Origin of the sequence: Desulfatiglans sp. (assembly GCA_012513605.1) — a bacterium.
In the GTDB taxonomy this organism is placed as follows: Bacteria; Desulfobacterota; DSM-4660; order Desulfatiglandales; family HGW-15; genus JAAZBV01.
On record JAAZBV010000156.1, the window covers coordinates 1 to 57,671 of the forward strand.

The 57,671-nt window shown below is 42.8% G+C and carries 42 protein-coding genes, 2 rRNA genes and 1 pseudogene (1 of these 45 running past the window's edge); 34 read left to right on the plus strand and 11 right to left on the minus strand.

What is annotated here, in order from left to right; all coding sequences use genetic code 11:
- From GX654_21750 to GX654_21775, 6 genes are all read left to right on the plus strand, one after another.
- Positions 1-174, plus strand: a 23S ribosomal RNA gene (locus GX654_21750); the annotation flags it as partial.
- A gap of 47 nt (positions 175-221) precedes the next feature.
- Positions 222-338: ribosomal RNA gene (rrf, locus tag GX654_21755) — 5S ribosomal RNA — on the plus strand.
- A 537-nt stretch (positions 339-875) separates the two neighbouring features.
- Positions 876-1,799: an MBL fold metallo-hydrolase gene (locus GX654_21760; GenBank protein NLD39488.1), complete on the plus strand. Its 924-nt coding sequence runs from the start codon at positions 876-878 to the stop codon at positions 1,797-1,799.
- A 144-nt stretch (positions 1,800-1,943) separates the two neighbouring features.
- A complete protein-coding gene (locus GX654_21765; GenBank protein ID NLD39489.1) occupies positions 1,944-2,471 on the plus strand; it encodes a PaaI family thioesterase in 528 nt (175 codons plus the stop codon).
- A 116-nt stretch (positions 2,472-2,587) separates the two neighbouring features.
- A complete protein-coding gene (locus GX654_21770) occupies positions 2,588-3,217 on the plus strand; it encodes an MBL fold metallo-hydrolase (GenBank protein NLD39490.1) in 630 nt (209 codons plus the stop codon).
- A 13-nt stretch (positions 3,218-3,230) separates the two neighbouring features.
- Positions 3,231-4,466, plus strand: a complete 1,236-nt coding sequence (locus tag GX654_21775) for a peptidase S13 (protein ID NLD39491.1) — start codon at positions 3,231-3,233, stop codon at positions 4,464-4,466.
- Between the two features lie 119 nt (positions 4,467-4,585).
- On the opposite strand, the gene GX654_21780 is transcribed toward GX654_21775, so the two are convergent.
- Positions 4,586-5,323 carry a DUF1638 domain-containing protein gene (locus GX654_21780; protein NLD39492.1) on the minus strand — a complete coding sequence of 246 codons (738 nt, stop codon included), beginning with the start codon at positions 5,321-5,323 and terminating at the stop codon, positions 4,586-4,588.
- Between the two features lie 379 nt (positions 5,324-5,702).
- Between GX654_21780 and GX654_21785 the strand changes: the two genes are divergently transcribed.
- From GX654_21785 to GX654_21815, 7 genes are all read left to right on the plus strand, one after another.
- A complete protein-coding gene (locus GX654_21785; GenBank protein ID NLD39493.1) occupies positions 5,703-8,024 on the plus strand; it encodes a beta-glucosidase in 2,322 nt (773 codons plus the stop codon).
- A 16-nt stretch (positions 8,025-8,040) separates the two neighbouring features.
- Positions 8,041-8,847 carry a DUF169 domain-containing protein gene (locus tag GX654_21790; GenBank protein NLD39494.1) on the plus strand — a complete coding sequence of 269 codons (807 nt, stop codon included), beginning with the start codon at positions 8,041-8,043 and terminating at the stop codon, positions 8,845-8,847.
- Between the two features lie 160 nt (positions 8,848-9,007).
- Positions 9,008-10,765 (plus strand): BamA/TamA family outer membrane protein, encoded by a 1,758-nt coding sequence (locus GX654_21795; protein NLD39495.1) that lies wholly within the window; start codon positions 9,008-9,010, stop codon positions 10,763-10,765.
- A gap of 9 nt (positions 10,766-10,774) precedes the next feature.
- A complete protein-coding gene (locus GX654_21800) occupies positions 10,775-14,824 on the plus strand; it encodes a hypothetical protein (protein NLD39496.1) in 4,050 nt (1,349 codons plus the stop codon).
- A 91-nt stretch (positions 14,825-14,915) separates the two neighbouring features.
- A complete protein-coding gene (locus tag GX654_21805; GenBank protein ID NLD39497.1) occupies positions 14,916-15,473 on the plus strand; it encodes a DUF2062 domain-containing protein in 558 nt (185 codons plus the stop codon).
- Between the two features lie 109 nt (positions 15,474-15,582).
- A complete protein-coding gene (locus GX654_21810) occupies positions 15,583-17,322 on the plus strand; it encodes a carbon starvation protein A (GenBank protein NLD39498.1) in 1,740 nt (579 codons plus the stop codon).
- Between the two features lie 427 nt (positions 17,323-17,749).
- On the plus strand, positions 17,750-18,946 hold the full coding sequence (locus GX654_21815) for a hypothetical protein (GenBank protein NLD39499.1): 1,197 nt from the start codon (positions 17,750-17,752) through the stop codon (positions 18,944-18,946).
- Between the two features lie 157 nt (positions 18,947-19,103).
- On the opposite strand, the gene GX654_21820 is transcribed toward GX654_21815, so the two are convergent.
- Positions 19,104-20,135: a hypothetical protein gene (locus tag GX654_21820; protein NLD39500.1), complete on the minus strand. Its 1,032-nt coding sequence runs from the start codon at positions 20,133-20,135 to the stop codon at positions 19,104-19,106.
- A 263-nt stretch (positions 20,136-20,398) separates the two neighbouring features.
- Here GX654_21820 and GX654_21825 point away from each other — a divergent pair, with 263 nt between their 5' ends.
- The 3 genes from GX654_21825 to rpsA all read left to right on the plus strand — a co-directional run bounded on the left by GX654_21825 (position 20,399) and on the right by rpsA (position 23,717).
- Positions 20,399-21,877, plus strand: coding sequence for an FAD-dependent oxidoreductase (locus GX654_21825; protein ID NLD39501.1), 1,479 nt, complete (start codon positions 20,399-20,401; stop codon positions 21,875-21,877).
- A 127-nt stretch (positions 21,878-22,004) separates the two neighbouring features.
- Complete coding sequence (locus tag GX654_21830; GenBank protein NLD39502.1) at positions 22,005-22,355, plus strand: phenylpyruvate tautomerase; 351 nt, start codon at positions 22,005-22,007, stop codon at positions 22,353-22,355.
- A 156-nt stretch (positions 22,356-22,511) separates the two neighbouring features.
- Positions 22,512-23,717 (plus strand): 30S ribosomal protein S1, encoded by a 1,206-nt coding sequence (rpsA, locus tag GX654_21835; GenBank protein NLD39503.1) that lies wholly within the window; start codon positions 22,512-22,514, stop codon positions 23,715-23,717.
- Positions 23,718-23,791: 74 nt separating this feature from the next.
- On the opposite strand, the gene GX654_21840 is transcribed toward rpsA, so the two are convergent.
- The 6 genes from GX654_21840 to GX654_21865 all read right to left on the minus strand — a co-directional run bounded on the left by GX654_21840 (position 23,792) and on the right by GX654_21865 (position 33,035).
- Positions 23,792-24,286 (minus strand): cyclic nucleotide-binding domain-containing protein, encoded by a 495-nt coding sequence (locus GX654_21840; GenBank protein ID NLD39504.1) that lies wholly within the window; start codon positions 24,284-24,286, stop codon positions 23,792-23,794.
- 85 nt (positions 24,287-24,371) lie between these two features.
- On the minus strand, positions 24,372-26,483 hold the full coding sequence (locus tag GX654_21845) for a hypothetical protein (GenBank protein NLD39505.1): 2,112 nt from the start codon (positions 26,481-26,483) through the stop codon (positions 24,372-24,374).
- A complete protein-coding gene (locus GX654_21850; protein ID NLD39506.1) occupies positions 26,476-30,303 on the minus strand; it encodes a DUF2339 domain-containing protein in 3,828 nt (1,275 codons plus the stop codon). The genes GX654_21845 and GX654_21850 overlap by 8 nt, the downstream gene beginning before the upstream one ends.
- 130 nt (positions 30,304-30,433) lie before the next feature.
- Positions 30,434-31,189 (minus strand): SagB/ThcOx family dehydrogenase, encoded by a 756-nt coding sequence (locus GX654_21855; GenBank protein NLD39507.1) that lies wholly within the window; start codon positions 31,187-31,189, stop codon positions 30,434-30,436.
- 837 nt (positions 31,190-32,026) lie between these two features.
- A complete protein-coding gene (locus GX654_21860; GenBank protein ID NLD39508.1) occupies positions 32,027-32,257 on the minus strand; it encodes a type II toxin-antitoxin system prevent-host-death family antitoxin in 231 nt (76 codons plus the stop codon).
- Positions 32,258-32,513: 256 nt separating this feature from the next.
- Positions 32,514-33,035 (minus strand): OsmC family protein, encoded by a 522-nt coding sequence (locus tag GX654_21865; GenBank protein ID NLD39509.1) that lies wholly within the window; start codon positions 33,033-33,035, stop codon positions 32,514-32,516.
- Between the two features lie 164 nt (positions 33,036-33,199).
- On the opposite strand from GX654_21865, the gene GX654_21870 reads away from it, so the two are divergent.
- The 5 genes and pseudogenes from GX654_21870 (at position 33,200) to GX654_21890 (ending at position 37,575) form a co-directional block, all read left to right on the plus strand.
- Positions 33,200-34,102 (plus strand): LysR family transcriptional regulator, encoded by a 903-nt coding sequence (locus GX654_21870; protein NLD39510.1) that lies wholly within the window; start codon positions 33,200-33,202, stop codon positions 34,100-34,102.
- A gap of 56 nt (positions 34,103-34,158) precedes the next feature.
- Positions 34,159-34,476 (plus strand): annotated as a pseudogene (locus tag GX654_21875) (RHS repeat protein).
- A 45-nt stretch (positions 34,477-34,521) separates the two neighbouring features.
- Positions 34,522-35,871, plus strand: a complete 1,350-nt coding sequence (locus GX654_21880; GenBank protein ID NLD39511.1) for an RHS repeat-associated core domain-containing protein — start codon at positions 34,522-34,524, stop codon at positions 35,869-35,871.
- A 517-nt stretch (positions 35,872-36,388) separates the two neighbouring features.
- The gene (locus tag GX654_21885) at positions 36,389-36,841 is read left to right on the plus strand and encodes a hypothetical protein (GenBank protein NLD39512.1); all 453 of its coding nucleotides are present in this window, start codon (positions 36,389-36,391) and stop codon (positions 36,839-36,841) included.
- Between the two features lie 32 nt (positions 36,842-36,873).
- Complete coding sequence (locus tag GX654_21890; protein ID NLD39513.1) at positions 36,874-37,575, plus strand: hypothetical protein; 702 nt, start codon at positions 36,874-36,876, stop codon at positions 37,573-37,575.
- A gap of 490 nt (positions 37,576-38,065) precedes the next feature.
- Here GX654_21890 and GX654_21895 read toward each other — a convergent pair whose 3' ends face one another.
- A complete protein-coding gene (locus GX654_21895; GenBank protein ID NLD39514.1) occupies positions 38,066-38,350 on the minus strand; it encodes a hypothetical protein in 285 nt (94 codons plus the stop codon).
- 169 nt (positions 38,351-38,519) lie between these two features.
- On the opposite strand from GX654_21895, the gene ispG reads away from it, so the two are divergent.
- Together ispG and GX654_21905 are read left to right on the plus strand one after the other, a co-directional pair.
- Positions 38,520-39,590 (plus strand): flavodoxin-dependent (E)-4-hydroxy-3-methylbut-2-enyl-diphosphate synthase, encoded by a 1,071-nt coding sequence (gene ispG, locus GX654_21900; protein ID NLD39515.1) that lies wholly within the window; start codon positions 38,520-38,522, stop codon positions 39,588-39,590.
- A gap of 17 nt (positions 39,591-39,607) precedes the next feature.
- Positions 39,608-41,749 (plus strand): bifunctional (p)ppGpp synthetase/guanosine-3',5'-bis(diphosphate) 3'-pyrophosphohydrolase, encoded by a 2,142-nt coding sequence (locus GX654_21905; GenBank protein ID NLD39516.1) that lies wholly within the window; start codon positions 39,608-39,610, stop codon positions 41,747-41,749.
- 81 nt (positions 41,750-41,830) lie between these two features.
- Here GX654_21905 and GX654_21910 read toward each other — a convergent pair whose 3' ends face one another.
- Entirely contained in the window at positions 41,831-42,016 is a 186-nt protein-coding gene (locus tag GX654_21910) for a 50S ribosomal protein L28 (protein NLD39517.1), read from the minus strand.
- A gap of 71 nt (positions 42,017-42,087) precedes the next feature.
- Between GX654_21910 and mpl the strand changes: the two genes are divergently transcribed.
- The 7 genes from mpl (at position 42,088) to GX654_21945 (ending at position 50,210) form a co-directional block, all read left to right on the plus strand.
- Positions 42,088-43,548, plus strand: coding sequence for a UDP-N-acetylmuramate:L-alanyl-gamma-D-glutamyl-meso-diaminopimelate ligase (gene mpl / locus GX654_21915; protein ID NLD39518.1), 1,461 nt, complete (start codon positions 42,088-42,090; stop codon positions 43,546-43,548).
- 146 nt (positions 43,549-43,694) lie between these two features.
- Positions 43,695-44,630 (plus strand): ATP-binding cassette domain-containing protein, encoded by a 936-nt coding sequence (locus GX654_21920; protein ID NLD39519.1) that lies wholly within the window; start codon positions 43,695-43,697, stop codon positions 44,628-44,630.
- Position 44,631: 1 nt separating this feature from the next.
- Positions 44,632-45,336: an ABC transporter gene (locus tag GX654_21925; protein NLD39520.1), complete on the plus strand. Its 705-nt coding sequence runs from the start codon at positions 44,632-44,634 to the stop codon at positions 45,334-45,336.
- A 10-nt stretch (positions 45,337-45,346) separates the two neighbouring features.
- The gene (locus GX654_21930) at positions 45,347-47,581 is read left to right on the plus strand and encodes an ABC transporter permease (protein ID NLD39521.1); all 2,235 of its coding nucleotides are present in this window, start codon (positions 45,347-45,349) and stop codon (positions 47,579-47,581) included.
- A gap of 21 nt (positions 47,582-47,602) precedes the next feature.
- Entirely contained in the window at positions 47,603-48,553 is a 951-nt protein-coding gene (locus GX654_21935) for a DUF4340 domain-containing protein (GenBank protein NLD39522.1), read from the plus strand.
- A 150-nt stretch (positions 48,554-48,703) separates the two neighbouring features.
- Positions 48,704-49,336 (plus strand): cyclodeaminase/cyclohydrolase family protein, encoded by a 633-nt coding sequence (locus GX654_21940; protein ID NLD39523.1) that lies wholly within the window; start codon positions 48,704-48,706, stop codon positions 49,334-49,336.
- Positions 49,337-49,346: 10 nt separating this feature from the next.
- The gene (locus tag GX654_21945; protein NLD39524.1) at positions 49,347-50,210 is read left to right on the plus strand and encodes a bifunctional 5,10-methylenetetrahydrofolate dehydrogenase/5,10-methenyltetrahydrofolate cyclohydrolase; all 864 of its coding nucleotides are present in this window, start codon (positions 49,347-49,349) and stop codon (positions 50,208-50,210) included.
- A 33-nt stretch (positions 50,211-50,243) separates the two neighbouring features.
- Here GX654_21945 and GX654_21950 read toward each other — a convergent pair whose 3' ends face one another.
- Complete coding sequence (locus tag GX654_21950) at positions 50,244-52,802, minus strand: CHASE2 domain-containing protein (GenBank protein ID NLD39525.1); 2,559 nt, start codon at positions 52,800-52,802, stop codon at positions 50,244-50,246.
- Between the two features lie 292 nt (positions 52,803-53,094).
- Between GX654_21950 and tadA the strand changes: the two genes are divergently transcribed.
- The 4 genes from tadA to GX654_21970 all read left to right on the plus strand — a co-directional run.
- Positions 53,095-55,008 carry a Flp pilus assembly complex ATPase component TadA gene (gene tadA / locus GX654_21955; protein ID NLD39526.1) on the plus strand — a complete coding sequence of 638 codons (1,914 nt, stop codon included), beginning with the start codon at positions 53,095-53,097 and terminating at the stop codon, positions 55,006-55,008.
- Positions 55,009-55,114: 106 nt separating this feature from the next.
- Positions 55,115-55,714 (plus strand): hypothetical protein, encoded by a 600-nt coding sequence (locus GX654_21960; protein NLD39527.1) that lies wholly within the window; start codon positions 55,115-55,117, stop codon positions 55,712-55,714.
- Entirely contained in the window at positions 55,714-56,163 is a 450-nt protein-coding gene (locus GX654_21965) for a prepilin-type N-terminal cleavage/methylation domain-containing protein (protein ID NLD39528.1), read from the plus strand. The genes GX654_21960 and GX654_21965 overlap by 1 nt, the downstream gene beginning before the upstream one ends.
- Positions 56,164-56,257: 94 nt before the next feature.
- Positions 56,258-57,671: the 5' portion of a PAS domain S-box protein gene (locus GX654_21970; protein ID NLD39529.1), read on the plus strand. The gene runs 98 nt beyond the window's last position; 1,414 of the gene's 1,512 nt are visible here — the first part of the coding sequence; the start codon lies at positions 56,258-56,260; its stop codon lies beyond the right edge, outside the window.

Here is a 57,671-nt window from a genome sequence, read left to right on the forward strand (position 1 = left end):
AACCGCTGAAAGCATCTAAGCGGGAAACCAACTCCAAGATTAGATATCCCTTTCTCCTTCGGGAGGACTAAAGACCCCTCGTAGACTACGAGGTTGATAGGCCAGGTGTATAAGTGTGGTAACACATTCAGCTAACTGGTACTAATAGGTCGTGAGGCTTGGCCATTTTAAACCTTTTTTATAAATTACTCTGTATTTTAGTTATATATTTTAGATATGTTTCCGGTGGTTATAGCAAAGAGGTCACACCCGTTCCCATTCCGAACACGGAAGTTAAGCTCTTTAGCGCCGATGGTACTGCATGAGAGGTTGTGTGGGAGAGTAGGACGCTGCCGGGACTTTTAATTAAAAGGCCCCTTGATTCGTCAAGGGGCCTTTTTTTTATTTATCCTATGAATTTTGCTTTTTACGATAGGTATACACTTCACTTAATAGGAGACACTATCAGGAGATAAAAGTGAGATTATTATCCTGATTGCATGACAGTGTTTTATTTTTCGCACAGACTTTATTTTATAAACCCTAAAAGATAGGGGAGAAATACTTACCGTGAGTCGCAACTTTCTTCACCTTTTTAAACAGATTTGATTAAACCTGCATTTTCATGACAAATTATCCTGTTTTTCCTGATGGGCTTTTTATTGTTGACAAAGAAATGCTGAAATGTAAGATTCGCCTTTATGATAAAAATGATGGAAAATCAGAGTATTAATATATTTTTTCAGGTTTTCTTTTTTAAAAGAAATCCCTGATAAAAAAGCGTGTGTGAATAAATAGGTTGAAAACGCCGGGCACACACCCTGGCGTTTTTTGTTGTATGCCAATTTCAAAAAATACTTTTGTATCATACAATTAATAAGGAGGATTTAGATTTGATGAATATAAAGCAACATCCCCCAATAGAGGTGACTAAAAATTTTTATAAACTTGGCACGCCTGCCTTCCCCTCTTTTCTATCAATGGGTGATTTCGGCATGCTTATTGAGGGAGGAACCGGTCCGACATTCCAGATTATTGTTGATCAGATCAACTACCTGGGGATTGACCCAAAGAACATTAAATATTTAGTACTGACCCATACACATGCAGACCATATAGGCGGCATCCCTCACTTTAAGAGACATTGGCCTCATATGAAGCTGATAGCAAGTCCGAATGCTGAAAAGGTGTTCAGTAAAACAGAGCTGTTCCATGAATTCCTGGTTGTTGACACCGGCATTGCACAGCTTATGAAGGCAAAGAATGAGATTGATGAGCTTCCTCCTGTGCCTGAAGATTACACCTTCCAGGTTGATCAGACAGTAAAGGAGGGCGATACCCTTGATTTAGGGCAAGGTGTTGTATGGGATGTCTTTGAGACCACAGGCCATTCATATTGCCATCTCTCATTTTTCGACAAAAAAGAGGGCACCCTGATCGTTGGGGATTCAACAGGTTTTTATGTGCCTGAAAAAGATGCATTCTGGCCGAACTACTTTGTATCCCTTCCGGATTACTGCAACAGCATAAGGAAGCTTGCAACTCTACCAGCGAAGAGGGCGGTTCTAAGCCATAACCACATAATAGAGGGCGATGTAAAAGGGCATCTTAAGAGTGCTATGGATGCAACTAGGGATTATCATAATGAACTCCTTGACCGCCTTGAAAGGGGCGATGATCCTGAATCAATCGCAATAGACAAGGGTCGTTTTGTCTACAGTATCACTGACATTCAGCCCTTCAAGGTCATGTATGACCTCTGCAAGGTTATGGTAATGAGATCACAGAAAAATGGAAGGGACTCGGATTTCAGCATATAGTATATGTTCATCCAAAAACGGATGTTTTTGGATGAAAGCACTCAGCCGTCAGCATTCAGCTATCAGCAAAAGGCATTTAAAAACATGCCTGGAAAGATTTATAAATCCAGGTATGTTTAATAAACTAACCTCACAGACCTGATAATGCATACAGAAAACAGAGTAACAAAGGCGAATAAACTAAAAATCAAAAAACCGGAAGGCTATTTTTGCTTTGCATGCGGTACGGCAAACCCCATAGGTCTGAACCTGGAATTTTTTGCCGTTGGTAATAAGGTCATTACAGAGACAACATTAAACAGGTATCATGTGGGATGGTCAGATATTGCCCATGGGGGCATCATCTCTACAATCCTTGATGAGGTGATGTCATGGACCATCCTCTATATTAAGAGGTGTTTTTTTGTTACCCGGAAGCTTGAGATAAAGTATATAAAACCTGTTAAGATCGGTGTGCCTCTTATAGCAAGCGGAAGCATATTAACAAACAGTGAGGATGATAAAATAGTCAAGGCTACAGGCGAACTCAGGGATAATCATAATTCCCTGCTTGCAAAGGCCAGTGGGGAATTTATTATAATCCCGCGGGAGGATATTCAACAAGGGTTTAAAGATTCGGAAAAGGAGATTTTTTCCCTTATAGATGGGCTGGAAAAAACAGAGAAAAGATAGAAAAGAGGAAAGAGAGGCCAGGAAACAGAAATGAGAAAACAGTAAATAGAAAGAGTTTTTACTCTTTTCTCTATTCTATTTACCGTATATTAATTTCTTAACAATTGGAGAACAAGATGGATATTGAACAGATAAAAGTAGGTTTTATGGATGTATTCTGCTACCTGGTGTCATGCCCCAGGACAAAAGAGGCCCTGGCAATTGACCCTGCAGGTGATGAGGATTTTATTTTCCAGAGAATAACGGAAACGGGCTTAACCCTTAAATACATAGTCAACACTCACGGCCATGCCGATCATACAGGTGGAAATGGCAGGATCAAGGAGCTTACCGGGGCGCAGATAATTATGCATGAAGTGGATAATGCGTTTTTCAGTCTGCCAGAGTGGCGTAATCATGCACTCCAGATGGGTTTTACCCCTTCGCCACCTGCTGACATATGTGTGAAGGATGATGATTTTATAGAGGTCGGTGATGTGAAGCTGAAGGTTATCCATACCCCCGGCCATACCCCTGGTGGCATGTGCCTATACGGGGGTGGTAATCTTTTTACAGGCGATACACTGTTTGTGGGCGCTATCGGCAGAACAGATTTTCCCGGAGGGGATTATGATACCTTTATGAACTCTATAAACAGCAGGCTTATGACACTTCCTGATGAAACAATCGTCTGGCCCGGACATGATTATGGGGTTACACCTTCATCCACAATCGGGCGGGAAAAGATGACCAATCCGTTCCTTTAGGTTTTTCAGGTTAATGATGAATCGTAATGCCCTGTTATCCGTTTTAAAAAGTCTTTTCATGATACTTGCCTTTGGCTTAGTTTTATTGCCGCATATTGCTGACGGTGTTGATCTAACCTATAAGGAGAGGATCAGCAGACTTGTAGTAAATGGAAGTTATACTGCAACAAAAGATGGAAAGACTATCTTTTCATATAACTCTGATACCAGGTTTATACCTGCAAGCATATGGAAGCTTACCACAGCCCTTGCCGCACTTGAGACCCTTGGCAAGGATTATCACTTTAAAACAGAATTTTATCAGGATAACGCCCATAACCTCTATATAAGGGGGTATGGGGACCCTTCGCTTATTTCTGAGGAGATTGATATAATATTCAAGGCCCTTAAAAAAATGGGGGTGTCAGAGATAAACAATATTTATCTTGACAACATCCGGTTTGAAATACCACAGATAACACCCGGTGTAAGTAAAAGCCTTAATCCCTATGATGTTGAAAACAGTGCACTTGCTGTAAATTTCAATACTATTTACTTTTCTGTTGATCAAAACGGCGCAATAACCTCTGCTGAAAAACAGACCCCGACACTTTCGATCATGAAAGAGATGGGCAAGGGGTTTAAGAGCGGCAAACACCGCATAAATATATCAAAGTCCCGTAAAAATATATCAAGGTATGTTGGTGAACTGTTCAGGGCCATTCAGGAGAGAAACGGGATTACCAGAAAAGGAACCTCCTCAGAAAAAGAAGTGCCGAAAGATCTTGATCCTCTGTATGTGCATTACTCATCAAAGGCACTTTATGAGGTAATTCGGGAAATGCTGTTTTATTCCAGTAATTATACCGCTAACCAGATATTCCTAACGCTTGGCGCGACAGCATACGGGTATCCGGCCACATGGGAAAAATCATCCAGGTTCATGCGGGGATATCTTGATAAGAATTTTCCCAGTTCATCAAAAGAGATGATCTTTGACGAGGGTTCAGGCATATCGAGAAACAACCTCATAACCGCAACAGCCATGCTGGAAGTACTTGAAAGGTTCAGGCCCTATGCTGAATTGCTGCCTTTGGAAAAAGGCAGATATATTAAATCAGGGACACTGAATGGCGTTTACACCTATGCAGGGTATTTTAATAACAAAGGAAATCATGACAGCTTTGTAATCATCCTTAATCAGAAAATGAATAACCGTGACAGGGTACTTGACCTGATGGAAAAATGGTACAGAGGCTTTTCTAAATAGAGTCCATCCAGAAAGAGACAAATTACGGATGGAGCTCTCAGCAGTCAGCGATCAGCGGTCAGCCAATTCTAATGCCTTTTGCTGAAAGCTGAATGCTGATGGCTGATCGCTTGTGAAGATTAATCTGCCTTTACTATCATGTCGCCAAAACCTGCTGCTATTTTTTGCCCAGGTTTAAGATAAAGATAATCCGCATCGGGCCACTCTCCATCCATAAGACCTTTTATCAGCCTGATATCACCCATCATCTTTTCAAAACGCCACCCCTTTTTTATCGCCTCATTATGAGTAAATTCTTCTGCCTTTTTATCTTCAACTATACCCTGCTCAATAAAGACAATGCGCTCGTAGTGTTTTGTCATGTCACTCATGGAGGCAATTATCCTGTCTGCCCTCTCTTTACCCATGCGCTTAACCATGGCCTCATATGCATTTTCATCGTATAGTGTTGCGGAATCTGCCCCAATGCCGGTTCCTCCGGTTGCATTATCAAGACGTTCCATATAATCTTTTGTATACCATATGGTGCCGGGGCAGCTCCTCTGCTGCTCTTTGTACTCCTCTTTTGAGCCAAGGCAAAGGGTTATACAGTCATGGGCACGTGGTATAATGATCGGTATATCACGGCAAACAAGCCCGGCTGTTGCCTTTCCGCAAAGCCCGTAACAGAGCAGTATTGCATCGTAACTCCTATTTGTGACACCATCTATCTTTTCCTGAAGGGTTTTGTTCAGTTCCTTTGGTTTTATGTGCTGCCCCATTGATACGAGCTCAATGTCAACAAGGTGCGGTGATTTAGCCACACAGAAATAGGCATATCTCGCAAGGGCATCACAGCAAATACATTTCAGTTTCATTTTAATTTCCGGTATCTGTAAAGTAATTCGTTATCTAAATTTATAAAAATATAACATAAGTCGTTATAGATAACCACGGAACACGGAGATGTTAAAAGTTTTTCCCCGTGTTATCTGTGCTCCGTAGTGAAACATATTTTATGGCATATTCACTAATAAATTTTGCAATTTTAAAAGAGACTATCATGGGGGTTATTCTGAGTCAATTCATCCTAATCATGGCCAGGCGGAATAGCGGTTAGGAATAGGTGAACACCTTGAATAAATAAGCTTTATTTTTAATTTTTCAGGTGCTATAGACATGGATTATGTCTATTCATGATATATAACAAGAGGTTGTAGTTTTTCAGATCACTCAATTATCAGGAGATATGCCTAGATGAAAGTACTACTCTTACTATTAATATTACAGGCAGCAGTTATAGCGCAGGAGAACCCAGCATATAAAAACCAGAGCCTCCCTGTTGATGACAGGGTGAATGACCTTGTTCCCCGGATGACCCTTGAAGAAAAGGTGGCCCAGCTTACAAGCACAATGCCCATGCTGGGATTTGGTTCCGATGCAGAGACATCATTTATAGATAAGGATGGGAAGATAGTCCCGGAGCGTGCGGTTAAATATTTTAAAAACGGTATCGGTCAGATATCAAGGCCAGGGATGAGGCTCGGGCCAAAGGAGATGGCCGAGTTTACAAATACCGTGCAGAAGTGGGTTATGGAAAATACAAGGCTCGGTATCCCTGTCATGTTTCATGAAGAGGCGCTGCACGGGCTTGCTACTGGAAAGGCAACCTCCTTTCCACAGGCCATTGCCCTTGCATCCACATGGAATCCTGATTTGGTAAATGAGGTTTTTACTGTAATCGCCCTTGAGGTGCGCTCCAGGGGGGCGCAGCAGGTGCTCGCACCGGTGCTTGATATTGTAAGGGACCCGAGATGGGGCAGGACAGAGGAGACCTATGGTGAAGACCCGTATCTCGCATCAAGGATAGGTGTTGCCGCTGTATCAGGCTTTCAGGGAAACTCCGTCTTTATTGGCAAATCCAATGTTATTGCAACAGGAAAGCATTTTGCCGTGCATGGCCAGCCTGAAAATGGCACCAATGTTGGGCCGGGGAATTATTCTGAAAGGGTTATCAGAGAATATTTTCTTAAACCATTTGAGGCAGCTGTAAAGGAGGCAAACCTAGAAAGCATCATGCCATCCTACAATGAAGTAGATGGCATCCCTTCCCATGCGAACATCGGGCTTCTTGATGGAATATTACGCCAGGAATGGGGCTTTAAGGGCCATACAGTATCTGACTATTATGGTATCAAGGAGTTAAAAGAAAAACATTTTGTTGCGGCCTCAAAGGAGGAGGCAGCCAGGCAAGCGATTGAGGCGGGCGTGGATATAGAACTCCCCTACACCGAGATGTATGATGCGCTGATCGAGCTGGTAAATAAAGGTGTGGTATCAGAGGGTGCAATAGATAAATGTGTGAGGAGGGTGCTAAGGTCAAAATTTATCACAGGCCTTTTTGATGACCCTTTTGTTGACCCCGATTATGCCGAAAAGGTCTATAAAGCCCCTGCGCATAAGGCCCTTGCATTAAAGGCGGCCAGGGAGGCAATAATCCTTTTAAAGAATGAAAATAACCTTCTCCCTCTTTCAAAGGATAAATATAAAAGGATAGCTGTAATAGGGCCTAATGCAAAGGGTGTTCACCTTGGAAACTACAGCGGGTTTCCTGAAGGGGGTGTTGATATTTTACAGGGGATAAAGAACAGACTGGCTTCAGGCCAGGAGTTGATCTATGCAGAGGGCTGCAAAATTACAGAGACCGATTCAACAGTCTTTACCTTTGAAGACCCGAAGCCTGCTGACCCAATAAAAAATGGAGAACGCATAAAGGAGGCGGTTAAGGCTGCTAAGGATGCGGATGTTATTATACTTGCACTGGGCGGGAATGAGTTTACATCAAGGGAGGCATGGATAGGCCACCTTGGCGACAGGGACAGCCTTGAGTTGTTGGGGAACCAGAATGACCTTGTAAAAGAGATGCTTAATCTTAATAAACCTGTTATTGTATTCCTTATTCACGGTAGACCCAATTCCATTAACTATATAGCAGAAAATGTGCCTGCCATCCTTGAGGGGTGGTATCTGGGTCAGGAGGGAGGAAACGCAGTGGCAGATGTCATTTTCGGGGAATATAACCCTGGCGGTAAACTGCCATTATCTGTCCCGAGGTCTGTTGGTCAGTTACCTGTTTATTATAACCATAAGCCCACTGCAAGGCGCGGGTATGTAGACTCAACGCCCAAACCCCTTTATCCATTCGGCTGGGGAAAGAGCTATACGGCATTCAGGTATGACAGTATCAAACTCTCATCTGATAAGATAGGTACAATGGGCGAAACAGTGGCGTCTGTTAGTGTGACAAACACCGGTAAACTAAGAGGGGATGAGGTGGTTCAGCTCTATATAAGGGATGAGGTAAGCTCTGTCACAAGGCCAGTGAAGGAGCTTAAAGGGTTTAAGCGTCTGTCCATTGAACCTAACGAGACAAAGAGGATTGAATTTGTGATAGGGCCTGAAGAACTCTCATTATTAAATCGTGATATGCACAGGGTTGTTGAACCAGGCACATTCAAGATAATGGCAGGGGGAAATTCTGAGGAATTGATTGAAGCAACACTAACGGTCATTAACTAAAAAGCGGGGGTAAAAGATGGGTGAACTTGAAAAGATAAACAAATACAGTCTTGAGATAGAGGGCCTTTTAAGATTGAAAACACCTCCAATAGGTATCAAATTCATAAAGAGCGAGGATGAGATCCCCGAACACGCGATTCGACCCAAAAGGGATAAAGGCATCCATCTTGCGCAGTGCCAGGCATTTGCCATGTCCAGGCGTGAGGGTGAAACAGTGGCCATACTCAAGGAAGACCAGTATTGCTGGGCACCCCTTGTTGCATACGGGCTTGCCTCCCCTGATGTTATAGATGCAGGTATTAATGAGGCCCCTGATTCCGTGAAGGGTATCCTGAAATGGACAAGGGAACTTGCAGATGCGCTCCCATCGTTACCGACAGGGGAGTATATCGGCATTCTATCTGCCCCTCTATCCACAGCACAGTTTATCCCTGATGTAATATTGATCTATTTTAACAATGGCCAGTTAAGAAGCGCGCTTATGGCGCTCAAGTTTGCACGGGGCGAATACCATGTGGAGTCTGATATAGAACCCTTTGATTCCTGTGTCTATTCAGTGGTGCCTGTATTCCTGAATGGGAATTACAGGGTCACTTTCCCTGATCCGGGCGAATATGAAAGGGCGCTCACCGATGAAGACAAGGTTATATTTTCAATGCCTGTAAAGAGGCTTGATGAATTTATTGATGCCGTAAGGCAGGTAGAGCGCATGGGGCAGGGTTATACCGGTTTAAAAAAGTGGATGCAGCCGGATTTTAAACGGCCTGAATTTTATGATATTATTTTTAAAAATGCAGGGCTTGATGTGAACAGTAAAACATAAAGTTCATTAATGTATTGGGATCAACTACTGCCTGAACCAGCAAGTATGTCATTCAAGGGTTCAGGCAGGTCAGAGCCAGTCATTTATCTGATTATTTATGAGGATTTTCATTAAAAATATATCAATCATATCCGGTTCATCTTCAGTTATCCTTCGAGCAGTGTCTATATTATTATTTTTAAGTGTGGTTTTTAGATGTAGTTACTGCCTCTGTAAAGAAGAGGCCGCCTATAAGGTTGAGTTCAGAGGAATAAAGAATAATGACCTCCTGAACCCTGTTCGCGATCTCTCCCAGACCCTTGAGCTATCATCAAGGCCCGCTGGCTCAATAAGCATGCTCAGAAAGAGGGTCAGGGAAGATATCGATCTGTTTCAAAGGTTCCTCAAGTCAGAGGGTTACTTCAAGGCTGAGATCAGGGAAAGTATAGAGACAAATAAAAGCCCCTGGCTAGTTGCCTTTGATTTTATTATCAACAGGAGGTTTATACTTGAATCGGCTGATATATCTTTTACCGATGATATCAAGGAGGAAATCAGAAGACCTGATCTCTCCCAGGCCGGAATTGTATTAAAGCAGCCATACCGCTCAAAGGATATACTTGATGGAGAGAAGAGGCTGCTTCTCCTTTTACAGAAACAGGGGTTTCCCTATCCTGTTGTGGTAAACAGAGATGTGGTGGCAGACCATGATACCGAGTCTGTCAAGGTCCATTTTTTATTTAACCCCGGACGGAGGGCGCAGTTTGGAAAGACATCATTCAGCGGGCTTATACAAGTTGACCCGGCGTTTCTAATAAAACTGATTCCCTGGAAAGAGGGAGACCAGTATAACCCGGGGCTTCTTACAGCCTATTATTCAGAACTGATGAACCTTGGCCTTTTTTCTATAGTGAGGATCATAGAGACAAAGGGTCAATCAGAAGAGACCATGCTGGTAGAGGTTAATGTTGCTGAGCGTAAGCATAACACTGTAAGCGCAGGGGTGAACTACCATACAGATGAGGGTCCGGGTCTCAAATTTTCATGGGAAAATAGAAACCTGTTCAGGCATGGTGAAAGGCTGGGGCTGAATGTGACCCTGTCAGACTATCTAACAACAGCAGAAAGTACCTTTAAAAAGCCTTTGTTCCTGAGAAGGGATCAGTCTCTGCGGTTTTCCATTCAAAAATCCTATGAGGACCCTGATGCATACACCAGTGACAGTTTTTCAGGATCCATCTTTATCGACAGGCAACTGACAGTAAAGCTGGATACTGGCCTTGGGCTCACATACAAGTGGTCAGAAATAGATCAGCTTGGTATTGTTAACAGATTTTCCCAGATCTCTCTACCCCTTCACCTGGGTATTGATACCAGTGATGACCTGCTTGATCCTGTGAGAGGCAGCAGGTTCTCAGTCAAGATTACACCTTTTTATGAACTCTCTCATGAATCCCTGTTCTTTAATAAAGGGATTATTAATTACAGGCATTATCTTAAGATAATGGATGACCCTGTCTCCATACTGGCCGGGAGCGTCACATTTGGAATAATCAAGGGCGCCGGTCATACTGAGATCCCTGCCACTGAAAGGTTTTATGCTGGTGGAGGCGGATCAGTAAGGGGTTATCCATTTCAGTCTGTAGGCCCTATATCAGGCACAACGCCGCTTGGAGGAAAATCCTTGCTGGAAATGTCGCTTGAATCAAGGTGGAGGATCACAAAAAATATGGGGCTTGTCCTGTTTCTGGATGGTGGCAGTGCCTTTACTGAAAGGCCCTTTGGCAGAGGCGAAGATATCAGGTGGGGAACAGGCATGGGTTTCAGATACTTCACACCCATTGGCCCCTTAAGGCTCGATATCGGGATCCCCCTTGATAAAAGGGAGGGTATTGATAACTCCTTTCAGATCTATATCAGTTTAGGACAGGCGTTTTAACAGGGTGTTATGAATATGAAGATATCAGTGGTATGCAGAATGGTCAGGAAGGGTGCAGGGTATATGGCGCTGATTATCTCTGTGCCTGTTCTGGGATGCATACTTCTTTTCACCATGATGCAGACCAACTATATCAAAGGGGTTTCTGTTAATCTGCTCAACAGCCATATCCTTGCAAAACAGGGTATCACGCTTGAGGCAGGCAAAATAAAAGGGGTATTGCCCTTCAACTTTGTTATCAGCGAGCTTGGTATTCATGACATGGAAGGCAGGTGGATGAAACTCAGCGGGTGTTCCGTACATATACTCCCAACTAAACTTCTTGCTGGTCGCCTTTACATTAAAAAGATAAATGTTGATAAGGCTGTTGTAGAACGGTTGCCTCACAGGGATAAAGTGAGAGGTAAAGAGATGCCGGAGGGTTTTACAATACCTTCATTTCCTTCATGGTTAACTGTCGAGGATATTCAGTCGCCTCATATTGATCTTGATGAAACCATTCTGGGCCAAGCTTCCCGATACTCTCTTTCAGGCGGTATTACAGGTACAGGTTTAAGAGAAGTCACAGCCTTTAATCTTGTATTAACCGGCACCAAAGGTCATGCCGGGTCTCTCGTATTTTCTTCCCTGATCAACAGCAATACTAAAGATTTCGAAATAAGGCTTTTAGCAAGGGACCCTGGCAGGGGCCTGCTTTACTCTCTTACAGGCGCAGGCATTGATTTCAACCTTGATTTCGAGGGAAAGGGGACCAATTCAGGCTTCAGCGGCAGGCTCAATGCATCAGGCAGTGATGCAGGAGAAATAACCTCTGACATAGAGGTGGAAGGAAAGAAGTATTACCGGTTTATTATCTCAGCGGAGTTAAAACCTGTTGATACCCTTTTAAGGGATCTGAATATATGTATAGCTTCCCCTGTCAATTTCAGGATAGATGCAGACCTGACAAACAAGAAGGAGATACTCTTCAATACTTTTGAAATAAGAACAGGGGAGATGGTCTCAGGTTACGAAGGCATATTTAAGCCTGATGGTCTTTCTATTGAAGGGGATTTTCATCTGGATATCAGAGACACAAAATGTCTTGAACATTATATGAAGGGATACACAGCCGATGGATTAAAGGTGGAAGGCAGCTTAAAAGGTAAACTACTCCGGCCCGATATTGATCTGACTTATCGCATTGCTGAACTTGTGAATGAAGAGGCGAAACTCCATGATATAAGCGGGAGTGGAGAGGTAAGGTTTATGGATGAAATAAACCATGCATCTCAAATAGCTTTGTCAGGTAGCGGTTCCATTGGTGAGATACTGATTATTTCGGGAGATAAAAAATACCATGATAAAAATATCTCATACGGATTCAACCTGTTGAACAGGGCGGGCATTGGACTGGAAGCAGAAATGGTTAAGGTTGAATCAAAAAATATTATGCTGCTTGTATCAGGAGAGATGGATTTTCTGAATAATAATCTGAATCTTAACGGGAGACTCAGCTTGCATGACCTTGATACACTCTCAAGGCACATAAATGAGAAGATCACGGGCTCTGGTGAAATAATATTTACGCTCCAGAGAGATAATAATATTTTTTCAGCCACTGTGGATGCTGATATTAACCGGCCTTCATATAAAGGCGCCGGGGCAGACAGGGTCTCTTTCGGGTTCAACGGAAGATTCAATGATCATAAAGGCGATGGGAGAATATCAGCACAGGTGCAAAGGGGAGAACACATTCTGAATATTATGTCTGGTCTTGCTCTCTCTGACAGGGATATATTATTTGAGAAGATTAACATATCCGGTATGGAGACCAGGATTAATGGAAACATAAACTACAGCAGGGTAAAACATTTTTTAAACGGCATTATTTGTATTTCATCTGATGATCTCTCGGGCATAACCTCTCTGTCAGGCTACAACATAACCGGTACAGCATCAGGGGAGCTTCTCTTCACTGAAGAAAAGGAGGGCCAGAGAGTGGGTTTCCAGTTCACTGCAAGGGATGTGGAGTATAAAGAGAACCTTGTAGAGGGCATAGATATAACAGGCCATGTGTCTGATATCTCCGGCTCTCAAAATTTCAGGCTGGAGACATCTCTCAGGGGTTATACTTTCAAGGAGGCTGAGCTTGAAACAATAGAGATAATTGCCACCGGCAAAAAAGAGAACGCCCGGATCCTCATCAATGGCAGGGCTAACGCCCCCATTGAAACCCTCTTTGAGGCAGAAGCAGCGGTTGCTGATAAGAACGGGAAAAAAGAGGCGGGGCTTACCCATTTTATGATCTCATTCGGTGAGACCCGTATAGCAATTATGGAACCTTTAATTCTGCGCTATTCGGATGATAAGACGCTGATAAGGGGGATCAATATTGGTGTTGATACAGGAAAGATCACAGGGGCTATGGATTATTCCACGGGCGGGATGCATGGAGATCTCCATATCGAAAAGATACCTCTTTCCCTCCTCTCCCTTGCGGGTATAAATGAGCTTGAAGGTGCGATGGATGGAAAAATCAGTATTAGCGGTACACCTAAAATGCCTGATATATCAGGCAGCATGGATATCAGAGGGGCCAGAGTTAAGGGGATAAAAAACAGCAGTATTCCCCCTGTTGATATCAGCGCCTCCTTTCTAGTAAATAAGGAGTCCCTGTCAGGAGAGTTCAGCCTTTTTGGAATATCAGGCACCAGTATCAGGGGCATGATGATGGTCCCATGCAGTTTCTCCATCCATCCCTTCACGTTTGATGCTGATGATAATGCCCCGCTGACAGGAGGCCTTAAAGGGGAGTTTGACCTTGCAGCCATTACATCTTTGTTTGATATCCATGGTCAGACGCTCAAAGGGAGGCTTCTTGCCGATTTTGACATAAACGGGCTCTACACCTCTCCGCTTATAACAGGTCGGGCGACCTTTTCTGAGGGGGGCTATGAGAACACAGGCTTGGGTATTATCCTTAATGATATCAGTGCCGATATATCTGCGGAGGGGGGCGATATTTTTGTTCATCACATTTCAGCTGATGACGGATCAAAAGGAAAAGTAACAGGAAGCGGCCAGATCAGTTTTGATACCATGAAGAGCTTCAGGTATAACCTCTCCATCTCTCTTAAAGAGATGCAGTATACAGGCCATGATATGCTGAGTTTTACTATAGGTGGGGATACAGAGATATCAGGGAGGGCAGGTGAACACAATATCATGGGCAGGTTCAGCATTGAAAAGGCCGATATACAGATCCCTGAAAAGCTACGTTACGAGATCACCGATATTGAAATAAAGGAGATCAATGTAACGAACGGGCTGGTTACTGAAAAGGTCGCTGAGCGACCTGAAAAAAGCAGCCTAAACTTCAATGTAAGGGTTTCGAGCAGTGGAAGGGTCTATATATACGGAAGGGGGCTTGAATCAGAATGGAGGGGAGATATTAAACTGGAAGGCAGTGCGGACACCCCTCTTTTACTCGGAAATCTTACCCTTATAAGGGGGAATTATAACTTTCTTTCAAGACCTTTTATACTTACCCTTGGATCGGTCAGTTTTACAGGGAAATCGCCCCCTGAACCCTATTTTGAGGTCACTGGAAGGGCTGTTAACAATAATATCTCTGCCTATGTAAACCTCAGGGGGAATATTAAATCCCCTGTTTTCACACTCTATTCAGAACCTGCCCTGCCGCAGGATGAAATCATGGCAAGGATACTTTTTGACAGGGAGATATCACAGATTACTCCCATACAGGCTCTACAGCTTGCAGGGGCAATAAATGAGATGATGGGTAGAAGGGGTTTTGACCCTCTGGCCTATACCAGAAATCTAATAGGAGTGGACTGGCTGCAGGTAAAACAGTCAGGGGAAAGCCCCGGTGAATCTGCATTAAGTGCGGGAAAATACCTCGGGGATAGTATTTATGTAGAAGTTGAGAAGGGTATAAGCGCTGAAAGTGGTAAGGTCTCGGTTAAATGGGAGCTTACACCAAGAATAACTGTTGATACCAGTGTGGGAGAAAATGCTGACACGGAAATGGGTATTAATTTTAAACTTGATTACTGAGATATTATAAATTTTTATTAAGCGAAATCTGTTGACGGGCATATTTTTATTCATTAAGTTTCCACTGAATTTTTTTAACAAGACGTAAACCATGGCTCAGAATTCCCGGATTGCCTATTTGAAAAGGCAGTTAAAATATTTATACCTCAGGTTATTACACTTAAAGGGTGAACCCCACGAGCTTGCTCTTGGTATGGCTATTGGTGTATTTGCCGGTATGATGCCGATACTTCCCTTTCAGATTGCCCTCGCAGTGGCGCTTGCTCTTTGTTTCAAGGCCAGTAAAATAACTGCTGCCATTGGGACATGGGTAAGTAACCCCCTGAACTGGTATTTTATCTATTTTTATGATTATAAACTTGGGGCATATCTGCTTGGCCTTGAAGGAGGGCATGAAGTCATAAAAACGATCATGGCTGCAATAAACCGGCATGATGAAATAGAAGTCATCTGGAATACCCTTTTTTCATCAGGGGCTGCCATTGTTACTGCCCTTCTTATCGGGGGGATTATATTCGGCGCTATAGCAGCTCTCCTCACTTATCCTGTGTTTTTATGGCTCTTCCGGAAGATAAGGGAATGGCGGCAAAAGAGAAAAGAAAAAAAGGGCACAAGGACATACCAGAAGTTCAAAAGGAGGCAGAAATAATCGGGTGACTGTTTATTCTTTGCACAAAATGTTTTAAATAAACAAGGAGTTGAATCATCCTTTAGCATGTAATATAGTCTCTTCAGTTTTTTCTACAGGAGGTTTTCCTATGAATATACTCTGGCTTCTTTTAGGTGCATTGTTTTTTGTGGTATTGGGGTACAGGTTTTATTCCGGTCGCATAGCTCGAATACTTGGTGAAGATAAACAGAGGGTTACCCCTGCATGCGAATTTAATGATGGTATTGACTACTGCCCGACCAGGGGGCAGGTTGTATTTGCCCACCATTTTGCATCCATTGCCGGTGCAGGGCCTATTATAGGGCCGACCATGGCGATAATGTATGGCACTATGCCGGTCTGGTTGTGGGTGGTTATAGGCGGCATATTTTTCGGTGCGGTTCATGATTATGTAACCCTTTTTGTATCTATTAGGGAACGCGGCAGATCAATAGCAGAGATCGCCCGTAAATCACTTGGTGACTTTGGGTTCGGCTTGATGATTGTCTTTACCATTGTAATGATACTTCTGGTAACCTCTGCATTTCTGGTGGCATCGGCAACCTCACTTACCTCACTTGTCTCCCTTGAACAGATGAGACTCGCCTCTGATCAGGCAATATTGAAGACTGTTGTAAGGGATGGAGTAACCTTTGGCAGAATCGGCGGGATCGCATCAACATCGGTTATTTTCATAACAGTGCTGGCGCCAATAATAGGGTTTATGAATTACAGAAAGAATATATCCCTTGCGATAACTGTTCCACTTGCCATTTTTATATGTTTATTATCTATTGTGATCGGCCTCTGGGCCCCTGTATCACTTGATGTCAACACATGGATGATCGTGCTGAGCCTCTACACCCTGGTTGCTGCCGGGGTGCCTGTATGGATACTGCTTCAGCCAAGGGATTTTACCAATGTGTTTATACTGTACGGGGGGCTTATCTTGCTTATAGCCGGGACAATAGGGGCAAGCATACACGGGGTTACCACCACTGCCCCTGCATTCAATATTGCAGGTGGAGCCTCTGCTCCCTCTTTAGGGCTTATATGGCCCTTTCTGTTTATAACAGTTGCATGTGGTGCTATATCCGGTTTTCATGCACTTGTTGCAGGTGGGACTGTCTCAAAACAGGTCACATGCGAGCCTCATGCGCGTATTATCGGGTATGGAGGCATGCTCCTTGAGACAATGCTTGCTGTTGGCGTGATTATCGCCCTTTCTGTGGGAATCCCCTTTGATGACTATGCCAGGATTGTTCACCCGGAAGCTGGCAGCTCCAACCCAATCCTGGCTTTTGCTCTTGCGATGAGCGGATTGATGTATAAAGGGCTTGATATACCTATGATCTACGGAACAGTCTTCGGAATACTCATGGTGGAGGGTTTTGTTGCAACCACACTTGATACTGCGGTGCGTATAAACCGCTATCTATTTGAAGAGCTCTGGTCAATACTGTTTAAAAATCCTCCGTTATGGATAAGGTCATATCTTTTTAATTCTTCATTATCTGTTGTCCTGATGCTTATCCTTGCATTTACCAATGCATTCAGCGCCATCTGGCCAATTTTCGGTACTGCCAACCAGCTTCTGGCAGCCCTTACGCTTATAACACTGGCCGCATGGCTTGCTGCAAACAGGAAGAAGGCCGGATTTTTGCTTCTTCCTGCGTTTTTCATGATTGTTACAACCATTTTTGCGCTTATCTTCCTTGCTGAGCGGTATTTTTCTAAAGGAAATTATATCCTGCTATCCGCAGATATCATTATGATACTGCTCACAATCGGCCTGATAGTGGTGGCAGTTAAGACATTTATAAAGCAGCATAAAGAAAAGATATCCTGAACCTCATACCTTTAAAGGCCCCTGACCATTTGTGTTGATCAGGGGCTTTTAAAAAACGATTCATTTCAATAAGTCTTATGATTCAACATACCTTGACTTTCTCCTCAATTCTGATAGCATTGCACAGACAATTAGCCCTGTTGTTGAGGTCAGTATCTCTGGTTTGATAGGCTTATCAGCCTATAATAGGCAGAATAAGGGCTGAGACTGACCGATTTAGGTTTATGGGTGTTTTAAAGACATTTAATCGAGGTTTTGCAAAATGAAAATTAAATCAGCTTTTTTCTCATTGGTAGTTATCGCAATCTTATCTCTTGTTGCGATTTCAGGATCATCTGGTACAGAAGGAAACAAACGGATTGTATTGGCTTATAGCAACAATGTGGAGGGGTATCTTGAACCGTGCGGGTGAGCTGATACCGGTGAGATGCTCGGTGGGCTCTATAAAAAAACAACATATCTTAATGAATACAGGAAAACCGAAAAAAATCTTGTCGTTGTAGATTCCGGTGACCTGCTTAATGAACATGTACAGATTAAAGAATCGTTTGTGGCTACTGCAAAACTCAAGGCAGAATTAATCACCAAGGTTTATAAGGAAATTGGCATTGATGCAATCAATGTAGGTGAACTTGAGCTGGCCCTTGGCCTGGATTTCATCAAGGATATTGAAAAAAGGTATGATGTGCCATTTGTTTCAGCCAATATAGTAAATGATAAAAAGGAGCTGGTGTTCAAGCCATATGTGATCAGGAATATTAATAATATCAAGATAGGCATAATCGGCCTTATGGGTACCACCCCTGATGTTGTAAAACCATTTGAGGAGATAGTCGGATCTACCTTGTCTGTTCTTGACCCCATAGAAACCGTAACAGCAATGGTAGCTGAACTCAAGGATAAGGTGGACTTTGTTATTGTCCTCACACATCAGCATATGGGACGCAACTGGATAATTGCCAGAAAGATAAACGGCATTGATGTGATTGTGGGCGGTCACCACAAACAGAAACTGGAAACCCCCTATGAGGCCAATAATACCTATATAGTCCAGACAGGTGAGAAGGGACAGCATCAGGGCATGCTTGTTATCGAAAAGGCTGCTGACGGCACAAAGACGGCCACAAATACCCTTGTCCCCTATGGTGACAAGATAGCTGATGATCTAAAGGTCAAAACCATGATCGATGATTTCAACAAAGAGGTTAACAAGCTTTATACAACTGCTTCCGGGACCACAGCGAAAGAGGAGACAGTAATACTGAGATCAGCCTCATGTGGCGAGTGCCACAGTGATGCCTATGAAATCTGGCAGAAGAGCGATCATGCAAAGGCATTCCAGACCCTTATCAATAAAGAGCGACAATTCAACCCTGACTGCCTTGTATGTCATACAACCCGTTTTGAGGAGGCAAATGGTTTCACCATGAAGGCACAGGAAAAGGAGCTGCGAAATGTCCAGTGTGAATCATGTCATGGCGACGCCTCTGCCCATTTGGAAGATCCAGGTTCTGTGCCTCAGATGGACCCTGGAGTAAAGACCTGCCTGAAATGCCATACTGAACACAGGTGCCCGGATTTTGAGAAGGAATATCAAAAGGAATGGGAGCAGATTAAACACTAGAATCTGGCTAAAGCCATTTATGTCTGTGTAATCAAAGAAACCCTGTTCAATGGACAGGGTTTCTTTTTATAACCCGATTATTTATCTTCTTATTTTCAGATATTGTTTAGCCTTTACCAATAACCATTCACAATTCACCATTTACCGCAAACTTTTTTTACAGCCCCAGGCTTGAGAGCAGGTTGTCAACATCATCCTGTCTGGCACGCCCTTCTGTCCCGCCTTTTTCATAACCTGTCATTAACTGGTTATTTTTATCCTTATCAATATTATGCCAGTTCAGTTTGAGTTTCCTGGCAATCTTGGTTATCTGATCCTGAAATGTCTGTATTGTTGGTATTGTTTTAAGGAGCTGTTGACCTATCCTGTCCTGTATCTGCTGTGTGCTGTTCAGGGTAAGGCTCTGCCTGTTTATAAAATCCAGCTTGCTCATCAGGATTTCTATATTTCTGGTGACAAGGTTGTTTGAAATGTCGATGCCGGCCTTTATCTGTAAAAGACTGGCCCTCATCTCCTTTTCAATATCAAAGAGGTTCTCAACTATTTCAAGAACCGCATTTGTCTGTGTCTCTGTTTCCGATATTATATTTTCAAGCCTCTTCAATGCAGTAGGGATACTTTCTATATTGGAGTGATTCAGGTCATCCTCAAGTTCGGTTGTTGATGTAAGAAAGTGCTGCAATACATCCTTGAGCCCTTCTATTACCTGAACCTCTTCCTCTTTATTACCGGGGTTAACCACCCTCGAATGTATCTCCTGTACAGTAAACATCCTCTTCTGGGCAATAACCGCTATATCCCTCTGTTCCTGTGTAATAAGACCCTGTTCAAGCAGGAATGTCCCGAGTACCTTTCCTTCAGGCTTTATGGAAAGCATCTCGTCAACAGATTGCCTGTCAAGGTAAGAGAGCCTTACAAGAGTCTCTCCATAATATTCAACAGGCGGGATCTGGAGATATATCTGCACCGCCTTTATGCTCTGCTTGAGACCATTTTCGTTTCTCGTGCCCCTTGTCAGTGCCTCTGCCACTGTATTAACCAATGGTGCAAGTCGCCTTGTATTTGAACACTGACCCTGATAGATACAGTATTCTAAAAAAAGCTGGGCAGCAATATCTACCTGCTCATTTGTATCGTAACTGTTTAATATTTCTTTAATAAGTGATAATCCGCTTTTATTTCCCGACATGTCCAAACTCAAAAAAATTCACTGTGGCTGACTCTGCATATGCTTTTTTTAACGGTTAATGTATATCCAGGTTTCATTTTATTGGTAAGTTATCGACAGGTAAATAAAGTAACTTAAACCATAATGAAGATATTATTAAAATTTTAAGTTTTTTGAATGAAACTATTTAATCGTATTGATTTTATGAAGTTCATAGGGTAAGCTTGCCCAAAATTTAATATTTTCAGGCGCAAAATTATTATATATCGAAAGGAAACAATAAATTGGCAGAGATTATCAGAACAATACCTGAACCTAATAAAACGGTTGACGTGGTCCGTGAATGTGATGTTGTGGTTGTCGGCGGCGGCCCTGGCGGAATAGGTGCAGCGATCGCAGCGGCACGCAATGGAGCAGATACTGTTCTTATAGAGAGATACGGTCATCTTGGCGGAATGAGCACGGGAGGGCTTGTTACAATTATCCCATGTTTGTCTGACTTTGACGGCAACCTCCAGATTGCGGGCATTAACCAGGAGTTTATAGACCGTCTGAGTGAAAGGAAGGCGGAGTTTCATCCCCCAATGGACATCTGGGGCTCTGATGACCCAAAACTTGTCAACTACTGGAATGAGAGATCATTCTTCTGGGTGCGTGAAAGACGCATAATCTACTCATCCCTCATTGATGCAGAGATAGGCAAGTGCATCCTTAATAACATGGTTAATGAAACGGGCATCAAGACATATCTCCACGCATGGGGGACAATGCCCATTATGGAGGGGAACAAACCGGTTGGTGTTGTCTTTGAGAGCAAGTCAGGCCGTCAGGCAATAATGGCAAAGGTTGTAATAGATGCAACAGGTGATGGAGATCTCCTGCCATTTACAGGCGCCACATTTGACACAGATATAGACCCGAGGATAAGGATAGCCAATCTTTCACTATGCTACTGGATCGATAATGTAAACCTGGTAAAGGTGGAGGATTTCCGCAGGGAATACCCGGATAAATGGGGCGAGATGATGATGGAGCTTATGCAGCAGGGCGGGCATCCCGGTTTCATGAGAAGCAACCTCCCCAACCAGGAAAAGGTTGTATGGGTGCATCCCAGGTATGCAAACAAGAGCCAGACCGATGTGGAAGAGCTTACAAGGGTTGAGATGCTTGGCCGTGAGAAGATGTTGCTTACCTTTGATTACTTTAAAAAGAATATCCCCGGATTTGAAGAGAGTTTTATTGTGCTCTCATCACCACAGCTTGGAACAAGGGGCGCAAGAAGGGTACATGGCGATTATATGGTTACATCCGAGGATCTCCAGCGCAATGAGCCCTTTACTGATACAATAGCCGTATTCCCGGACCTTGACAGGGGTAAAAATTCGCTCAACTCGCCTCTTACATTTATCCCCTACAGGTCGCTTCTGCCAAAAGGCGTTGATAATATGCTGGTCGGATGCAGGGCATTTTCATCAGATCAGGAAACCAACAACTTCTTTAACCTTATACCCCACTGTATTGCAATCGGTGAGGCAGCCGGCACAGCGGCAGCCATTGCTCTTAAACAGGGTGTTACAGTAAGGGATGTGGATATAGAGGCGCTCAAAAAACAGCTTATTAAACAGGATGTGATCCTGCCAGGCGCATATCCTGAAAAGTATAAAAAGCCAGGTTGTGACAGGGTTACAGTGTTTGAGGTGCCATTCTTTGGTGAGTGGCAGGTCCCTAAAAAGGATGGAAGCCAGATAAAGGCCGAACACTAATTCTATTTTTAATAAAGGGTTCATCTCCTCACGGATTTGAACCCTTTTTTTATTTCTGAAACCTGCCTCTGGACTTAAATATTTAATTGTGCCAATATCATCGTCAACAAAGATAAAAGGAGAGATCATGCCCTATTTCAGTATTGAGACAAATAAGAAGATCAATAATATAGAGACCGAAAAACTTACAAAAAAGGCGAGCCAGTTTCTGGCAGAGATGATGAGCAAGCCTGAACAGGTGATTATGGTGGCCATCAAACCCGGTACCCCTCTTATCTTTGGTGGTACAGATGAGCCCGCTGCCTTTGTAAGAATAAAGGCCCTGGGGCTTGATAAGGGCAGATGCCAGGAGTTTTCAGGCAAGGTATGCGGATTTCTTACAAAGGAGATTGGTGTGCCGGGGAACAGGGTCTTTATAGAGTTTACAGATATAGATGGCAAGTGCTTTGGGTATAATGGAGACACACTTGTTCGTTGATTATATAAAAATTAAGATTCAACAGGCAGGGATGTTTTAATCAATTAATAACTGGTATGAGGTTTGAGGTTTACGGTATGCGGTTTAAAGGAACCGTAGACCTGACACCGTAGACCGTAAACCTGATTTTAAGGGGTTGCAGGAAAAATTATGGACATGGAAGATGACAATATAGAAGAGAATGGAACGGTTGAAGATAGTTTTGGAGAAAGCTTTGAGGAGCTCTTAAAACAGAGCGAGGTGAAGGCGGTATTTTTTCAGCCGGGTCAGGAGATAGAGACCACCATTATCCAGATCGCTGATGAGTGGGTCTTTATAGATACAGGGAGTAAGTCCGAAGGTGTAATAGCTCTGAGTGAGTTCAAGGATGAAGAGGGCAACATCACAATAAAGACAGGCGACAGGGTAAGTGCCTATTTCCTCTCATCCCATAACAGTGAAAGACTCTTTACCACAAAACTTTCACTTGAATCCACAGGCAAGGAATTTCTTGAGGATGCCTATCATAATCGCATACCGGTTCAGGGTGTTGTTGAAAAAGAGGTAAAGGGTGGGTATGAGATCAGGCTTGCCGGCAAGACCCGCGCATTCTGCCCCTTCTCTCAGCTGGGTCTTGGGCGGGTAGAGGACAGCAGTACAGTCACAGGTTCTGAACTCACATTCAGGGTTACCCAGTATGGGGAAAAGGGCCGAAACATTGTCCTCTCTCACCGCGCAATTGTTGAAGAGGAGAGGGAAAAAAGGAAGCTTGAATTAAAAGATACTCTAAAGGTCGGCATGACAGTAACAGGCACAGTAACATCCATAAAAAAATTCGGGGCATTTATAGAGGCAGAGGGCATAGAGGGGTTGATCCCTGTGTCTGAGCTCTCATGGGGACGTGTGGATGATATAGAGGGCATACTCTCTATAGGGCAAAAGGTTGATGTTGTTATCTCCTCCCTTGACTGGGATAAGGATAAATTCTCATTCAGCCTGAAGGAAAAACTCCCTGATCCCTGGGACTTAATTATCAATAAATATCCTGAAGGTTCTGTGCATAAAGGTAAGGTTGCACGGTGTGAAAAGTTCGGGGCATTTATTACCCTTGAGCCTGGCATAGATGGCCTTCTCCATATCTCTGAACTTGGGAAGGAGAAGAGGATAAACCATGCAAGAGAGGCGCTTACCGCAGGTCAGGAGATAGATGTAAGAATAAACGGCATAGATAAAGAAAAGAGAAGGCTTTCACTTGGCCTGGTATCAAATGAGAAGGATGAGGAAAAAGAGGTGTTCGAGAGCTTCAGCAGTGCAAGCAGCAAGGCTGGCAGCTCATTCGGTACCCTTGGAGACCTTTTAAAGGCAAAGCTTAATAAAAAATAATAACAAGAATTTAAAGCCCTGATTTTATGTCCCATTTAATGAGGACTTCAAAATCAGGGCTTATTTTTGCCCGTCTACAGTGGCAGCATATAATCAGCAAGCAGACTTGATGTCTTTCTCATGTTCATGCTCATGAACTTGGCAATCCCTTTAAGCAGTTTCACCCCGATCTGGGGATGCTGTTCAAGCATCTCTTCAAACTTTTTTCGAGTAAGTATCAGCAGCGTAGTCTGTGATTTTGCCCTTACTGTGGCTGACCTTGGAAAGTCATCAATAATAGACATCTCGCCAATGGAGCGACCCTTGCCCAGTGTAGCTATTACAACATCCTTTCCCTTCTCATTTTTTTTGACAACATCAAGGGCGCCCCTTGTGACAAAACAGACGAAATCACCCTTGTCACCCTCAGAAAAAATAACCTCCCTGGGTTGAAAATCCATAAAGTTCATGCTCCTGGCCAGGATCTTCAGATCATCAGACTTGATCTGATCAAACATGGGGATTTCAATCAGAAGGTCTATCACTGCCTTGGAAAGATTAGTCTCGGGTATTCCTTTTTCTTGAACCATATCCGGCATCCTTGATTGTTGAAAGGTTTAATGCAATTTTTCCCGGAATATAACATGTTACTGTTTTTTTAGTCAATGCGGCTGTTTATTTACGCGGGAATAATCTGACAATTATAATTAACAAAACAAGCGTTACAAGCCCAAGCACCCCATAGAGCCCCCAGCCCTTTTCACTGAAGAGGCTGCTAAGTCTTGAACTCCACTTTGTATCATGAATGGATTCTGTTTCATTCATCATGATCTTTTCCGGTACCCTGTTAAAGAGGAAATCCTGGATAATAGCGAGGTCATAGGATGCTGCCTTTGCCTTTGGATTACCTCCAGTGACCATATACTCCCCTGATTTTCCAGCCAGAAAAAAGAGGTCCTGACCATCATAAACAGCCTCTATTTTTTCGGGTAAAACGGGCTGATTATCCCCGTGATCAATGATCAAACGCATCGCAGACTGGGACCAGGGTAGTTCATTAATGCTAATATCAAAATGTGATGTCTCATTCCGGGTGTTTATCCACTCTTTTTTTAGCCATCGCTGCCAGCCAGACCTGCCAGGCTGCTCGGTTTCTATGATAAGCTCTCTTTTAAATATCCCTTTCCCTGTGAGCCTTATGCCTCTGATATGGCCTGAATCACTGGGCAGGGTTAATGGCATAATGGAGCGGTTGTTACTCCTGTCATATTCAAACTTCTCACCAATATCTATCTTCCTCTCTTCCCTGCGCCCGAAAAAACAGGGCACCTGCATACCATCCTTGACTATCCTTAACCCCTGCCGGTTCGCCTCAAGCCCTGCCTTGTTGTCCAGCACAAGCCTGTAAAATCCGGGCCTCTCAATATGGATGCCGCTTCTCCAGGTGTATCCCTCATCATTAAAAGGTCCGCCCCTGAGCACTGTATCATCCGGTATTTGCTCAGGCTGCCATGCCGGGTTTATTATAGGAGCACTGACAATCAGCTGGTGCTGTCCGGTCTCTTTTCCAGATCTCATCTCCTTAACATGGGCTTTTTTCCCAGCCCCTGTCTTCAAGGTATATGCCCCTTCCCGCTCTGCAAAAAAGACCATGCGGGGGAGCCTTGCGGTTATACTTACATCCCTGATCTCACCAAAATACTCCGCTGATTTAAGCCTTATAATCATGGCCTCACGTCTTGACTGCATCCCCAGGTTTATCATAATGGAAGGGTTTTCATTTCCGGTAAAGGAGCATTCCCCCGTGCGTATCTCCATGAAGTGCTGTTCACCCATAGAGATGGTGTCCCAGCCTAACTGCCATGAGCCCCTGAACATGGAGCTGGTTGTGATAAATATCTTTTCAATATAGATGCCAGTGCCCGGAAGTGTTATTCGAATCTCAGTTGAATCATCATTATTGATTTTTTCTATTTCAGGAGTAATAACCTCCTCAATATATCCTCTTTTGCTGACCTCACCCTTGATCTCAACCTTTTCAACAAAGGCAGGTATCTCCCTGAATCTGATGTCATAGCCGCTGAAGGAGAGCCTTAACCTCTCATACTCCCCTTCCTGGATATCTACTATTGCCCTGTCATCACCTGCTGCCCTGTAAAGGGCAACATCCGTTGCAAGCATCCTCCACCCGGAAGAGGTGAGCCCTTCAATATCCACCTTCCCTATATAATTTTTATCTGATATGCCCACCATTATCTTTTTTACTATGAAATTATCAGGGGTAATACCCTCCCATATAAGCCTTTTCAGATTATCAAGTTTAAGTGTCGATGCCTCAATGCCTATTACCTGCATGTCACCTCGTTCTGTCCAGAAGAGTTCAAATGGCCTCTCCCTGTTATCAGGCCCTAAGAGCGTGAGGTCAAGCCCGGAATCTCTTGATAATTCAGTAACCGGGATATGATGCATGCCTGGGGGAAGGGTGGTCTCAATCATACCTGGTTCACTGATATTGATATTAGCCTCTGAAAGCCAGTTTGTATTTTCCGCTTTTATGTTTTCCTGCGCAGGTAATATGGCTGCATGGACGATGGTTATAAGCAACAATATGGGACATAACAATTTCCAAGATACATCTGTAAACAAAGATATATTACCACGGAGGACACAGAGATCACGGAGGAAATATTTAAAAGATAAAAGCCTTGTGTCCACGGTGTGCTTTGGTAAATGGTATGTCTTTATTTTCCTGAAGCCTGAAAACATAACCTTTGTTAAATTATACATCTTTCCTCCTGTCGGATAGAAATCGTTGATAGAGATAGGAGACAAGTATCAGCACAAGGGCAAGCCCGATGAACGATGCCACCCTGTATAACTGACCCAGTGACCAGAGGTCCTTGAAAAACACCTTTAAGACGGTAATAACAAGGAGGATCAATGATGCCCACCTGAGTTTTACAATATCCTTTTTTATACCGATAACAAGCATGCATATGGAATAGAGAAGCCACCCAAGGCTGTAACCCAGTTGATGGGACAGGCTGCCATATGTCATGAGGCTGAATGCTCGGCCCTTTATGCCGAATGCTGCGGCTATCTCTATATTCATGATACAGAATGCAAATATTGCGAGTGTCACTCCCCAGAAGGGCCTGGGCTCAATATTTATTAAGGGCCAGTTTGAGTTCTCTTTCTTGATAGTGAGAAAGATGAGCATAGTAATAATAAGCAGGTAAAGAAGTGTCGGCATGTTGAGGGCAGGCAGCATATCCGCAAACTCCATCCTGAAACTAAAAGGCATGATCATGGATTTTAAGATGCCAAACATGATCAGAATAATCCCTGCAATCCTGAATGGCCGGGCTAGCTCCTTTGGCCATAAGAGCATACAGAAGCCGTATGCTATCCAGATAAAGACATAACAGACTGCCATAATTAAACTGCTGCTGCGGAAGAGCATCAATGGATATCCTGGCTGCAGCATGGTGCTCAATTCCAGTTTTATAAATACCATGCCTGCAACAAGCGACATGGCAAGAAAGAGATTTTTTATGCTGAGCACCTTTCCTGTTGAAGGTTCTTTTAAAAATAAAAAGATCAGTAACCCAATAACAGGCAAATATGCAATAAGCCCCAGGTTAAAAAATGGTCTCATCTTATATACATCTAAAGGGCCGCTGAATAGAGCAATAATAAGCCATGTCGCACTTAAGACTATAAGCCCAAGGCCGGTATAGCGCATTGCTTTGGGTACAGTTAAGGCCCTCCACAGGGCTGTGCCGAAACCGGCCCATATAATGTTATACAATATGGATTGAAGCATACTTCCGCGGGGCAAAAATTTAAGTGTCCTCCCTGCATGCGCCATCTCACTGTTTGTAAAGATGTCTGCGATCAAAAGATTCAAAAAGAAAAACCCTGTGCCCAATGAAAGCCACAAAAAATATTTATCTATTTCTATCTTATTAAGTCTGGATTCAGGGTATTTAGCAAGTCTTACAGCCCAGGCAAGCGAAGCCACACAGGCAGCAACAGAGAGGGCAGCCGGGTTTAATATTTTAATGCTCTCCGGCCCCTTCATCTGATTAAGGCATGATAACAGTATTATAAGCCCTGCCGGCGCCATAAATATGGATACCCACCTTAAACCGGGGTGCTCAACGCGTCTGTTGAGCCATAAAAGGAGTGTGGCCTCAAATACAAGCGCAAGCCCGATCCATCCATGATCAAGGAGCATGACAGGTATTGTTGATACATAGAAAAGCAGGATACCACCATGAAAGGCAAGTATCAGGTTTCTTTCCTCTTTTGCCTCAAGCCTTTTAATGAGCCTCATAATGGCGGGTAGTTTTATAATGGCGAGGATAAGCGGCGCCCAGCCGGATAGTGCCCTGTCAAGCAGGTGATCGGCTGCAACTATTACAAATATCCCCTGAAACACCTCAAAGATGGCCCAGACCACCCACATCCTTTTCCATCTTTCAAATGAACCAAACATGAAAAAGGGTATGATTACTGAACAGACGAAAAATAGGCCTGACCAGCAAAGGGCACTAAGATAAATCTCAGGCCTGTTCATCGGGTTAAATATCCAGATAGCCTGTGCGAATAGAGTTGATAACAGTACAACCATCCCCATTGGTTCGGAATAAAGGCGTTTTGCGATTACAAGGGTCAAAACAAGAAAGCAGAGAATGGTTGTCATGCCGGCATGAGGGTTAAGTGGCTGCTGGCCTAAAAAGGATGCGGCAATCAGCAGAAAGATCCCCATGACGGGGGTTGATGTCATCCATTCCATAAGAGGCTTTTTAAAATCAAATGATGCCCCTAACATCTCCGGCCCTATCTTAAGCCTCTCTCTCCATTCAGGAAGTCTTTTTATGAGGATGAAGATAAGAAGAGAGAGTATTGCCCCTGCAATAAATGTAAAACTGTAAAAGCTATAACCTATAAGGTATGGAGGGATTTTGATCATCCATATTAAACCGCTGACAACCAGCAGCAGGGCAAGTATCCCGATCTGTATAAGCCCGCCAAAAATAATAGTGATGAATATGCCAAGGGCCTGAAGGCACAGGGCCATTGGCCAGAACCAGAATGAGATATCCGGGTTTTTAAGTATTGCTAAAAGACTTACGCCTGCGACAGCAACAGGGAAGGTCTTGAACCATGAGATAAACTTTTTGTCAGGCCCGTATTTCATGATAAGGAGTAGAGGGCCAATGCCGCCTGCAATGCCATAAATGAGATAAAGCAGGAATGACCATCCTGTACCATTCGGGTAAAACCTGTATAATGACCATAATATGGCGGCAATAAATGTAAGCACAGAGTATGGAATCACGCATGAATACCATCGCCTGTTGTTTCTTGCGAGGATTATCGCGCCGCACATGGCTGCTGCATAAATGAGCATGGGGGCTGGTCCGCTGTATTTGATCATGATGATAAATGCGATCACAAGGAGGCTCATATAGAGGATTATCCCTGACCAGAGCAGACATTTACCTTCTTCATTCTCAGGTTTTAAAAACTCCAGAAACATACTGAAAAGGGCGGTATTTACAATCCATACTATGGCGATAGTCATGCTCACGGGTTCAGGGGTGGCAAATAACGAGCCGACTGCGAGCGATAGGATTGTCCCTGATGTTGCCACAAGTAAAAGGAGAGGTGACCTTAGCCTTTTCATCACCTGGTAAAGTCCGATGTTGACAATGGCAAGGTAGATGAATAGAAGATACAGATTTTCTCCACCGACACTTACAAGGGTTGGTGTGGCATATGCGCCTATGGCCCCCAAGACAGAGACTGCAATGCCTTTGTGATAAATGGCAAGTACAAATGCTGCGGCAGATACAACAATAAGCAGGCCGAACCCTGCATAATTTGATATGTAGTGGTAGTAGAGGGTTGCTGCAAATATTACACTGAAAAGCACCCCGATACCGCCTGCAGCGAGTGTATGACGCATTATGTCATATCTGCCACGCTCAAATTTCCCTGATGCAATTATCAGTATCATCCCTGTTATTGCGCCAATTACAAGTCGCACGATGGGCGGGATGAGGTTCCTGTCTATGGAGTATTTTACAAAAAAGCCTGCCCCAATGAAAAGGGCAATGCCGCCTATCCATGCAAAGAGCTTTGCACCGGTGAACTGTTCCCAGTCCACATTCCCCCTGAACTGTTGCCACCTCTTTACAAGCTCATTTTCCTCGATGGTAGTTTGACGAGCCTCCTGTTGAGGCCCCTGTTCAGGTTCAGCCTCTGTATACTTGAAATCAAACGCCTTATATGCAGCCTGCTTTGGAGGGAGAGGAGGAAGTTCTTCAGCCGGTGGCGCCTCTGTAACCTCTTCGTGTACCTCTTCTTCCCTGATTTCTACAGGTGTTTCTTCTGCCTGAACAGGCCGTTCTTTTACCGGTTCTGTTTTTTGATCAAAACCCTCTCTTCTGTTAAATATGCCTTCAGGGAGATTATCATTCAGAAACTTAACCCTTTTTTCAAGATATCGCAGTCTATCCTTGATGCCTTTTATTTCACTGGTCTTTATAAAAAGCACAACAATGCAGGCGAAAACCAGGAGCCAAAGTATAACCATCTATATCCTCCATCAAAAGAAGTAATGGCATGTCACATATTTAAGGGTAAAACCGGTAAGTCAAAAAATGATTATTATTCTTTATCGTCAAAAATGTTACCTTTATTAAAATATTTAACATAATATGATTTTATTTTTTCCCTACAGGTGCAATATAGACCGTGATCTCATCCTCTCCATCGACCTTGAGTAATTCATCCATCTTTTCCTGATCATAGGCAGCTATGGCGCATGTCCCTGCCTCTATTGCCTCGCAGGCAAGGTACAGGTTCTGGCATATGTGACCTGCCTCAATTGCTATCACCTTTGCTGAATCAATATCGTACCGCCACTCCATACGATAGGGGATGGCTGTCCAGACAAAGGTGACCGCTGAGTCTGCGACCCATCCCTGTCTGAATGTTGCTTCAACAAGTTTGTGTTTCAGATGATCTTCAGTGAACTCAAGTAAAAGCTGGTGCTCAACCGGAAGATAGCGGTACACCCCCTGCTCAAGACCCTGCACGTTGAACACACAAAGGTATGTCTCAAATGCGTGACGGCAACCTGCAGAGGGTACTGTTCTTAATGCATGGCCGGGCGCAAGGTGCTGGCGTATACCCTGGGTAGCCCATAAAAGAAAGGAGAGCTCCTTAATAGTTATGGCCTCACTGCTGTAAGCCCTGCGGCTTTCACGTTTTTGTATGGCAGCTTTTAAATCAATGCTGCCGATATCATTAAGACTATCAAACCCGATCAGCTCAATGCGCTTCTTTTCTTTTGAGAAGGGCTTTTCCACAGGCGGGGGCGAAATACCTTTATTCTGATCTGTTTGTGAAAAGTCTATGGTCTTCCGGATACTGTCCTTTAAAAATGCCCTGTACTGCCTTATTATTTCTTTATCCATATTTCTCTCTCATATTCGTATAAATAGTTTATGTGTAAATAAAGCATGATCTGTGCCATTAAAGCGCTGCCTGTTATGTGGTGTAATTTCAATATGATGCTTGTATGGTATCAGGTATTTAAGTTGTGATAAACATAAATTATGTTCATTTATTGCATATAACACATACCAATTCTGAACTGAATGTAAAAATAGAAAATCACACTGACAGGATGTAACTTAATTTTATCCTTCTATTGTTCGCACGGTCCCCGAGGGGATGCTTTCTTTGATGTTCTGCGTTTTATTGCCATCCTTTTACAGGTATAAAATATTTCCAATTGATATTTGAGGGTGCGTTTCCGTTTCTTAACCTTTAACCGCCTTACTTTTGATACAGTCATGAAGTGAGTAAATGATTTATGCCCTTCCCATGCTTAAAAATGATAAATACTTATCTGTGAAAAGTGCAGGCTTGATAACCAATGCTATATCCAGAACGTCATTCCTGATCTGATTTGGCATCTATACACAGAACGTCATTCCCGACCTGATCGGGAATCCAGTTGCTTTTGATTTGTAATTGCTTATCTGCCTCTTGCGGATTAGGGAATGTACAATATCAACGGGATGACCCCAATTTTATCGCAATTTTATCGTTTAAGATGAATATTGTTTTAATTTTTATATTCACAAGTTTTGCCGCTGTTGGCTTTTTTGCAAAACAATAGGTGTCAGAATTATAAGTTTAAAAGAGTAAGCTTTTATTTAACGATATTAATGGATTTATTCTTTGACAATTGAATATTGTGTCAAATGTGTAGGTCTGATGGCTTGCTGATTGCTTACATATATCAATTATAGGCGCTCCTCACGGTCTTCAATAATCAGTTGGCTTATAGATTTTCCTTTTAATTCAATAGCCTCAGCATCAAAATCCGGCCAGATGATATTTTTTTTGGGCCCCAGAGCAGTTATTTTTGCTATTGGTTTCCCTCTGCTGGTAATAGTAATTTCCTCTCCAAGGTGTATATCCTTCAATATTTTGCTGAAATTTTTCTGGATTTCTCCGACAGTGGCTGATTTCATAATATATACTCCCATGATGTTTGACGCATATTATATGCGTAAATAATTGGAGGTTCAAGGACAGAGAGGGTGATCAGTTTATGGCAGACAATGAAGGGTGGATTATCCAAAGGATTTTTATCTTTTTTCCCCTGTCCCCACTGGAAGATTTTTTAGGCAATGTGTTCTGCTGACATATTGTACATATATAAACCTGTCACCAATTGGTTTTGTATGATTTAACTGTATATGCCCTCAAAATTTAACGAGATTAAAATCAGTCTACAATTTCATATGAAATATCAGTTTTATTTTGCACATTATCCAGCACTGCACCCAGTTCCATTGCCTTTTTGATAAATGCCTTTTTTTCTCCTTCAGTCATGGTCGATTCAAATCGGATAAATACCCGAAGGCCTGAAAGCCCTGCGCGGCCTGATGTTTTAAGCCCCATAATCCTTGAAAAATCCACCTCTCCCTCTACCCTGGCTTCAATATTATGAATCTCTAGTTTGTCCAGAACAGCCAGAAAACGCAATGTAGAGACAACACAGGAGCCATAGGCTATGGCAAGGTATTCGGGCGGGGTAGGCCCCAGATCATCTGCACCGAAATCTACCGGCTGATCAACCACCACCCTGTGATTGCGAACACGGGATTCAACAATCCGGTTTCTTACTTCCCTGCTTGTTACCTTTATCTTGTAAGGGGCAGGATTTTCTTTTGCTGCGACTATCGCTGGGATAATAAACAAAACTGCAAATATAAGAAGCAGGTTCGTCAGCCTTTGATTTTTCATATTCTTCTCCTTTATGCTCAAAAACTTTTAATAAAACTTTGTCCCCTGAAAAAATTTCTTAAAAAAATTGTTTGTATTTCCCCAACTCATATATTATCGATATTTTGCTGTCTAACGGATTAATTAGATAATTATGATCGAAATTATTGATCAGGGGAGTGGAATTGGAATTAAGGAACCTGAAGACCTTTTTAACTGTTGCCCGGCTTTTAAATTTCAGGAAAGCTGCTGAGATGCTTAACTATGCACAGTCCTCTGTGTCTGCGCAGATAAAAATACTGGAAGAAGAGTTGGGAAAACCCCTTTTTCAGAGGGTGGGCCGGGCTGTTGTCCTCACCGATGCGGGGCAGGAGCTGTTGCAGTATGCGCAAAAAATCACTGCAATGGAACAGGAGGCCATGGGAGCGGTAACTGGTACAAAGAGCAGGCATGGGAGAATATCACTGAGAATTCCTCAGACCATTGGGAGCTGTTTTCTTCCTGATATCCTGACGGGGTTTTATCATGATCATCCGGATGTGGATTTTGATGTGGCAAGCTGTGAATATCAAAACCTGCCATATGAATTGAAAAGCGGGATTACAGACCTGGCCTTTCTGCTCACTGATTCTCTTGATTTATCAGAACTGAAGACTGAATTTTTAGGGACAGTAAACCTTGTAATGATTAGCTCACCTGACCACCCCCTTACCAGGAAAAAAACTGTCTCGATAATGGATCTCTCTTCAAACACCATCTTTTTACCCAAGCATGATTGCAGTTACAGGATGATGATAGAGCAGTGGCTTATGGATAAAAAGATAAAAACATCATCCATTGTGGAAATGAACAGCATCGAGGCAATCAAGCAATGCATTATAAAAGGTTTGGGAATTGCCATAATGCCTGATATTACGGCTGCAAAAGAGATTGATCAGGGCAATCTTGCTGTTCTTAACTGGGATGAAATGTCCATTGAGACGGCGGTACTTATGATTTGGTACAGGGGAAAATGGATATCACCTCTGTTAAAAAGTTTTATGGACAGTGTGAGAAAGGTGTTTTCTGAGACGATTAATAAACCGTGAGTATCTTACTGTAAAGGGGTAAAGGGGTCAAATCTCCGAATAGCTTTTGCAAATTTATTAGTAGAGCTAAACGGAGATTTGACCCCTTTTTTAATATTAAAGAATATGCGAAATGCACAGAGTATGAGCCTACAGGTAAAATAGGCAGGATAACCCATCCCTATAATGATACAGAAACGGTTTATACCTATAATCTACAGACAACAAGATTAGAAAATCTTGTAACATTAGGGCCAGCACCGGGTAATTATACTATTCAAAACAGACTATATACCTACTCAAAGGCAGGGGATTTATTAACTATTATTGATAGCAGTGGTTCAATACCTGTTACATACACATATCAGTATGACAATCTGCACAGGTTATTATCAGAAGATGTCACAGGTGATCCTTTACCACCAACAAGCGCAGAGGTATTGAATTATACCTATAATGACCCTGACCATATAAATGCGGTAAGTTCCATTAGTTATAATGGTACTCCTTATGCCTTCACATATGACCCAAATGGCAATATGTTAACCGGGCATGATTTTACAAACCCTGCCAACATTTTTAAAAGAAGCCTTACATGGAATGCGGATAATATGCCCACAGTAATAGAGCGTAGATCATTAGCAAATAATGCTCTTATCTCTTCCATAAATCTTACATATGATGGTAATGGTGCAAGGGCTAAAAAGGTGGCAGGAGGGATAACCACCTATTATGTAAGCAGTGATTATGAGATAAAGAATGGTGTGGCAACAAAGTATGTCTTTGCCGGAAACATGAGAGTTGCCAGCATTGAGGGTACAAATATAGATAACTCTAAAATATTCCATAAGGAGCACCTTGGCAGCTCCACTGCTGTTACAGATAATACAGGAGCGGATATTGAGACAACCGAATATATGCCATTTGGTGTTCAGAGGAGCCATTCAGGGGCAAACGCATCTGATTACAAGTATACAGACCAGGAGCTTGACAATGAATCCGGGCTGTATAATTATGACGCAAGGATGTATGACCCGGTGATTGGGAGGTTTATATCTACTGATGTACTCGTTCAAGATTGGTATGACCCACAAGCGTTAAATAGACTTTCATATTGTCGAAATAATCCTCTTAAGTATATTGACCCATCAGGACATGAGTTCATAAACGAAGTGATTGAAGGAGATTTTAATGATACCGGAACAACTTGGACGGGCATTGGAGGATCAATTGGAGTTGGTTTGATTCCTATTGTAGGGCAAATTGCAGATCTTAGAGATACTATTGCCAATGGGAAAAATGTATGGGAAAATCCAACGAAAGGTGTAGCATGGGTTGGTTTAGCAGGTGCCGTTGTTGCATGGGTACCTGGATTAGGTGATGCATTAAAAGGTGTATTTAAAGTAGGTAAAAATGTTGTTGGGTCTACTGATGAAGTCGTAGAAATAACTACATCAAGGTTTGCTCGTCGTGAAGCAATGCGACAAGAAGGTATTCCAACTAGCAGGTCTGCAACTTCACATCTGGGGAACAATAACAGTCAACTTAGGGTAGAAGGTGCTGATGGAAAACCTAAGATTATTACCCAACACAATGCAGATAAAAACCATAAAAATCCGCATTGGCATGCTGCCGATCCTAAAACTGATCCTGCCACTGGAGAAGTCCTTAAGAACAACCGTGGTCAGAATAAATATAAATCAGGCGGATCCACGGTTGAATATAATGATGGAATTCCTGAACCTGCTCCTGAAATACAAAATAAGCTTCTTATTAGAGAGAAAAGGTGATTTTATATAGTTGTTAAATAATATTTCACTTAATAAACATATTGTTTGTTAGGATAATGAATTATGGATATACAGTTGTTAATACCTTATATCATTCGAACCATCTAATTAAAATGAAAGAATTGAATAGAAATGACGAACAAATTATGAGTTTTATAAATTCAAACTGATCTAGTGCCCTGAACACAAAGGATTAAGAAAATGTGGAAGACAATGAGTAAATCAAAATTATGATTATAGAATAGAATATCATTTCACAAGAGATATGCTTGATAGTATTATTTTATATTTACTTAAAGGGCACTGTAATTTATTTGGAAACAAATATTTTTGCCTATGAATATCAGTTTTAAAAACAGGAATTCGAGAAATTTATTTTTATGAATAAATCAGTAACCAGTTTTTAGCATAAATTAGGTGGCTACACGGTTGCGTATAATTAGCTGCAAGATATGATGCGCTGTATTCTTTAAAACGAAGTTTCTCAGTAATATTTAATGGAGGTGTTATTGTAGGAATGGAAGATATCCAATTTTATTATATCTGTAAAATTGAAAGTAATTTAGCAGAAATCATTCGTGGTTGGGTAGCAGAACAAGTAAAACAACATCAACCACGTTTATGTTGTGAAATAGATAGTATATCTTTGGAGAGGTCAGTTGAATTAATTAAAGATATTTATACTAAGGAACAAGACCAATATTATTTTATTTTATCTGATGAAGGTGGAAAAAGTTCTGTTTATATTCTTCATATAAAAGGGTTATTTCATTTTGCTAAAAAGATGTTTATAAAAGAAGTTACATTCAGTGTAGTAAATCCTTCTGGTTTTGGAGGATGCACATTTGATTTAACTTGTACGGATGATGGAAGGTATGAGTTTTTTGCTGCAGCGTGGAAAGACCAAGAAAAATTAATAGAAAATATTAGCGTTATTGAGAAGAAAACTAAAATTTTCAGAGGTAATTAATGTTAATCATTAATAAAAAGAGGGAACAGATTATGCCAGCAATTAGAAAAGATAAATTGATAGCGATTTTTTGTATTTTAGTGTTTGGATTCACCGGGGTTGCAATGGCCCAGGAAAAAATAACAGATGCATCATTAACCGGCCTCATTTCGGAAGGAAAGGCATATCTTGAGAAAGGAGACCTTTCAAATGCTGGTAAAAAAATACAGGAGGTCTATGAAAATGCCATAAAAGTAAAAAGCAGCTTAAACACTGCTGTATCTAAAGATCTGTCTGACGCCCTTTTTAAAGTGGGTGATGCAGTGTTACAAAAAGAGGGATCAGGCAAAGTTAAAGGCTGGGCTGATAAATCCATTGAGATTAACAACCGGAATGATGATTCTTACCTGCTGCTTGCTCGGGTATATTACGATGGAAAGGATTATGCAAAGACAATTAATGCTGTAAATACAGCAAACAATATTAAGAAGAGGGCCAATAATTACCTGTTACTGGCATTTACACGTCTCAAGGAAAAATCGTACCAGAAGGCTATTAACGATTGCAGTGCAGGACTTAAAAATAACCCCACTGCCAAAGAAGCATCTGCCTTATTAAACATGAGGGGCTTTATATATAATGTAACCGGAGACAAGGAAAAGGCAAAAAAAGATTATCTTGATGCATATAACATAGACCCTGAGAATAAAGCAGCAAAAAATAATTATGATAATTTAAAGAAACTGGAATCATGACAGGGGCTTCTCCCGACAGTTACATATGCCTATGATAATGCCATAATGTTTAAAAGTGGGCAGTATGTAAAAGGTGTCTGCCGATGACTCTTGGTAAATTTACATATAAGAAGTGGTGTGTCACCCTACACAGTTGACAGAAATGACTTCTGTTAAGCAGTAATATAAAGGCAGTTGAAGATTAATAACTTTGACTGCCTTGAATTTTTTATGCGTGGTTGAGGGAAAATCAGACATCAAAATATTAACAGTAACTATCCTTCTTTTGAAATAAGATGCGGAGCGTCAAAGCAAAATGTTTCCAAGGTGACCATGGGAACAAGACTAACATACCCCCTCCATAATCCTTCCCACCTGGGGAGGAAAAAAGAAAAATTAAAGAGAGATCGGGAAAAAATTCCGCCCCTAGAAAAATAACTGGATTCCAGTCTGGATGTGAATGACGTGGTGTGTATGGATTTCCTATGCCTTTTATTTGATGTCCTTGGGTTTAAAGGAAATTAGCAGTGCTTAACATTTTTATCCAGTCTTCAAAATCAGCCTTCATTTTGACCCAGTCAAATGGCTCAATAATATTTATTTCAGGTTCTGATTCTGCATCCTTGAAATAGGCCAGACTCCTTATTACATGCCAGATGTCCCTGTTTTTATATTTTTTTATATAAAGCTTAAGATATGCTTCAAGCGGCTTAAATTTATTTATAAGATAATAGAGATCAACAAAATCTTTTCTTGAGCTCCTTGAGCCCCTTGAGGCAATTGCAGAAAGCTTCATACATGCGATATCATCATTCCCGGCAATCAAGAATGGTTTAAGTCATATGAAAATAATCAATATATATCAAGTTATTCAATATAAAAATTCAAGGAAGGAAGACTATTTCGTTGACATAAACCCTGTGTAAAATTTATTCTATCTCTGTAATCTATCTGAGGCATAAACAGTGACTGAACAATATACGAAAAGAAGAAAGAGCAGGCAGGTATCATTAAACGGGTTCCCTATTGGCGGTGATGCGCCTGTATCGGTTCAATCCATGACAAATACCGATACCAGGGATGTTAGAGCCACCACAAACCAGGTTAATGCATTAAAAAACGCAGGGTGTGAAATAGTCAGGTTAGCCATACCTGATGATGAGGCAGCCGCAGCATTTGCTGAGATAAAAGCCAGTACCGATATACCTTTGATAGCGGATATACATTTTGACTACCGCCTTGCTATTGCCACAATCAAAGGAGGCGCTGACGGCATCAGGATCAACCCCGGCAACATTGGCGGAAGGGAAAATGTTGAAAGGGTGATCCGTGAGGCGGAAAAGCATAATACATGCATAAGGATCGGGGTAAACGCCGGCTCTCTGTCAAAGCACCTCCTTGAAAAATATGGCCACCCCACACCGGAGGCAATGGTTGAGAGCGCGCTTGAACATATTGCCCTGTTTGAAGAGCTTGATTACCGCAACATAAAGATCTCACTTAAATCTTCAAATGTCCTTCAATGTATCAAGGCATATGAGCTGCTGGCCGAGAGGACTGATTATCCCTTTCACCTGGGCATTACAGAGGCTGGGAGTCTAATATCCGGCACTGTTAAAAACGCCATTGGCATAGGGGCGCTGTTACTAAAAGGTATCGGTGACACAATGAGGGTATCCCTTTCAAGGGACCCTGTAGAAGAGGTTAAGGTTGCATACGAAATATTAAGAGCGCTTGATCTGAGGCACAGGGGTATTGAGATCATATCATGCCCCACCTGCGGCAGGTGCGAAATTGATCTTTTCGGGATCGTGGAAAGGGTTGAAAAGGAGCTTAACGATATTGTAACCCCCTTAAAGGTGGCTATAATGGGTTGTGTGGTAAATGGCCCCGGTGAGGCAAGAGAGGCGGATATAGGTATTGCGGGGGCACGGGGAAAGGGTGTCCTGTTTAAAAAGGGGGAGGTTGTTGAAAAACTCCCTGAAGATAAACTGGCAGATGTGCTGATCACAGAAGTTAGAAGGCTTATAGACTGATATAGAGATGCTGACCGATGATACGGCTGAATGATATTACCTCAAGACTCTTAAGTTACAACCCCAAGGCTGATACAAGCCTCATTGAAAAAGCATATGTTTATTCCGCCAAGGTACATCAGGGGCAGGTAAGGCTCTCCGGTGTGCCATATCTTTCTCACCCCCTTGAGGTGGCATACCTTTTAACCGAGATGAAGATGGATGCCATAAGCATTGCTGCCGGCCTTCTCCATGACACCATCGAGGATACAGACGCAGAACTTACTGAAATAGAGAGGCTTTTCGGTAAAGAGGCGGCAAATATTGTTGACGGTGTAACAAAGATCAGCAAGATCCAGTTCAGCACTACAGAAGAGCGTCAGGCGGAAAATATCAGAAAGATGATCCTTGCCATGACAAGCGATATAAGGGTCATAATGGTGAAGCTTGCTGACCGCCTTCACAACATGAGGACCCTGGGATTCCATACCCCTGAAAAACAGGTAAGAATAGCACGCGAGACACTGGATATATATGCGCCCTTAGCCGGCAGGATGGGTATCTACTGGCTCAAATCAAGCTTTGAAGACCTGTGCCTCTATTACCTCGAACCTGAGATATACAATAAGATAAATGCGGGGATTGCTGAAAGACGCGGCGCAAGGGAGAAGTTTATACAGGAGGTTGGCGATCTTATCGGCCAGAAGGTGAGGGAGTATGGAATAGAGGCAACGATCAAGGGAAGGCACAAACATTTTTACAGCATCTACCAGAAGATGAAGGATCAGAACCTCACTGTAGACCAGGTATATGATATTGTTGCATTCAGGGTAATAGTAAACACCCTTAAGGAGTGTTATGAGGTGCTTGGGCTTATCCATTCAGCCTGGAAGCCTATACCTGGGAAATTCAAGGATTATATCTCGCTCCCAAAGGCAAACATGTACCAGTCCCTTCATACCTCGGTAATCGGCCCCTTTGTTCAGCGCATGGAGGTGCAGATCAGGACATGGGAGATGGACAAGGTGGCAGAAGAAGGGATTGCCGCCCACTGGAAATATAAAGAGGGTATAAAAATAGGCGAGTCTGACCAGAAGCAGTTTGCATGGCTCAGGCAGCTACTGGAATGGCAGAAAAACCTCCATGACCCGAAGGAGTTCATGGAGATGGTGCAGATGGACCTCTTCCCTGATGAGGTATATGTATTTACACCCAAGGGGGAGGTAAAGGCATTTCCAAAAGGGGCAACCCCGGTTGATTTTGCCTACAGTGTTCATTCTCAGATAGGAGAAAAATGCACAGGGGCAAAGGTTAACGGCAGGGTGGTGCCCATTAAATATATCATGAATAACGGTGATATTATTGAGATTATCACCTCCAATAAACAGCATCCAAGAAAGGACTGGCTTGACTTTGTAAAGACAACAAGGGCCAAATCAAGGATAAGGCAGTATATCAAGGTAGAGGAAAGGGATGAAAGTATATCTATTGGAAAAAATATCCTTGAAAAGAGCCTTGAACAACTGCACATCAATACCTCCAATATTGCAAAAAACAAGGACATCCTGGATGTGGCAAAGGAGATGTCCTTTCAGACCCTGGAAGACCTTTTCGCCAATATTGGTTATGGAAAGATTTCTGCCAGTCAGGTGGTCACCAGACTGAAAGAGAAGCTCGGCATTGAGAAGGAAGTAGATGTCGGGATTGTCCAGAAGGTCGTTTCAAAGATAACAAGAAAAAAGAGCAGCAAGGGCATAAGGGTAAAGGGCATTGATGACATGCTTGTGAGGTTCGCCAACTGCTGCAGGCCGCTTCCTGGTGAACGCGTGCTTGGGTTTATAACGAGGGGCCGCGGGGTTACGATACATAAATACAATTGCAGCCACATACTTGACTCTGATCAGGAAAGGCTGGTCGAGGTGCAGTGGGACCCTGCAAAGGATGATGTTTACACGGCCAAGGTAAGGGTAACCTCTGTTGACAGAAAGGGGGTACTTGCTGATGTGAGCGCCATAATATCAAAAAAGGAAGCCAATATTATCAATGCTGAGATAAAGACTACAATGGATAAAAAGGGTATATCCCATTTTACTGTACAGGTGACAAGCTATAAACAGCTTGAGGAAATAATGGGAGCGATTAAAAAGGTAGAAAACGTGTTAATCGTAGAAAGGGTATAAATAGTTACCGCTCCCTTTCCCTTTAAGTATATAATGGATCAGACTGTTCATTCAAATGACAGCAGAAAAGGAATATGAATGCTATTTGGTTATAAGCCCTGTCTTGATGCAGCCGGTGCACACCTTCATCCTTTTTGTCTGACCGTTCTGAACGGTTTTTACCCTCTGCAGGTTTGGAAGCCAGAGCTTTTTTGATTTATTATGAGCATGGCTTACCTTATATCCAACCTGCGGCCTTTTTCCGCAAATATCGCAAACTCTTGACATTGTATGACTCCTAATATTGAATATGAGCCCGTCAATATAGATTTTAATTTTTAAAAAGGCAATAGAATTTTATGGAACAGATAAAAAATATATCAGATGCAAAAAGCGGCTTAAAAGCGGCGCTTAACAGGGTCCCTGAAAGGCTTGAGCATATACATCTCATGGGGATCTGCGGAACAGCCATGGCCTCATTGGCCGGAATATTCAAGGTAAAAGGGTATCATGTGACCGGATCAGACCAGAATGTGTATCCGCCCATGAGCACCATGCTTATGGATATGGGGATAGAGATCAAAAAGGGCTATTCAGGAGAAAATCTATCTCCCCGCCCGGATCTGGTAATAGTCGGAAATGTCATCACAAGAAATAACCCGGAGGCCATGCGGCTGTCTGAGATGGATGTGAATTATCTCTCATTACCACAGGCGCTCAATGCATTTGCCATTCAGGGCAGAAGGTCGGTGGTAATCGCAGGTACCCACGGGAAGACCACTACCACTGCACTTGCTGCATGGCTTCTTGAAGAGACAGACATTGAACCGGGGTTTATGGTAGGGGGGATTCTTAAAAATTTTGGCAGCAGTTTCAGGCTTGGGAGAGGTGATTATTTTGTGGTGGAAGGCGATGAGTATGATACTGCCTTTTTTGATAAGGGGCCTAAATTCCTCCATTATTCACCTCTTATAACAATAATTACAAGCATTGAGTTTGATCATGCGGATATATACCGTGACCTTGACCATGTTATCTCAAGTTTCCGCAGGCTTATAGAGATCATTCCTTCTCATGGTCTCTTAATAGCAAATTTGGATGATCCTATAGTGAATGAGGAGGCAAAAAGGGCAAGGTGCAGGGTCATTACATATGGTTATAATGAGGCAGCCATGTTCAGGGCTGTAGATATAAGTGATGAAGAGGATGGGACACATGTGAAGATACTAAAGGATGGGAAGGATTATGTAAACCTGATAAGCCCGCTGTATGGCAGGCACAATATATCAAATACCCTCTCTGTTATTGCCCTCACCGATCATATCGGGATAAAACCAATAAAACTGCCTGCCGCGATCGCATCTTTCAGTGGTGTAAAGAGAAGACAGGAGATAAGGGGAGAAAAAAATGGCATACTGGTTCTTGATGATTTTGCACATCACCCCACTGCAGTAGAAAAGACCATAGAGGCTGTAAAGGAAAAATACATGGGGAGACGCATTATTGCAGTGTTTGAACCCAGATCAAACTCAAGCCGCAGGGGCGTGTTCCAGGAGATGTACAGCAGGGCGTTTGATAAGGCAGACATGGTATTTATCCCTGAACCACCACTAATGGAAAAGGTGCCTATCGATAACCGGTTTTCTTCACAGGGCCTTGTGGAGGCCATGAAAAAAAGGGGTATCAATGCCTTTTATGGAGAGAACACAGACAGGCTTATTGAGCTGATTTTATCAAACACCGGTAAGGGGGATGTGATCCTTATCATGTCAAACGGCGCTTTTGATAATATTCATGATAGGGTGTTGAAAAAAATTTAAAAATATTTTAGGTAAATAGGATAACACAATTTTTTTACCACGGAGAACACGGAGAGCACGGAGTGAAAAATTAAAAGTTAAATCTCCGTGGTTAGCTATAAAGATGTACGTCATATGTCACTGAATTTATGATCAGGGAGAGAACTATGATTAATGCTGAAGGATTGACAAAGTTCTACGGCACACAGTGTGCTGTGGATAATATCAGCCTCAATATCAGGAGAGGCGAGATCGTTGGCCTTCTTGGGCCAAACGGGGCAGGAAAGACAACAACATTGAGGATGCTCACCGGGTTTCTTATGCCATCATCAGGCAGCATCAGGATCAAGGATATTGACATAGATGAAAACCCTCTGAAGGTCAAAGGCCTTATCGGGTATCTTCCTGAATCCGCCCCCCTGTATAATGAGATGCTTGCCTATGATTATCTCAAATATGTGGCTGAGATCAGGGGTATTGAAAAGGGGCATATTGAATCCAGATTAAAGTATGTTGCTGACCTGTGCGGTATTAACGAGGCAATGCACAAACCAATAGGCACACTCTCAAAGGGCTATAAACAGAGGGTGGGGCTCGCCCACGCCATGATAGATGACCCAGAGATACTGATACTTGATGAACCTACATCCGGGCTTGACCCTAACCAGATCGTTGAAATTAGGGATATCATTAGGGAGATAGGTAAAGAAAAGACAGTAATACTCTCCACCCATATATTAAGCGAGGCAGAGGCTACATGTGACAGGATTATCATAATAAACAGGGGCAGGATCGTGGCCGATGAGGGTATTGATACAATTAAGGGCCGCATGGGAAAGGAGTTACTTGTTAACGTATCTCTGAAAAATGCCCTTTTCGAAGATGTCAGAGAGGTGTTGAGCGCTGTCTCAGGGGTAACCGGGATTACTCAAAACGGGGTTGATCCGGGGATTCTTAAACTGGTCGTTCACTGCGGCTCTGGAAGGGATCTTCGTGAAGAGATATATAAAGAGATCAAAAAACAGACCTGGATACTTATGGAGTTTTATTATGAGGTCGAGACACTTGAAAAGGTATTCAGGGATTTAACCAGGGAGAACTGATATGAATAAGTGCTGGAATATTTTCAAGAAAGAGTTTAATGCCTATTTTGTCTCACCAATAGCCTATATAGTGATATCCATATTCCTGCTCGTGACAGGATGGTTCTTTTTTACCACATTTTTCATTTATAACCAGGCAGATATGAGAAACTTTTTTACACTGCTTCCGCTGGTCTTTGCATTTATTGTCCCGGCAATTACCATGCGCCTGTTTTCTGAGGAGCTTAATACAGGTTCATATGAGATACTCCTTACAATGCCTGTTACCTTCACCAATGTTGTTACCGGTAAGTTCATGGCTGCGGTTGCATTTATCATATCAATGCTCATACCGACCATCTCCTACCCTATATTTATCTCCTTTATAGGGAAGCTTGACTGGGGTCCGGTCATTGCCGGGTATTTGGGGGCCATCATGCTGGGGGCAGCATTCAGCGCAGTTGGCATCTTTTCCTCATCCATTACAAGAAACCAGATTGTCGCCTTTATAATCGGCGCGGTCATATGTTTTGCCCTTACCCTTGTTGAGCGCATGATGTTTTTTGTGCCGGTTGGCCTTGTGACCCCAATTGAATATCTTGGCGCAAATGTACATTTCCAGAATGTTGCCAAGGGGGTAATCGATTCCAGGGATATCCTCTATTTCATCAGCGTCAGCTTTATCGCACTTTATGGTGCTAACCTGGTAATCCAGAGAAAGAATTAGGAGGGGATATATGAAAGCGAATGAACGATCAGGTAATCTTATGAAATTTTGTATTTATCTAATTGTAGTGATCCTCATTAATGTGGCGGGTTTTACACTCTTTTCCAGGCTGGATCTGACATCAAACAGGGCATTTTCCATTTCAGATGTGAGCAAAAAGGCTGTTTCAACCCTTGAAGAACCCTTAACCATATATGTATTTTTTACCAAGAACCTGCCAGCGCCCTATAACAGCGTGGAGAAATATCTCCATGATCTTCTTGAAGAGTATGCCCTCTCCGGTAACAGGCATTTTAACTACAGGTTTTATGATGTGAGCACCCAGGAGGGTGGTCTGGACAACGAGATAAGAAAAAACCAGGAGCTTGCAGAGAGCTATGGTATCAGGCCGGTTCAGATACAGGTGCTTGACCAGGATGAATTCAAGTTCAAGATGGCATATATGGGGCTTGTTATCATACATGGCGACCTTGTAGAAAGGATACCTGCCATATCATCCACTGACAGGCTTGAGTACCGACTCACCACCACCATACAGAAGCTCAACAACAAGATAAGCAGCTTTCAGAAACTGGAAGCGAACATTAAGGTCAAGTTGTTCCTGTCCTCATCCCTTGAAAAGATCGCCCCCTTTATCGGGGTGGAGACCTTTTCCGACATCCCTGCAAAGGTCAGCGAGATCATAGAGAAACTGAATAGTAAGACATTCGGAAGACTGGAATATCTAATGCTTGACCCCTCAGCAGACCCATCTATTGAACAGCAGGTGAAAAAATACAATGTTACGACAATGGAGTGGCCGGAGATACCTGAACAGTCAGTCATGGCAGGGAAGGGCTCTATAGGCATTTTTGTGGAATACAAGGGGAATGCCCTTGAGATACCCCTCCTTGAAAGATTCCAGATACCCTTTATCGGTGGTCAGCAGATGAATACTTTATATCAGCTTGTGGATATGGCTGATGTGGAGGAGGTGATTCAGAAGAGTATTGAGTCCCTTATAGATATCAATGAAAACCTGGGATATCTGGCTGACCACGGGTGTATAAACCTGTGGGGCAGGGATTTTAATATGCCCGGTATGCCCAGCCAGGGGAATGTCTCACGGTTCAATGAGATGGTGTCTGCTACATATTCTGTCAAGGAGGTAAAGTTAACAGACAGGGATATGCTGGAGGGGATGAATTGCCTTTTGATTGCAAGCCCGAAGGAGCCCTTTACAGATTATGAGCTCTTCCGCATAGACCAGTTTCTGATGCAGGGGAAGAGCATAGCCCTTTTTCTTGATTCATTTGAGGAGCTACCCTCTCAGCAGGGTGGCGGCGGGCAGTACAGGCCGATTGATACCGGCCTTGAAAAATTACTTAACCACTGGGGTATTAATATAGAAAAATCCATTGTGCTGGATCAGGACTGTTACAAGGCAGAGCTTCCCCCTGAGTATGGCGGAGGGGAACAGCCGCTCTATTATGTTTCACAGGTCAATGATGAGATGATCAATAAAAAACTCCTTTTTATAAAGGATATAAGGGGGCTCCTTGTTCAGAAGAGTTCGCCTGTTGTGCTTGATGAAAAACTTATCAGTGAAAAGGGTTTGACCATTCATAAACTTTTTTCATCATCTTTAAAATCCTGGGAGATGCAGGAGCCGATCAATCTTAATCCTATGATGATAAGGCCACCTGCTCCTGATACCCCTCTTAAGAGCATCCCCCTTGCCTATACAGTTGAGGGGGCCTTTACCAGCTATTTTGCGGATAAGCCGGTCCCCGAGGCAGTTATGAAGGATGAAAAAGAGGGGGAAGATGATACGCCAGAGGAGGGTGAGGCAAAGACAAAGGCGGAGGAGAAACCGGCCATTGATGCGGGCATGGTAAAGAGCGAAGAGAAAAAGATAGTAAAGGGCAGGCCGGGAAAGCTCTTTATAGCAGGCACCTCCTATCTTTTGGATAACTCGGTGATAAGCCCGGATGGAGGCAATGTGAATTCCATATTTATCATGAACCTTATTGATTACCTGAACGGGAGGGAGGAGACAGCGGTCATGAGGAGCAAGACCGGGAGCCTAAATCCACTTGCACGGATTACCCCCTGGGCAAAGTCGGGCATCAAGTTCTTTAATATAATCGGGTTACCTGTAATCGTGGCGCTATTTGGCCTTTTTATATGGGGTTTACGCCACAGGAGAAAACTGGCAATACAGGATGCATTTAAAAGGCCGGTAAACATGGAATTGAAAGAATAATATTTCAAGTAGAGGTTTCATATGAAGATGAAAAAAGAATATCTTATACTTATTCTGGTCATAGCAGCTCTCGCCATATATATCTCTTTAAGAAAGGAGAGCCGTATACAGTATGAAATTCCGGAGGTCTCTGAAATAGCATCTGAAGAGATATCCGGCATTCTTATAAGCGGAGATGGCAAAGAGTTTAAAATTAAAAAAGAAAATGATAAATGGCTGATCGGGTCTGAAAATTATCCTGCGGACAGTTACAAGATAGGGCAGATGGTGGATTTTCTTAAAAGGCCTCTGTTAATGACCGTTGTATCTGATTCAGAGGACTATTTAAGGTACGGGCTGGATGAAAAAAAACGAATCATGGTAAAGGCCATTTCAGGGGAAAAGGAGCTTAGAATAGTAGATATAGGTAATCCTGCCGGTGTCCAGAATTATACCTTTATCAGGATTGGAGATGACCCGGTGGTCTATCATGCGCGTGAAGACCTGAGGGACATATTTGTGCCGGATGTGGATGAAATAAGGGATAAAAAGGTTATCGCCTTTAATAGAGATGACGTGGAGAGCGTCTCATTTAAAGGGGATGGCAAGGATTGGGTATTCACCAGAAAGGCACAGCCCCAGGGCGAAGGTAATGATAAAAATGGTGAGCTATTTCAGTGGGAATCAGAGGATGGCATAAAGGCAGAGCATGCTAAAATGATCTCTATCCTGGATGAAATAGCCAGTATAAAATGCTTCAAATACATCTATGATGAAGCATCTGAAGAGCTTGATAGCCCCCTGTATGTGGTCAGGGTCAGGGATAAAACTGACCATATACTGACTGTTTATCCCAAAAAAGAGGATGATTACAGGGCTCAATCATCGGATAACCCCTCGCCTTTTTATCTCTATGCATGGAGGATAGACAATATCAGGGAGAAATTTGAGGATATCATAGGGGTTAATAACGAGGAAAAACCCGACGCATAACTAAAGTAATCTGTATAAATAACTTGATGCTGCGGATAGATTTGTACTATATAGACAGATATTTCATCTCCTTAAAGGAAAATGAAATAGTTGAGTTAAATATAATCATGGCTGTTAACGGCCATAAAAAAATTAAAAGGAGAGATAATTATGTCAATGCTTGATGATTCCAGTAAAAATTTTATTGCCGCGCTAGCATCAAAGACCCCTGTGCCGGGCGGTGGAGGGGCTGCTGCCCTTGGTGGCGCTATAGGTATGGCCTTAAGTAACATGGTAGGCAATCTTACTCTGGGTAAAAAGAAATATGCGGATGTAGAGCCTGAAGTAATAGAACTGATAAAACGTGGTGAGGATATTATTAAAGAGCTTGAAAGCCTTGTGGATAAAGATGCCGAGGTCTTTGAACCCCTTTCAAAGGCATATGGCCTGCCCAAAAATACACCGGAAGAGATAAAGTATAAGGATGAGACAATAGAAAATTGCAGTATTGCTGCATGCTCTGTTCCAATGGAAATAATGCGCAAATCATTTGAAGGGATAAAGATTCATGCCAGGATGGGCCAGATCGGGACAGCAATAGCTTTATCTGATGTGGGCTGCGGTGTAACATTCCTGAAAAGCGCACTTATTGCAGGTAGTCTCAATATTATAATTAATCTTAACACAATAAAGAACGCAGACTTCCTGGATAAGACAAGGAAGGAGATGGACTCCCTGTTAGCTGAAGGGTGTAAACTTGCTGATGATACGTTGAACCTTGTTATAGGAAAATTAAGGAAATAAGGAGCTAAATATGGCAGAAATACTAAAGGCAAAGCCTGTTGTTGATGCAATGAAGGAAGATCTTACAAAAAGGGTTGAGGCACTTAAGGCTAAAAATATCTCCCCAAAACTGGGGATTATCCGTGTTGGTGCAAGGCCTGATGACCTTTTTTATGAAGGCGGGGCAAAAAAGACATGCGCTGGAATCGGGATGGATTGTGAGGTGTTTGAATTCCCTGTGGATATAGCGCAGGCAGCCCTTGAAAATGCGGTAAAAGAGATCGGTGCAAAAAAGGATGTGCACGGGATACTCATGTTTTTTCCCCTGCCTGATACCCTTGACAGCAAAAAGATCAGGGAACTAATCCCTGTTGAAAAGGATGTTGACTGTCTGACGACAGCAGGCGCTGCCAAGATCTTTACTGATGACCCCACAGGCTTTCCTCCCTGCACGCCGACCGCATGCATGGAGATGCTCCGTCATTACAATGTCCAGCTTAAAGGCAAAAAATGCACGGTTGTCGGGAGATCACTTGTTGTAGGTAAACCCCTTGCAATGCTGCTTTTAAGGGAACATGCAACCGTTACAATATGTCACTCAAGGACTGAAGACCTTCCTTCAGTATGTAAAGATAGTGATGTGCTTATTGCTGCTGTGGGCAAGGCAAAGATGATCAAGGGTAATTATGTTAAGCCAGGTCAGGTTGTTATAGATGTAGGCATCAATCCTGACCCGGAAAACCCCGGTAAATACTGCGGCGACGTGGATTTCCAGGCAGCAGAACCTGTTGTGGCCAGGATTTCTCCGGTGCCCGCAGGCGTTGGTTCTGTAACTACATCTGTACTTTGCAAGCAGACCATAATGGCATGTGAATTACAGAATAGTATAAAGTAGAAATAATGCAGGAATAATTTAAGGGAGATGATTTCAGGATGGCGTCATCTCCCTTGTTGTATCATCCCTTCTCTGTTTTGCCTCATCTATCTTCTTGATTACTGCCCTTAAATAAACCGCCATTTCCATGCCTGACTGGAATCTTTTGTCAGGGTCTTTTTCAAGGGCCTTGTTTATGATCTGTTCACATACCTTTGGCACCTTCGGGTTCTTCTCCCTGATCGGGGCATGTCTTTCCTGTGTTATCTGGTACAGAAGGTTTGTAATATTCTTTCCGTGGAACGGGAGATCCCCTGACAGCATCTCATGCATGACAACGCCAAGTGAAAAGAGGTCTGATCTCCCGTCTATCTCGCCGCCATTTATCTGTTCCGGTGACATGTAATTTGGAGTGCCTAAGACAACGCCGCTTTTTGTGGAGGTTGATGAGACAGCCTTTGCTATGCCGAAGTCAGTGACCTTTACCTTGCCGCTTTTTAACAGCATAATATTGCCTGGTTTAATATCCCTGTGTATTACCCCCTTGTTATGGGCATGATCAAGGGCAAAGGCGACCTCGCTTATGATAAAGAGTACAGTGCGCAGGGGCTTAAGTTTCCCTTTTGTGCAGTATGCTCTAAGGTCTTTACCCTCCAGGTATTCCATTGCAAGATAGGTCAGGTCATAATCTTCGCCAGCATCATAGATCGAAACGATCGACGGGTGGCTTAGCCTCCCTGCTATCTCCGCCTCCCTGAAAAACCTGCTTTTTACCTCCTGAACCTTTGATTCTTCAAATTCATCAGAGAACCTGATGGTCTTTATTGCAATGCGCCTGTTTATCTTGGGGTCATTGGCCTCATATACTATACCCATTGCCCCCTGCCCGATCTCCCTTGTAATCTCGTAGCGGCCAACAGTAGGCCTGATTTCAAGGTCATTAACCATCAGGATCTTTGTGTCCTTTCTCACCTTTCCCGGTGGTGTTACAGCAATGCCAAGCGCCTCTTTCAGCTTAAATATCCTGGATTCGAGGTCCCTGAAGCTGAGGTCCTTTTCAGCTATGTATTCATAAACGCTTATGGCCTTGTTGATCATGCGTTTTCTTTCGTAATCAAGGCCAAGGTTGTAGATAACATCCTTCATGGAGCTGTCCAGGTCGCATTTTCTGAATTTTTCAAAGGCAAGATCAAGGAGCCCCTGACTCTGGAAGCTTAGGCCCAGCATCCTGTTTGATTCCATGAATTCTTCTGACTGTATGCCCAGCAGTTTCTGATTGGCTGCAATATCCCTTACGGTTACTGTCGCATACAGGACAGCAACAGCGCCCAGTATGTATACCGTTTTCAGCCAGACATCCATTATCACAAAGGAGATAACCCCTGTGAATATTACGATCAGCCCGACCCCTGCTACTATGCAAAGCCGGTTGAGCTGTGTTGTTGCGGGAAGAAGGTGAGAAAATAGTATTACAAGTATTAAGATTAAGAACCCTTCAAAATAGATCATTGTGCCGGGGCGTTTTATGTAGTTGCCCTCAATAATGGCCTGTATTACATTGGCAGTAAACTCGACCCTTGGCATATTCATGTCAACAGGTGTGGATACCCTGGCCTGATCATCAGCGGTGTATCCGATCAGGACTATCTTATCCTCAAAAACAGGGGGCACCTTTTCTTCATTATAGATATCAACAAAGGAATAATAGGGGAATGAACGCGCCCCGCCAATAAATTTTACAAGCACCTCGCCTTTTTGCGCAGGGATGATTTTGCCTTCAAATATGACCTCTCCGCCTATGAATTCAGGTCTGTTAGCCTTGCCTCCAATATACTCCTGTGCAAGCCTGAAGGCCATTGAAGGTATTATATTGTCTCTGAAATTATACCTGAGGTTAAGGAACAGGGGGTGCCTTCTTCCGCCCATTGTATTTTCTGGTGAGAGATTGTTATGTCCAATACCAAAACAGTTAATTGCCAGACCGGTAAATGGTAACATGATATTGTTGAACCTGTGCATGGAATTATCTGGAAGTTCAGGTGTATCAATATTTGCCTTGCTTATGATCTGTGTCTGATACTCGCTGAACACAGGATCAGCATCGCTGTTTAATATAATGGCCGGTAAAATTACCCTGCCGCTTTTTTTAGTTGAGGTAATAAGCAAACTGTCATTATCCAGCCTGCTCTCAGCAGCATCAAGCAGGCCCCTTATCCTTAATGTTTCATCCTGCGGGAGGTTAAGGGTCGAGATATCTACAGAGAGGTTTTTTATCTCCCTGAGCCCTGAATTTTCTTCCTTCCGGTCAAGCCCTTCAAGATCAAGGGCGATCAGTTTTGCCCCGTTTTCACTGAGCTTTTCTATCATCCGCGCAATATATGACCTCGGCCAGGGCCAGGGACCAAGCCTTTCAATGCTTTTTTTATCAATGTTTACCATTGATATCCTGCCTGCACCTGCCGGGGAGGCCAGTGCAAAGCGCATCTCTATTCCGTATATAAACTGTTCAATGGATTCAAAAAGATTGAAATTCTGAAAGGATAACAGGATAAAGAGGGCAGAGATAATTATGCCCCTCAGAAGATAGTTAATATTGGTCTTGATTCTTATCATTTTTTCTTAAAGTATTGACTTTCCGATATTCAGTTGATTACAGAAAAAACAAACTGCACCTGATTATTTATCAGTGCAGTCATAATCCTGATTATCATATATAGCACGATGTGCAATAACCTGTTGAAATTTTCAAATATTTCGGATATCTAAATATAATATTCGGGATACTATGTCAAAATAAAACAATTATGGATATTCCCTTTCAGGGTGTATAACTTTTTTGATCCGGTTTTATAAACTGTATTAGCATTATTAAGGGTTTTTTCAGGTATTATTGATGTCAGAAGAGATGGCTTTAAATAAGGCAAAATCACCTGCCAGAAGGATTGCTACCCCAAGAAGAAAACTGGGAGAGGTGCTTGTTGAGACAGGTCTGATAAATGTTGAGCACCTGACAGAGGCATTAAATATCCAGCGTGATACAGGTAAGAGGCTTGGAGATATACTTGTTGAGAAGAAATTCATATCCGAAGAGGAGATGGCCCTTGCCCTTGCCCTTCAGCTTAAAATTGAATACATAGACCTTAGTGATTATACAATAGAACCAAAAACCCTTGAGATTATCCCCAGGGAGACAGCCCTCAGATTTAACTGCCTTGGTATCACTATCACCAATAACATCCTTGAAGTGGCAATGGCAGACCCGCTTGATCTTAATATGCTCAAGGATCTCCAGTTTATTACCGGGTACAAAATTAAGCCAGCTATCTCAACCGCGAGCCAGATACAGGATATCCTTCAAAAACACTATAATCCTGTCAAATCACTGAGTGAAGTGACCAGTGAGTTTGAAAACGATGAGATGATGGAGTTTTTACCCGATGAAAAGGGGGAAGAGGAGGAGGCTCATACTGTAGAGGAGTTCAAGGACTCTCCCTTTATAAAGATGGTAGACCTTATTATCAGAAATGCCATAAAAAGGGGGGCAAGCGATGTGCACATTGAGGCACAGGAAAACCATGTCAGGGTTAGAAACCGTATAGACGGGGTTCTACAGGACTCCATGCCTAAACTCCCGAAATGGACACAGCCCATTATCATATCGCGTATAAAGGTGCTGGGCGGCATGGACATATCCGAGCGAAGGCTTCCTCAGGATGGCAGGATAAAGGTAAGATCCAAAAACATGTCTGTTGACCTCCGCGTCTCGACCCTGCCCACATATTATGGCGAAAAGGCGGTTATAAGGATACTTAACAAGGATGAAACATCCTTAAGGATCAAAGACCTTGGCTTTAATCCCAGGAGCTATACCACTATCAGGAATTTTATCAACCAGCCCCAGGGCATGATACTTATCACCGGGCCAACAGGAAGCGGTAAAACCTCTTCCCTGTATGCCTGCATGAGCGAGGTGATATCCGAGGAGATCAATATCATCACGGTCGAAGACCCTGTTGAGTTTGAACTCCACGGTATTAACCAGGTTCAGATAAATGAGAAGGTGGGTCTGACATTTCCAAGTGTCTTAAGATCCATTTTAAGGCAGGACCCGAATGTGATTATGATCGGTGAAATAAGGGATAAAGAGACAGCAGAGATTTCTCTTCAGTCGGCCCTTACCGGGCATCTTGTGCTTTCCACCCTCCATACAAATGACGCCCCTTCAGCGGTTACAAGACTCGTTGATATAGGGATGCCACCTTATCTTATTACATCATCCATACTTGGTGTTGTGGCCCAGCGGCTTGTAAGAAAGATATGCCCCAACTGCAAGGAGGAGTATATACCTGAACAGGAGATACTCTCCAGGGTAAGCTTAAGCAGGGATAATCTGCCTTTCAAATTTTACAGGGGGGCAGGGTGCAGCGCCTGCGGTCAGGTTGGTTACAAGGGGAGGACCCTTATTGACGAAGTAATGGTAATGGGGCATAAGATCAGGGAATTGATACATGCATCTGCCTCGGTTGATATAATAAGGGAGGCAGCAATAGCCACCGGTATGACCACCCTTGGGGTTAGCGGTATGAATAAGGTGGAGGCAGGCATAACCACTATTGACGAGGTACTGAAAGCGGTTCAGCAGAAGGAAGAACTCACAACCATCTGCCCCTCATGCGGAAAGGGTGTAAGCCTTGATTTCAGGGACTGCCCCTTCTGCAAGCAGATACTTGTCCCCTCATGCGCTTCATGCGGTAGAATATCTCAACCGGGATGGGTGGTTTGCCCCTATTGCAGGAGCGATCTGACTGCCGGTCAGTAGAATAATGACCTGATTTTTTTGATTATTTTTGCTTTGTTTTCATTATTGACTATTTAGTGTATTTAATCTAAATTATATGAAATTTTCATCATGAAAAGGCAAATAAATGAAGTGTAAAAACCATCCAAACCGTAATGCTGATAAATTCTGTGCAAGCTGCAACATACCTGTATGTGATGACTGCGCTGAAGAGGTGAAACCGGGGCAGTATCTGTGCTTTAACTGCGCGATGCTCCAGACAGTATCTGGTGCGGGCGGTTCACTTGTGGAAAAAAAGAAAAAGGCGCTGGAAAAAGAACATGAAAAAAAGAAAACAACCTGGGGGCCTTTTCATTATTTTGTACTCCTGTCCTGTGTACTTATAAGCGTAATGTGGGTGGTTATACTCTTTGGCGGTGAAAGTGCGCCCGGGCAGAAGATGGATTACTCTAAAAAGGGAAGGGTATTGCTTTTTATGGTGGATAGTTCAATCAGGCGTTATCACCATTATGAAAACAAAGAATATCCTGATGATTTATTTGTATTGGTCCCTAAATATCTTCGCATGGCAAAAGAAGACCTGCACTATCTGAATGGGCTTATTTATAGAAAGGAGCCTGTTACAGGGTATACCCTTTCTCTTGCTGAATCTGAGCCTGGAAGCATGAATATAATTCTATCTCCTCAGGGCATTAAATATGGGGCAGAGAAGGGAGGGGTAGAATAATGACCTTGAATAAAAAAGGGTTTACACTTGTAGAGATGATGGTTGTGTTTGCAATCATAGGCATCCTGGCGGCAACCGCCATACCTGCCTACAGTGTAATAAGGCAGAGGATATATGGCTCAGAGGCCAAGGTCATGCTCTATCAGATAATCAATGCCCAGATTGCATATTATCTGGAAAATAATGAGTATTTTAAGATAGGTGAAACTCTTAGTGTGTATCATGATGGAGCTAAACCAGAAAATGCGCGGGACGAGATTTATAAAAATCTGCATCTCGAAATCCCTAAAGGTCATTTTGTAGAATACGAACTACGTGTTGATGAAAATGGTGATTTTAATCTGATAATATCTTCATCCCCTGATGCGAATTTTACTTTATTCGATGGTGCCTCTGTTGTAATGGCCACACTCTATAAAAATGGAAACGTGGAGATAGTTTTTCCGTAATCTGATTAATAGATGTAAAATATTCCAATATTTAGATATAAATAACTCTATTTTGGCGTGTTAATGTAAGAATTGTAAGGCTAAGCTGATTTTTATGAATCTTGAATCTCTCCTGAATAACCTGATTACCAGCGGTCTTCATATCACTGATCCTGATATCAATAAAAAACATAAGGTACTGAATATCTTTCAGATGGCATTGATTATCATTGCCCCTCTGGCAGGCCTGTTTTTCAGGATATCAACAGGGGACAGCCTCCTGTTTTTTGCATCAATTATGACTGCTGCCCTCATGGCAGCGGGGATTATGCTCCTAAGAAAGAGCGGAAACCTTGTTATCTGCGGCAATTATGCCATTTTTATCTTATGGGCATTCATATCCATCATATCCTGGAAGACCGGGGCCATTTCCATTGATGGCATCATCAACCCATCCTGGATATTGAATGCAGGGCTGATACTCCTGGCAATATTCCTCAATGGATATCTTTCAGGTACAATATGGGCAGCCCTGATATTTGTCCAGACAGGCATAATCATCTTTCTTTTCCGCAAAGGATACCTTTTTACAAGTATTATTCCACCAGACATTGCCGCTACATATTTCATGGGCGTTTACCTGTTATGCCTCCTATTCATCCTTCTTTTTGCCTTTTTGTTTGAGAAGGAAAAAAGCGATGCCATGATCAGGGAACAGGGGAAATCACAGACCATAAGAGAATCTAAAAGGTATATGGATGATATATTTGACAGGTACCCTTTACCGACCTTTGTACTGGATAAAAGGCACAGGGTTATCCAGTGGAACAGGGCATGCAGTGGAATATCCGGCATATCCGGTGAAGATGCCTTAGGCAAAAGGGTCTGGGAAGGCTTTCATATGAGCGGTCATGAGAGTAGCATGGCCGATATACTGCTTGAAGATATTGATTCAATATCAGGGCTCTTTAAAGAAGAGGTTGTATCATCTGACAAGGGATGGTTTGAACTTAATACAATTCTGCCCGGGCTTCATGGGGGGACAAGGGCAATAATAACCGCGGCCCCTATTTATGACGAAAATAATGATATCAGGGGCGCAATCCAGACCATACAGGAGATGAAACATATTCAGGTAGAGGGCGGTGTACAGGATTATCTTGATGAGGCATTTCCAAGGGCGGTCTTCAAGGTAGATATAAAAGGAAAGATTACATTCTGGAACAGGGCATGCACTGAGCTGTTCGGATTTGATATAGATGAAATGGCAGGGCGAAGTCCGCTGGATATTATTGATAAGGATTACCGACCCCTGTTTAAAAATATATTTGTAAAGGTCTTTAAGGGTGAATCATTTCCTGATCAGGAATTGAGGTATGTATCAAAACAGGATAACCCTGTTTATGCTATTGTAAGGATATTCTCCTGTCATAACCCGGAAAAAGGGCAGATGGAATGCGTCTTGATAAATACAGATATTACTGCCATACAGCTAAAATTGTTAAAAATGAAACAGCTTGTATCAGAGG

Coding starts and splice junctions, on each gene's coding strand:
- rpsA (NLD39503.1), top strand. CDS start 22,512: ATGGAAGATGACAATATAGAAGAGAATGGAACGGTTGAAGATAGTTTT.
- GX654_21855 (NLD39507.1), bottom strand. CDS start 31,189: ATGGATAAAGAAATAATAAGGCAGTACAGGGCATTTTTAAAGGACAGT.
- GX654_21905 (NLD39516.1), top strand. CDS start 39,608: ATGATACGGCTGAATGATATTACCTCAAGACTCTTAAGTTACAACCCC.
- GX654_21800 (NLD39496.1), top strand. CDS start 10,775: ATGAATATGAAGATATCAGTGGTATGCAGAATGGTCAGGAAGGGTGCA.
- GX654_21830 (NLD39502.1), top strand. CDS start 22,005: ATGCCCTATTTCAGTATTGAGACAAATAAGAAGATCAATAATATAGAG.
- GX654_21865 (NLD39509.1), bottom strand. CDS start 33,035: ATGAAAAATCAAAGGCTGACGAACCTGCTTCTTATATTTGCAGTTTTG.
- GX654_21930 (NLD39521.1), top strand. CDS start 45,347: ATGAAAGCGAATGAACGATCAGGTAATCTTATGAAATTTTGTATTTAT.
- GX654_21885 (NLD39512.1), top strand. CDS start 36,389: ATGGAAGATATCCAATTTTATTATATCTGTAAAATTGAAAGTAATTTA.
- tadA (NLD39526.1), top strand. CDS start 53,095: ATGGCTTTAAATAAGGCAAAATCACCTGCCAGAAGGATTGCTACCCCA.
- GX654_21805 (NLD39497.1), top strand. CDS start 14,916: ATGGCTCAGAATTCCCGGATTGCCTATTTGAAAAGGCAGTTAAAATAT.
- GX654_21960 (NLD39527.1), top strand. CDS start 55,115: ATGAAGTGTAAAAACCATCCAAACCGTAATGCTGATAAATTCTGTGCA.
- GX654_21845 (NLD39505.1), bottom strand. CDS start 26,483: ATGTATAATTTAACAAAGGTTATGTTTTCAGGCTTCAGGAAAATAAAG.
- GX654_21810 (NLD39498.1), top strand. CDS start 15,583: ATGAATATACTCTGGCTTCTTTTAGGTGCATTGTTTTTTGTGGTATTG.
- GX654_21950 (NLD39525.1), bottom strand. CDS start 52,802: ATGATAAGAATCAAGACCAATATTAACTATCTTCTGAGGGGCATAATT.
- GX654_21775 (NLD39491.1), top strand. CDS start 3,231: ATGATGAATCGTAATGCCCTGTTATCCGTTTTAAAAAGTCTTTTCATG.
- GX654_21780 (NLD39492.1), bottom strand. CDS start 5,323: ATGAAACTGAAATGTATTTGCTGTGATGCCCTTGCGAGATATGCCTAT.
- GX654_21945 (NLD39524.1), top strand. CDS start 49,347: ATGGCAGAAATACTAAAGGCAAAGCCTGTTGTTGATGCAATGAAGGAA.
- GX654_21895 (NLD39514.1), bottom strand. CDS start 38,350: ATGAAGCTTTCTGCAATTGCCTCAAGGGGCTCAAGGAGCTCAAGAAAA.
- GX654_21850 (NLD39506.1), bottom strand. CDS start 30,303: ATGGTTATACTTTGGCTCCTGGTTTTCGCCTGCATTGTTGTGCTTTTT.
- GX654_21820 (NLD39500.1), bottom strand. CDS start 20,135: ATGTCGGGAAATAAAAGCGGATTATCACTTATTAAAGAAATATTAAAC.
- GX654_21770 (NLD39490.1), top strand. CDS start 2,588: ATGGATATTGAACAGATAAAAGTAGGTTTTATGGATGTATTCTGCTAC.
- GX654_21910 (NLD39517.1), bottom strand. CDS start 42,016: ATGTCAAGAGTTTGCGATATTTGCGGAAAAAGGCCGCAGGTTGGATAT.
- GX654_21890 (NLD39513.1), top strand. CDS start 36,874: ATGCCAGCAATTAGAAAAGATAAATTGATAGCGATTTTTTGTATTTTA.
- GX654_21940 (NLD39523.1), top strand. CDS start 48,704: ATGTCAATGCTTGATGATTCCAGTAAAAATTTTATTGCCGCGCTAGCA.
- GX654_21840 (NLD39504.1), bottom strand. CDS start 24,286: ATGGTTCAAGAAAAAGGAATACCCGAGACTAATCTTTCCAAGGCAGTG.
- GX654_21765 (NLD39489.1), top strand. CDS start 1,944: ATGCATACAGAAAACAGAGTAACAAAGGCGAATAAACTAAAAATCAAA.
- GX654_21760 (NLD39488.1), top strand. CDS start 876: ATGAATATAAAGCAACATCCCCCAATAGAGGTGACTAAAAATTTTTAT.
- GX654_21815 (NLD39499.1), top strand. CDS start 17,750: ATGCTCGGTGGGCTCTATAAAAAAACAACATATCTTAATGAATACAGG.
- GX654_21935 (NLD39522.1), top strand. CDS start 47,603: ATGAAGATGAAAAAAGAATATCTTATACTTATTCTGGTCATAGCAGCT.
- GX654_21790 (NLD39494.1), top strand. CDS start 8,041: ATGGGTGAACTTGAAAAGATAAACAAATACAGTCTTGAGATAGAGGGC.
- mpl (NLD39518.1), top strand. CDS start 42,088: ATGGAACAGATAAAAAATATATCAGATGCAAAAAGCGGCTTAAAAGCG.
- GX654_21860 (NLD39508.1), bottom strand. CDS start 32,257: ATGAAATCAGCCACTGTCGGAGAAATCCAGAAAAATTTCAGCAAAATA.
- GX654_21965 (NLD39528.1), top strand. CDS start 55,714: ATGACCTTGAATAAAAAAGGGTTTACACTTGTAGAGATGATGGTTGTG.
- GX654_21785 (NLD39493.1), top strand. CDS start 5,703: ATGAAAGTACTACTCTTACTATTAATATTACAGGCAGCAGTTATAGCG.
- GX654_21925 (NLD39520.1), top strand. CDS start 44,632: ATGAATAAGTGCTGGAATATTTTCAAGAAAGAGTTTAATGCCTATTTT.
- GX654_21920 (NLD39519.1), top strand. CDS start 43,695: ATGATTAATGCTGAAGGATTGACAAAGTTCTACGGCACACAGTGTGCT.